We start from the raw sequence: 56,712 nt of genomic DNA on the forward strand, positions 1-56,712 counted from the left end.
GTACGGCGGGACCCTCCGGCTCGGTCGCCAGCAGCCCCAGTTCGGCCGCCTGGGCGGTCTCGGCCTCGGCGTTCTCCCGGCCGGCCGCGTGCAGCAGGGCCAGCGTGGGGCGCGCGCCGGCGCTGGCCACGAGGAGGGTGCGGCGGGCCTCGGCCGACAGCATCTCCAGGCGGCTGAGCACCAGGGCCCGCAGCGAGGTGGGCACGTGCAGCGGCTCGCCCGGCCGGGGCGGGGTGGGGTTCTCGGCGAGCGCGCGGCCCAGTTCGAGAGCGAAGAGCGGGTTGCCGCCGCTGGTGCGGTGGATGTCCCGGACCGTGGAGCGCGGCAGACCGGTGTAGCCGCGGTGGTCGAGGAGCGCGGAGACCTGGGCGCGGGAGAGCGGGTTCAGGCGGATGGCCTGGCTGTCCGGGGGCAACGCGCGTAGATGGCGGTCGTACTCCTGTCCCTCGGTCCGTACCGCGCACAGCAGCTGGACCGGGGTGTCGCCGAGGCGGCGGGCGGCGAAGCCGAGAAGCTCCGCGCTCGCCGGGTCCAGCCACTGCAGATCGTCCGCGACGACCAGTACGGGACCCTCGGCGGCGAGCGCACGGAAAACGGACAGCACGGCCAGGCGCAGCGCGAGTCCGTCGCTCTGCAGGGTGGACTCGCCGCGGCCGGTGAGCGCCGACTCAAGGGCGGTGCGCTGGGCGGCGGGCAGCCGGTCGGCCACCTCGTGCGCGACCAGGCCGAGGAGGTCGGCCAGCGCCAGGAACGGGAGATGGGATTCGGACTCCGTCGCCGAGCAGCGCAGCACGGTCCGGGCCGCGCCCCCATAATGCGCGGCCAATGCCCGCAGCACGGTGGACTTTCCTATTCCGGCGGGGCCGTGCAGCAGCACGCTGCCGCCGCCGACGAGCTGCTCACGGGCCGCCGTGAACAGCTCCTCCCTACCGATCACCAGGTCGGGGCGGCATCTGGCAGGCTCCTTGAAGTCCCGTCGCACGGTCACCGCTCCCCTCCCTGTGTCGTGTCCTGGCCAATATTAAGCAACGGCTCTTGAAATTCGGACGGAAGGAGTGGTGAGGGAAATAACAGCCGGGGGAGCATAAGGAAATTCACAGCGCCGACGCATGAATGACATGCCTCCGGAACTCACGGCAGCAGCCCCGCCCGACGTGCGGCGACCACCGCCTCCCCACGTGTCCGTGCCCCCAGCTTCCGCATGGCCGAGCGGAGATACCCCTTGACCGTCTCCGTGGTCACGCCCAGCCGTTCGGCGGCCACCGCGTTCGTGGCTCCGGCCGCCACACACGCCAGCACATCCACCTCACGGGGCGCCAGCCGCACCCCTTCCGACGGCGAGGTCCCCGCGGTCAGGAGTCCGCAGGCGTCCAGAAGCTCCGCCCGCACCGCCGGGTCGGCGATCCGCGGAGCCAGCGCCCGCAGCGCCGCGTGCGCCTCCCGGACCTGCTCCCACACGGCCCCCTCCGCAGGGGCCCGGGCCGGCTCCACCCGCGCCGCCGCCATCAGCCCCCGCGCCTCGTCCGCGACGACCAGCGCCTGCTCCACGTCCCGCGCGGCATCCACCGCCGCCGTCAGCGTGCGGTCGCCCAACGGCTGGGCGTCCCGCAGGGCGCCGTACAACACCCCGCGCACCCGGCGCCGTACGACGACGGGCACCGCCAGCACCGAGCGCAGTCCCTCGGCGGCCACGGCGGCGTCGTACTCATGGCTGATCTGCCGAGAGCAGGAGTAGTCCGTCACGGCGCACGGGCGAGCGAGGGCGACCGCCTTGCCGCCGAGGCCGTGGCCGGAGGTCACCGCGAGGGCGCTGAGCGCGGGCGTGGCCGTGCCGTTCAGTTCGCTGATACGCATCCGCTGCCGCCCGGAGTCCACCAGGCCGCCGAAGGCGACCGGAAGCCCGGTCGTGCGCCGCAGCCGTACCAGCGCACTCCGTATCTCCGCCGTCCCGGCACCGTCTCCCGTCACCCGCTCGTCCCTTCATGGCGGCGCACACCCCCGTTCGGGGGTAGTGAGACCTGCGTCACGGATTACACGATGACACAGAGCCGCCCGGCAAGGTCCGGGACCGAGGAGGACGAATGACGACGGCGACCGAGCTCTTCCGCAGCGCGCGGGATTTCCTGCTGGTACACCGCGAGGACTACGCCACGGCCTACGAGGGCTTCGCCTGGCCCCGGCCGCAGCACTTCAACTGGGCGCTCGACTGGTTCGACGTCGTCGCGGAAGGAAACGGCCGGACCGCGCTGCACATCGTCGAGGAGGACGGTGCCGAGACGCGGGTCTCCTTCGAGGAGATGTCCGCCCGCTCCGACCAGGTCGCCAACTGGCTGCGCGCGCGGGGTGTCCGCGCCGAGGACCGCGTCCTCGTCATGCTCGGCAACCAGACCGAGCTGTGGGAGACGGCACTCGCCGCGATGAAGCTGCGCGCCGTCGTCATCCCGGCCACCCCGCTGCTCGGCCCCGCCGACCTGCGCGACCGGGTCGAGCGCGGCCACGTCCGGCATGTGCTCGTGCGCGCGGAGGACACCGGCAAGTTCGACGACGTGCCCGGCGGCTACACGCGTATCGCCGTCGGCGGCGCGCCCGCGGGCTGGCTGCCGTACGAGGACGCGTACGCCGCCCCCGCCGGCTTCACCCCCGACGGGCGGACCCACGCGGACGACCCGCTGATGCTGTACTTCACCTCCGGTACGACGGCCCGCCCCAAACTGGTCGAACACACCCACGTCTCCTACCCGGTCGGGCACCTGGCGACCATGTACTGGATCGGCCTCAAGCCCGGTGACGTGCACCTGAACATCTCCTCGCCCGGCTGGGCCAAGCACGCCTGGTCCAACCTGTTCGCGCCGTGGAACGCCGAGGCGACCGTCTTCCTCCACAATTACACGCGCTTCGACGCGGCCCGTCTGATGGCCGAGATGGACCGTGCGGGGGTGACGACCTTCTGCGCCCCGCCGACCGTGTGGCGCATGCTCATCCAGGCCGAGCTGAGCCAGCTGCGCACCCCGCCGCGCGAGGCCGTAGCCGCCGGCGAGCCCCTCAACCCCGAGGTCATCGAACAGGTCCGCCGGGCCTGGGGCGTGACCATCCGGGACGGCTTCGGCCAGACCGAGACCGCCGTCCAGGTCTCCAACAGCCCCGGCCAGCCCCTGAAGACCGGCTCCATGGGCCGCCCCAGCCCCGGTTACCGGGTGGAGCTCCTCGACCCGGCGTCGGGTGCGCCGGGCGCGGACGAGGGCGAGATCGCACTGGACCTGTCCGCGCGGCCCGTCGGCCTGATGACCGGCTACCACGGCGACGCCGACCGTACGGCGGAGGCGATGGCGGGCGGTTACTACCGCACCGGGGACATCGGACACCGGGACGAAGACGGATACATCGTGTATGTCGGCCGAGCCGACGACGTCTTCAAGGCCTCCGACTACAAGATCAGCCCCTTCGAGCTGGAGAGCGCGCTGCTGGAGCACGAGGCCGTGGCCGAGGCGGCCGTCGTGCCCGCGCCGGACGAGCTGCGGCTCGCGGTGCCGAAGGCATACGTCGTCCTCGCGGACGGCTGGGAGCCGGGACCCGACACGGCGAAGGTGCTGTTCGAACACTCGCGGGAGACCCTCGCCCCCTACAAGCGCGTCCGCCGCCTGGAGTTCGCCCCGCTGCCCAAGACCGTCTCCGGCAAGATCCGCCGCATCGAACTGCGCGAGGCCACGGCGGCCGGCTCGGACGCCGAGTACCGCGAGGAGGACTTCCGGTGACCGGACTGTCGTACACACACGGGACGAGCGGGACGGTCCTGCTCGGCGACACCATTGGGGCCGACCTGGACCGGGCGGTGGCGGCCTGGCCGGACCGCGAGGTACTCGTCGACGTCCCCTCCGGGCGGCGCTGGACGTACGCCCAATTCGGCGCGGACGTCGAGAAGCTGGCGAACGCGCTGCTCGCCGCCGGGGTCGCCAAGGGCGACCGGGTGGGCATCTGGGCGGTCAACTGCCCCGAGTGGGTGCTCGTCCAGTACGCCACCGCCCGCGTCGGCGCGATCATGGTGAACATCAATCCGGCCTACCGCACCCACGAGGTCGAGTACGTCCTCAAGCAGGCCGGGATCTCCCTGCTCTTCGCCTCCCTCAGCCACAAGAGCAGCGACTACCGGGCGATGGTCGGCCAAGTGCGAGGCAGGTGCCCTCAGTTGCGCGAGGTCGTGTACTTCGGCGACCCGAGCTGGGAGGCGCTGATCGGGCGCGGCACCCCCGGCTTGTACGCGGACCTGTCCTGCGACGACCCGATCAACATCCAGTACACCTCGGGCACGACGGGCTTCCCCAAGGGGGCCACTCTGTCCCACCACAACATCCTCAACAACGGGTACTTCGTGGGCGAGTTGCTCGCCTACACCGAGCAGGACCGGATCTGCGTCCCCGTGCCCTTCTACCACTGCTTCGGCATGGTGATGGGGAATCTCGCCGCGACCTCGCACGGTGCCTGCATCGTCATCCCGGCCCCCTCCTTCGACCCGAAGGCCACCCTGGAGGCCGTCCAGCAGGAGCGGTGCACGTCCCTGTACGGCGTCCCGACCATGTTCATCGCGGAGTTGAACCTCCCCGACTTCGCGGCGTACGACCTGTCCTCCCTGCGCACCGGCATCATGGCGGGCTCGCCCTGCCCGGTGGAGGTGATGAAGCGGGTGGTCGCCGAGATGCACATGGCGGAGGTCTCCATCTGCTACGGCATGACGGAGACGTCCCCCGTGTCGCTCCAGACACGGATGGACGACGACCTGGAACACCGCACGGCCACGGTCGGCCGCGTCCTGCCGCACATCGAGGTCAAGGTCGTCGACCCCGCGACCGGAGTGACCCAGCCCCGGGGCGCGGCGGGCGAGTTGTGCACCCGGGGCTACAGCGTGATGCTCGGCTACTGGAACGAGCCCGAGAAGACCGCCGAGGCCGTCGACGCGGGGCGTTGGATGCACACCGGGGACCTGGCGGTGATGCGCGAGGACGGCTACGTCGAGATCGTCGGCCGCATCAAGGACGTGATCATCCGGGGCGGCGAGAACATCTACCCGCGCGAGATCGAGGAGTTCCTGTACGGCCACCCCAAGATCGCCGACGTCCAGGTCGTCGGGGTCCCGCACGAGCGCTACGGCGAGGAGGTCCTCGCCTGCGTCATCCCGCGCGACCCGGCGGACCCGCTGACGCCGGCGGAGCTGCGGGCGTTCTGCGAGGGGCGGTTGGCCCACTACAAGGTGCCGAGCCGGCTCCAGATCCTGGACGCCTTCCCGATGACCGTGTCGGGAAAGGTGCGCAAGGTCGAACTGCGGGAGAAGTGGGCGACGCGCCCTACCTCTGAGGTCTGATCCTGCGTGGACGACCCTCCATGCCGAGATGGACATCGAGCCCTGGGGGGAGTGGCTGATGACCGCCTGCTACCTGCCGATCGTGGCCTGGGGGCCGCTGCTCGGCATCGTCACCGTGCGCTACTACCGACGCCGCACCCGGGTTTGACGTCTCACGCCGTCCCCGACGCGTCGAGCCGGTCCGCGGGGTCGTTGATCGCGCGCGGCGTCCCCGTCAGGTCGAGGACGAACAGCGGGACGCTCAGGGTGTCGGCGCTGGAGCGGGCGGTGTCGGTGTAGCCGGCGAGGGAGAAGTAGACGCAGATCACGGACTCCGTCATGGCCGTCAGCCACAGGCACTCCACGTCACCCGGCGACGCCGGGCGCAGGGTCGGGTCCACCTGGGCCAGTACGCCGCGGGCGGCGAGGCCGATGCCGGACGGGGGCTGCTGGTCGGCCCGGCGGATGTCCCGGTAGCCGAGTCGGCGCAGATACAGCGCGACCGCCGTGACCGCGTCCCCGGTGGTACGGATCGCCATGGGCTGGAAGGCGCGCCGGGGTGCCGGGCAGGCGGCTTCGGGGTTCGCGTGGCCCGCGGCGGGCGCGCCGCTCACCGGGATGCGCAGTGTCGTGCCGCACGGGCAGCCCAGCTCCGGTCGCGGCCACTGGTTCCGGCGGCCGCAGGCGGCGCAGCGCACGGCGACCCACTCCTCGTCCCACACCCGGTGCGTCACGGTCGTGGCCGCCGCATGCCGGTCCAGCGGCGGGGCGACCGGGGCTCCGCACACGCAGGGATACGACGGCGCGGCGTAGAGATGCTCGTGGCCGCAGGCCGGGCAGCGCACCGACATGCTCTCGGACATGGGCCCATGGTGCTCCAGGAGGCGCCCCTGTGTGGGTCTCTTGACGCCCTTTGGCCACCCACCTACATTACTTCCAGATAGTAGAAACCTAATTCCACTATACGGAAGATGCGGAAGAAGCTCACCGCGGGGCGCGACGGGTGCGCAATCCGACAGCCGAAGCAGGAGTACTCCATGGCTCGAATGACCGCTGCCCGCGCGGCAGTTGAGATCCTCAAGCGCGAAGGCGTCACGGACGCGTTCGGTGTTCCGGGCGCGGCGATCAACCCCTTCTACGCGGCACTCAAGGCCTCCGGCGGCATCCACCACACCCTCGCCCGGCACGTCGAGGGCGCCTCGCACATGGCCGAGGGCTACACCCGCACCCATCCCGGCAACATCGGCGTCTGCGTCGGCACCTCCGGCCCGGCCGGCACCGACATGATCACCGGGCTGTACTCGGCCATCGGTGACTCCATCCCGATCCTGTGCATCACGGGCCAGGCCCCGACCGCCGTGATCCACAAGGAGGACTTCCAGGCCGTCGACATCGCCTCGATCGCGCGGCCGGTGACCAAGATGGCGGTCACCGTCCTGGAGGCCGCGCAGGTCCCCGGAGTCTTCCAGCAGGCCTTCCACCTCATGCGCTCCGGCCGCCCCGGCCCGGTCCTCATCGACCTGCCGATCGACGTCCAGCTCACCGAGATCGAGTTCGACCCGGAGACGTACGAACCGCTCCCGGCCTTCAAGCCGGCCGCGACCCGCGCCCAGATCGAGAAGGCGATCGGCATGCTCAACGCCGCCGAACGCCCGCTGATCGTGGCCGGCGGGGGTGTCATCAACGCCGACGCCGCCGAACTGCTGGTGGAATTCGCCGAGTTGACCGGCGTCCCGGTCGTCCCCACCCTCATGGGGTGGGGCGTCATCCCCGACGACCACGAGCTGAACGCCGGCATGGTCGGCCTGCAGACCTCGCACCGCTACGGCAACGCGACCTTCCTTGAGTCCGACTTCGTCCTCGGCATCGGCAACCGCTGGGCCAACCGCCACACCGGCAAGCTGGACGTCTACACGGCCGGACGGACGTTCGTCCACGTCGACATCGAGCCCACCCAGATCGGCAGGATCTTCGCCCCGGACTACGGCATCGCCTCCGACGCCAAGGCCGCGCTCGAGCTCTTCGTCGAGGTGGCAGGGGAGGCGAAGGCGGCAGGCCGGCTGCCCGACCGCTCCGACTGGGCCACCGCCGCACAGGAGAGGAAGGCCACGCTCCAGCGCCGTACGCACTTCGACGACATCCCCATCAAGCCGCAGCGCGTCTACGAGGAGATGAACAAGGCCTTCGGCCCCGAGACCCGGTACGTCTCCACCATCGGCCTCTCGCAGATCGCCGGCGCCCAGATGCTGCACGTCCACCGGCCGCGGCACTGGATCAACTGCGGCCAGGCGGGCCCCCTCGGCTGGACCGTCCCGGCCGCGCTGGGCGTCGCGAAGGCCGACCCGGAGGCCTCCGTCGTCGCACTCTCCGGCGACTACGACTTCCAGTTCATGATCGAGGAGCTGGCCGTCGGGGCGCAGCACAAGATCCCGTACGTCCATGTCCTGGTCAACAACGCCTACCTGGGCCTGATCCGGCAGGCGCAGCGGGCGTTCGACATCGACTTCCAGGTCAAGCTGGAGTTCGAGAACATCAACTCGCCCGAGCTGGGCGTCTACGGCGTCGACCACGTCAAGGTCGCCGAGGGCCTCGGCTGCAAGGCGATCCGGGTGACCGACCCGAACGAGCTGGGCGCCGCCTTCGAGCAGGCGAAGAAGCTGGCCGCCGAGCATCAGGTGCCGGTCGTCGTCGAGGCGATCCTGGAGCGGGTCACCAACATCTCCATGTCGACGACCAACGACATCAGCAATGTCGTGGAGTTCGAGGAGATCGCGACCGAGCCCGGGCATGCGCCGACCTCGATCAGGACGCTGAAGGTCTGACACCTACCTGCAACCCGCAGGTGAGGGGCGGTCCACCCGGGGGATGGGCCGCCCCTCACCATGCGTCCGCTCAGTCCGAGCCGCCGCCGCCCCCGCCGCCACCTCCGTAATCGCCTCCGCCGCCGTACCCGTACCCGTGACCTCCGCCGTCGCCGTCCGCGGCCGTGCCTTCGTCGCCGCTGACCCGCCTGCCGATGCCGCTGCCCCGGCCGAACGGGAAGAGCCCCTCGTCGGCGAGCGCGCCCCGGCCGATGAGACCGGAGTCGCGGGTGAAGAGCGGCAGGAGAGCCGTCAGGGCCCGGTCGCCGTACAGTGCGACGGCGAGCAGCACGGTCTCCTCCGCCGGCCCGTCCGGGCCGTCCGGGCCGTCGGGGCCGTCGGGGAGTGGATGCCGCTCCCGCAGGTCCGCCAGCTGACGGCGGGCGGCGCGGGTCGGGCCCGGCATCACCGACCGCAGCAGTCCGGCCGCCGCGAGGCCGGCCCGCATGCGCGCCAGCGCCCGGCGTACGACCGCCCGGCTGAGCAACTCCCTGATGCCCGCGGGCCGGTACAGGCCGACGCGCACCGCCTTCTCCAAGGGATGGCGGTGGGGCGGCGCGTCCCCCGCGGCCGAGTACGCCGCCCCGGTCTTGCGCAGTGTGCCTGGCCGGCCGGCTTCGACGGCGCCCCGCAGGTGCAGGGCGACGACGGCGACCGTGACGGCGGCGCGGGGACCGCCCCGCAGCAGCGCGACCTCGTACGGCTCCAGCTCGACCGTCGTACCGCCGTCCATGACACCCCCCGTGCGTGGAAGCCCGCCGCCCCCGTGCCGGCGGGCCCCACGTGACGAGAATGTGCCCACGGCCGGGGGCGGTTGAAGCCCCTCGACGCCGGTTCAGAGGTTGATTTGAGGGTTCCGTAGACGGCGTACGACCGGTGGCGTACGTGGCGTAGGGGGGCTCACCGCTCGTGGTGCTCCGAGAGCCCCGGCCAGTCGTCGGGGCCGCCGCCCTGCCATTCGATGAGGTCGCTCTGCTCGACGTCGGTCACGTACAGGTCGGCCAGCCGCAGGATCTCGCTGACGTCGTCGACGTGCGAGGCGACCCCCAGCGTCTCGTCGCCCGAGGTGACGCGCCGGGAACCGTCCAGGGCCGGGGCGTGGACGATGACGTGCGGATGCTCCGTCGGATGTGCTGGGTGTACTGGTTCTGCTGGATGTGCCATGCCTTCAGGCTCCTGCGGGCGTGGCCGTTCCGCACGCCGGAAACCCGGGAAACCGAAGGAGGGACCGCGGCGGATGCGACGGAACCGCGGGCCTGCTTCCCTCAGGTCGAAGAAGCGGGCCCGGGACCTTCACCACCGCACTGGCTCGCACGCCGCCGCGATCCGACTGGATTCCGGGCGATGCCGCCGCCTGGGCGCGACAGGACAGATGTCAGCGGAGGCACCGCCCGGAGGTCTCAGAGCTGGGGGCCCGACAGGCGCTCCACCGCCCGCAGCAGCGCGGAGTGGTCCAGGCCGCCGTCGCCCTGCGCGCGCAGGCTCGCGACCAGCTGGGCGACCACGGCACCGACGGGCAGGGCCGCGCCGACGTTGCGGGCGGCGTCCGTGACGATGCCCATGTCCTTGTGGTGCAGGTCGATACGGAAGCCCGGCTTGAAATCGCGGGCGAGGAAGTTGTCCTTCTTGCGGGTCAGCACGGTGGATCCGGCGAGCCCGCCGCCCAGGACGTCCAGCGCCGCCTTCAGGTCCACGCCCGACTTCTCCAGGAAGACCACGGCTTCGGCGCACGCCTGGATGTTGACGGCGACGATCAGCTGGTTGGCGGCCTTCACGGTCTGGCCCGAGCCGTGCGGACCGCACAGCACGATGGTCCTGCCGAGCGCCTCGAAGATCGGCTTCGCCCGGTCGAAGTCGGCCTGCTCGCCGCCGACCATGATGGACAGCACGGCCTCGACGGCACCGGCCTCACCGCCGGACACGGGCGCGTCGAGCACCTGGATGCCCCTGTCCTTCGCCGCGCCCGCGAGGTCGACCGAGGTCTGCGGGGTGATCGAGGACATGTCGATCAGCAGGGCGCCGGACCTGGCGTTCTCCAGGATGCCGTCCGGGCCGTATGCGATGGCCTCGACCTGCGGGGACGCGGGCACCATCGTGATGATCACGTCGGCGTCCCGGACGGCCGCGGCGATCGAACCGGCCGCGGTGCCGCCGGCGGCGGCCAGACGGTCCAGCTTCTCCTTCTCCAGAGTGAAGCCGGTGACGTCGTAACCCGCCTTGATCAGGTTCTCGGACATGGGGGAGCCCATGATGCCGAGGCCTATCCAGGAGATCTTGGGGAGAGCGGTGGTCATGGGGTGCCTCTCTAACTGCTCTGCGATGTCAGGGGGTTCGGCGCGCCGCGCGTGCCTCGGCCGGCAGCCACTCGAAGGCCTCCGCTCCGGTCCTGTCGCCCGGCTTGTACTCCAGGCCGACCCAGCCGTCGTAACCGGCCTTCCTGAGCCGGCCGAGCAGGTCCTCCAGAGGGAGCGAGCCCGTGCCCGGCGCGCCACGCCCGGGGTTGTCGGCGATCTGGACGTGGCCGGTCTTCGATGCGTACCGCTCGATCACCGACGGCAGGTCCTCGCCGTTCATCGACAGGTGGTAGAGGTCCATCAGGAACCTCGCGTTGCCCAGCCCGGTCGCGTCGTTGACCTTGTCGACGATCCCCACGGCGGCGGGCGCGCTCACCAGCGGGTACCGCGGCGACTCGGGCCGGTTCAGGGCCTCGATCAGCAGGATCGCGCCGATCCGGTCGGCGGCCCGGGCCGCGAGGACCAGGTTCTCCAGCGCGAGCGCGTCCTGCTCGGCCGGGTCCACGCCCTCGACGCGGTTGCCGTACAGCGCGTTGAGGGCCTCGCAGCCGAGCGCCTCGGCGAAGTCGGCGACCACGTCGATGTTGGCGCGGAACCGCTCCGACTCCTCGCCCGGGATCGACAGGGCGCCGCGGTCCGGGCCCGGCAGCCGGCCGGCGTAGAGGTTCAGGCCCGTGAGCCGGACGCCCGCGTCCTCGATCGCCCGCTTCAGGGCGTCGAGCTCGGACCGCTCGGGGGTGGGGGAGTCGACCCAGGGCCACCACAGCTCGACCGCGGTGAAGCCGGCCGCGGCGGCGGCCGCGGGGCGCTCCAGGAGCGGGAGTTCCGTGAAGAGGATCGACAGGTTGACGTTGAAGCGCTGCTCTGCGGCTGTGCCCCATCCAAAGCCTGGCATTGGGTCGGCGCTCCCTTCCCTCGTTATTCCGTAATGTGGAATCTAACTTCTGCCTAATGGAAGACTGTCTGTGGTCAGGAAGGACTGTCAAGAGCGCCCGCAAAAAAAGGGCGCCCCCGCGCGGGCGGCGCGGGGGCGCTTCGGAACAGGGAGGATCACAGGGCGTCGACGGCACTCACCTTCCAGCCCTCGGACGCGCGGGTCATCGTCATCCGCACCCGGTTCAGATCCACGCGGGACCCCGAGACCTGGGTGCTCTCGGTGATCTGGTTGACGAAGAGCAGCACCCTGACGCTGTCCGGAGAAGCCGATACGACGGAGGCCGTGGCGACCGTCGCCTTGACCACGCCGTGGTACTTCTTCGCGGTCGGTCCGACCACGGTGGCCGTGGTCTTCCGGTACTCGTCGCGGAACTTGCCGGTCAGATGGGTGCGGGCCCGGGCGAAGTCACGATCCAGATGCCGGTAGTCGTACGACAGCACGACGGGCGCCGCTTTCCGCGCTGCCGCGACGGCCTCCGCCCTCGCGGCGTCCGCCCGCCGGGCTTCCTGGTACCGCCACCCGAGCACGGCGACCGCGATCAGCCCCGCGACCAGCAGGACGCCCAGGACCGCGGTGAGCAGCCGTCGCCGACGGGGCGCACCCCGTTCCTTCGGCGCGTCCCCCTCCTCGAACGACTCCGGTGACGGCTCGGGTGGGTCGTCCCAGCCGTCCTTCGGGGCCTCGACGAGCACGGTGCGTCCTGCGAGGGGCTCCTCGTCGTCGGTCGCCGGGCCCGGTTCACGGTGGCCGCGCTCCGCGCGTTTGGCAGCCGCGCGGGCGGCCGCGGTCATGGTGCGCCGGGTGCCGGAGGCGGGGCCGCCGCCTCGCGTGGTCGTCTTCGCCATCGTCGTACTCCTCACTCGTGGGTGGCGGTCAGCCGACGAACTCGACGTCGGAGGTCAGCCAGCGGCCGTCCCGGTGCACGAGGTCGAGCCGGAGCCGGTAGGTGCGCGCCTCCCCGTCGGGCACGGCGGTGTTGGTCACCTTGCTGTCGGCCACCACCAGGACGCGGGCCGAGCCCTCGTCGGACCGGACGATGCCCGCCTCCAGGACCTGGCCCTCGGACACGGACCTGTTCTCGGCGACGAGCTGGGTCAGTTGCTCGGTCTGCGCGGCGAACTGCTTCTTGAAGTCGCCGGTGGCGCCCTTGAGCACGTTCGCGCTGTCCCGGCCGTAGTGCCGGTAGTCGAGCGAGGTGAAGTTCAGCGCCGACTGGCGGGCCGCGGCGAGGATGTCCTGGCGCCGCTGCTCCGCCTCGCGCTGTTCGTAAAGGCCGAGGCTCAGCCAGATCGTCAGCGCGGTGGTGAGGACGGTCGCCGCGACGAGTCCGGCCGTCATCCCCCTGGGTCGCATCAGCCTCATGCCATGGGGCCAACGAGCAGCCATTGCCACGACTCCTTTCCGAACACGGCCTGTTGGCCGCCCGTCGAGCCGATCTCGACGTACCTTCCGTCCGGGCCGGTGGTGGTGCCGGTCTCCGGGTCGTACGGCGTCACGTACGCCGTCCGGTTCGCGCCGCCGGAAGTGGTGGAAGCGCCGGGGGCGTTCTGCGCGCCCCGCACCGAGGTCTCGCTGCCGCGCGGGGCCGTGCAGCGCGCGTCGGTGTTCGCCTCGCGTGTGCTGGTGTCCGCGGGGTCGCGGCGGGTAGTGCCGTAGCCCTGGGTGCAGGCGGGCGGGTCGTCGGCGTTCACCACCAGGCCGAAGTGGGTGGTGCCGTCGCCGGGGACGACGGTGTAGCTGCCCGCGACCATCGCCGGGAAGGTGACCAGGGCCTGCTCCACCCCGGGCAGCCGCGCCACCATGACCTGTCCGCCGCTGATGAGGTTGGCCAGCAGGACCGACAGTTGTGGCGAGGTGGACTTCAGGAGGGAGTTGACTTCCTGAGCGGCCGGCCTCGCGTTGCCGATCAGCTTGCGCAGGTCACCGTCGCTCGCCTTCAACTGGGCGGTGAGCGCCGCGAGATCACGTGCGAACGACTTGATGGACGAGCCCTGGTCGGCCTGCGTCTTGAGGACCTTCCGTGAGTCCTCGATCAGCGAGATCGTCTCCGGGAGCGCGTCGGACGCCGACTCCACGAGTGAGTTGCCCGAGTCCACCAGGCGGCTCAGGTTCGGTCCGGTGCCGGAGAAGGCCTTTTCCAGCTCGTCGACGGTGACCCGCAGATCGTCCTTGCCGACCGAGTTCACCAGCCGGTCCAGGCTGAGGACGAGGTCCGTGGCCGGCAGCGGGACGCGCGTGCTGTGGCGTGGGATCGTGCTGCCGTCGAGGAGATACGGGCCGTGGGAGGTGCGCGGCTGCAGGTCGACGTACTGCTCGCCGACCGCCGAACGGTTCGCCACGACCGCGAGGGTGTCCGCCGGGATGCGCGGCGCCCCGTCGTCGATGTCGAGCGCGACGGACACCCCGTCGGACCCCGTCAGCCGCAGCGCGCCGACCCGGCCCACCGGCACCCCGCGGTAGGTGACCTCGGCGCCGGAGAAGATGCCCCCGGAGTCCGCGAAGTCCGCCCGCACGGTGTAGCCGCGGTCCAGGACGTCGTCCACCAGGCCGGTGTACTCGGCGCCGACGTACGACACCCCGACGGCGGTCAGGGTGGCGAAGGCGAGCAACTGGGCCTTGACCGTACGTGTGATCACGGCTGAACCCCCTTCAGCATCAGCTCGGCGAGCTCCAGGTCGATCCCCTCGGGCAGGCCGCCCGAGGACATGTAGCTGCTGGTGCACACCGGCGGACACAGCAGGCGGCCGCCGTCGGACGGGGCCGAGGGGGACGGCACGCTCGGTGTGCTCGGCAACGCGGTGGGCGTCGGGACGCCCGGCACATCCGGGAGATCCGGTACGTCCGGCAGGTCGGGGGTCTCGGGAAGCCGGGGGCCCTGGGGGTCTCCGTCGCCGCCGCGGCCGGGCTCGTCCGTGAGGTTGCCGTAGAGGCCCGCCAGATCGAGGTCCGCGGTGATGTGCAGGTTGACGTAGTCGCCCTTGATGGCGTCCACCACGTTGCGCGGGAACGGATAAGTGGTCAGCAGCTCGAGGGAGTTGGGCAGGTTGTCGCCCGCCTTGTTCAGCTGTCGCAGGATCGGCCGCAGCTGCCTGAGGTTGGCGACCGTGTCGTCGTGCGAGGCGTTGACCACCTTGGTGCCGGTCTTGCCGAGCCTGGACAGGGCGGTGAGCATCCTCGTCAGGTCTCGGCGCTGGTCGGCGAGGACCTTCAGGGCGGGCGGCATCGCGTCCACGGCCTCGGCGATCGTCGTTTTCTCCTTACCCAGTCGCTTGGCCAGCCGGTCCACGGCCTCCAACGCGCGGACGATGTCCTTGCGCTGGTCGTCGAGGCCGCCCAGGAAGGTGTCCAGCTCCTTGAGCAGGGACTTCACCCGGTTCTCCCGGCCCTCCAGCGCCTTGTTCAGCTCCACGGTGATCGTCTTGAGCTGGGCCACTCCGCCGCCGTTGAGCAGCGCGGACAGGGCGGACAGCACCTCCTCGATCTCCGGGTTGCGGCCGCTGCGGGACAGCGGGATGCGGTCGCCGTTGCCGAGCCGGCCCACGGGCGCGGTCTGGGTCGGCGCGGAGAGCGCCACGTACTTCTCGCCGAGCATGCTGGTCTGCCGCAGCTCGGCGACCGCGTTGGCGGGCAGCTTCACCGAGTCGGCGACGCGGAGGCGCACGCGCGCGTGCCAGCCGTCCAGCTCGACCTTCTCCACCGCGCCCACGGTGACGTTGTTGACCTTCACCGCCGACTGCGGCACCAGGTCCAGGACGTCCCGGAACTCGACGGTGACGCGGTACGCGTGCCCGTCGGCCGCCGCACCGCCGGGCAGCTGGACGTCGTACCAGCCGTTGAACCCGCAGCCGGACAGCAGCAGCGAGCCGACGGCCGCCCAGGCGACCTGGCCGCCCTTGCGCCGTGCGCTCATGCGCTCGCCCCCAGGATTCCGCCGAGCGTCCGGTCGACCGTGCCGGTGACCGCCGGGCCCTGCGGCACCTTGGGCAAGGAGTCAAACAGCTCCCTCAACTCCTCGCAGTCGGTTGCGTCCCCGGTGGTCTTCAGCACGGAACACAGCAGTGAGGCCGGATCCTGGGGCTGATTGGGGTTGTTGCGGGTGTCGAGGGTGCCCGCGGACGGGTTGTAGGCGTTGTTCAGGTTCGACATGCCCGTGGGCGCGACCTCCAACAGCTCCTCCAGGGCGGCCCGTTGGGTGACGAGCACCTTGGTCACCTTGCTGAGGCCCTTCACGTTCGAGGTCAGCGCGTTCTTGTTGTTCTTCACGAAGTCGGACACGTCGCCGAGGGCCGTCGCCAGGTTCTTCAGCGCGGCCGCGAGATCCTCGCGTTCGCCCGCGAGCTGCTCGGCGACCGTGGCGAGACTGGTGTTGAACGACCGCACGCTCTTGTCGTCGGCCGCCAGCGCCGCCGTGAACACCTGTAGGTTCCGCACCGTGCCGAACAGGTCGGTGCGCCCGTCGGACAGCGTGGTGACGGCCTCCGAGAGGTCCTCGACCGTCCGGTGGAGGTTCGCGCCCTGGCCGTCGAGGTTGTCGGCGCTCACCCCGAGCAGCCGCGACAGCGAGCCGTCCTTGCCGGCGCCCTCGGGGCCGAGGGCCTCGGCGGTGGTGTGCAGGCTGTCGAAGATCCGGTCCAGCTCGACCGGTACGGCCGTGCGCGACTCGGGGATGACGGCCCCGTCCCGCATCGCCGGGCCCTTCCGGTACACCGGCAGCAGCTGCACGTAACGGTCGCTGACCACCGAGGAGTTGATGATCGCGGCCTGCGCGTCCGCCGGGACCTTGCGGCCGGCGTCGTACTCCAACTCGACGCGCACCCGGCCGCCCTCCGGCGTGATCTTCTCGACCTCGCCGATCCGGACCCCGAGGACGCGGACGTCCGAGCCGGGGTAGATGCCGACGGTGCGTGGGAAGTACGCGGTGACCTGGACCTTCTCGGGTCGTGGCCACAGCACGAAGGCGAGGACGGCGACGACGGCCAGTGCGGTGAGCAGGGCCAGGGGCCGCTTGAAGCGCTTGATCACTGCCCGCCTCCCGTCCGCGGCACGACCGGAGCGGCGACCAGGTTCTGGACGTAGGAGTCGAACCAGCGGCCGTTGCCGAGGGTGTTGGTGAAGAGCCGGACGTAGGGCGCGAGCAACTGCACACTCCGGTCGAGGCTCGCCTGGTTCCGTTCGAGCATGTCCACCACGCGGTTCAGGCCCTTGAGCGCGGGCCCGATCTCCTTCTCGTTGTCCTCGACCAGGCCGGAGAGCTCGATGCCGAGCGCGGCGGACGTCTTCAGCAGCTTGTGGATCGCCGCGCGCCGCTTGCTGATCTCCTTGAACAGTGCGTCGCCGTCCTTGACCAGGGCGGTGAAGTCCTCGGTGCGGTCGGCCAGTACGCCGGTGACGCCGTTCGCGTGGTCGAGGAGTTCGTGCAGTGCCTTGTCGCGTGAGGCCACCGTCCGGGAGATCTGAGACAGGCCTTTGATGGAGGCCCGTACCTCGGCGGGCGAGTCCTTGAAGGTGGTGGAGAGGGTGTCAAGGGCCTGCGCGAGCCGGTCGGTGTCGACCTCCTCCGTCATGGTCGTCAGGTCGCTGAACGCCTGCACGACGTCGTACGCCGGAACGGTCCGCTTCAGCGGTATCTCGGCGGCCGCCTTCAACTGCCCCGGCCCCTTGGGGTGCAGCGCGAGGTACTTCGCGCCGAGGATCGTCTTGACCCGGATCGACGCGCCGGTCTCGGTACCGAATCTCGGCTCGCCCTTGAGTTTGAAGGTGACCTTGACATGGTCGCCGTCCAGATCGACCTCCTCGACCTTGCCGACCTTCACCCCGGCGATCCGCACCTCGTCGCCGGGCTTGAGGCCGCCCGCCTCCGAGAAGGCGGCGCTGTACGTCTCGCCGTCGCCGATCAGCGGCAGGCTGTCGGCGTTGAACGCGGCCACGGCCAGCAGCCCGAGGGTGGTGAGGCCGACGGCGCCGATGACGACGGGGTTGCGCTCACGGAACGGCCTCAGGCGTGGACGGCGGATGCGCGGAAGCCGTATGCGAGGCGGGTCGATGCGCACCGTCATCAGGGGTTCTGGGCGGGGCGCCCTCCGGGGGAACAGCCGTATCCTCGGCAGCCGCGGCGGGTCGATACGCACCTTCATCAGAGGTTCCGGGCGCTGTTCGCGGGTCACGAGCCGCACCTCGCCCTCGCCACGTGCAGCTCGGGGGTGAGCACCTGCTTCGTCTTCGGCAGCACGATCCGGCCGTCGAAGTCGCACAGGTAGAAGTTGAACCACGAGCCGTAGGACGCCGTCCCCGTCAGCTCGCCCAGCTTGTTCGGCAGCCGCTTCAGCACGCCCTCCACGGTCTTCTCGTTGTCGTTCAGCGTTCCGGTGAGATCGGTCAGCTCGGCGATGTCGTCCTTCAGCGGCGGACGCGCGTCCTTCAGCAGCCCCGAGGTGGCCTCCGTCAGATCGCCGATGTTCACCAGCGACTCACCGATGGGCTTGCGGTCGGCGGACAGTCCCGAGATGACGCGCCGCAGCTGCTTGAGCAGCCCGGAGAAGCGGGCACCCCGCTTGTCCAGCGTCTCCAGCACGGTGTTGAGGTTGTCGATCACCGAACCGATCAGCTGGTCACGGCCGGCCAGCGTCGTGGTGAGCGAGGCCGTGTGCACGAGCAGGCTGTTGACCGTGCCGCCCTCGCCCTGCAGGGTCCGGATGATCTCCGTGGCGAGCTGGTTGACGTCCTTCGGGCTGAGCGCGGCGAACAGCGGCTTGAAGCCGTTCAGCAGCGCGTTGAGGTCCAGCGCGGGCTGCGTGCGCCGCAGCGGGATCGTGGCGCCGGGCTTCAGCCGGGTGCCGTCGCCCGCACCCTCGGTGAGCGCGACGTACCGCTGCCCGACCAGGTTGCGGTACCGGATGACCGCGCCCGTGCTGGTGAGCAGCGGCCGGTCCCGGCTGACCGTGAAGGTGACCTCCGCCAGCGTCCGGTCCTTGATCCGGATGCCCTCGACCTCGCCGACCCGCACCCCGGCCACCCGGATGTCGTCGCCCTCCTCCAGGCCGGTGACGTCGCTGAACACCGCGTGGTACGTGCGCTCGGGGGTGAAGGAGACGTTGACGATGGTGGCGGCGAGCAGGGCCGTGGCGAGGGTCGTCACCAGCGCGAAGAGGCTGAACTTGATCAGTGGCGCGGCGGTCTGCCGGGCTCCGGTGGTCCTCATGCGACGCTCACCGCCGTCCCGCGTGCCATCGGCCCGAACAACAGCGTCGCGACCGGCGGCACCTCGTCGGCGGGCACCCCCAGGACGGGCGCCACGAGCGAGCCGACGGCGCGCTGCTCCGCCCGGGTGGCGGAGACGCCGAGCGGACCCGAGGACGGACTCCCCGGCTTCGAACCGTCGTCGAGGCGGGCACCGGGCCCCGGCACCGGGGGATGCGGCAGATCACGGCAGTTCGGCCCCGACCGCTCGCCGTAGCGCGGCTCCTCACCGGGCTCGTACGCCCCCTGCTGCCGTACGACCTCCAGCGTGATGTGCATCTTGCCGCCCCGGAACGCCTCCTCGGATGCCTTCTCCTGGCGGACCAGGCCGGCCAGCAGGCACGGGTACTCGGGGGAGTAGCGGGCGAAGAGTTCGAGCGTGGGGCGGGAGACCCGGCCGAGGGTGATCAGCCGGTCGCCGTTCGCGTCGAGGAAGTCCTCCGCCGTGCCCGCGACGGTCGCCGTCGTCTTCAGCGCCGCCGCGAGCCGGTCCTTCTGCTCGACGATCGTGCGGCTGGTGGTGACGGTGTTGCGCAGGATCTCCATCAGGTCGGGCGCCGCGTCGCCGTAGACCTCGGCGACGTCGGCGAAGCGTGCGATGTCCTCTCGCAAGGACGGCAGGTGCGGATTGAGACGGCGCAGGTAGGCCTCCACGCGCGTGAGGTTGTCGCCGATCCGGTCGCCGCGCCCTTCGAGGGCGGTGGCGAACGCGGAGAGCGTGGCGTTGAGCTTGCCGGGCTGGACCGTCCGCAGCAGCGGCAGCAGGTCGTTCATCAGCTGCTGGAGCTCGATGCCGACGCGGGTGCGGTCCTGCGTGATGACGTCACCGGCGCGGATGGGCCGGCCCGATGAGCCGGGCGGCGCGACCAGGTCGACGTACTTCTCGCCGAACAGCGTCTTGGGCAGCAGTCGCGCGTGCACGTCGGACGGGATGTGGGCGACGTGCTCCGGCTTGAGCGCGATGTCGAGCGTCGCCTTAGTCCCGTCGGCCCGCACCTCGCGCACCTCGCCGACCAGCAGTCCGCGCAGCTTGACGTCGGCGCGCGGATCGAGTTGGTTGCCGAGGCTGTCGGCCTCCAGGGTGATGCGCACGACCGGCGTGAACACCTGCCGGTAGACGGCGACGGACAGGGACAGCAGCAGTGCGAGTACGGCGATGAAGACGACGCCGTACAACCGCAGTCTCAGCACCCTCATACGGCGGCTCACCCCGCGATCCGTACGGTCGTGCTGGCGCCCCAGATCGCCAGCGACAGGAAGAAGTCGAGGACGTTGATCGCCACGATCGAGGTCCGCACGGCGCGGCCCACCGCGACGCCGACGCCCGCCGGGCCGCCGCTGGCGTAGTAGCCGTAGAAGCAGTGCACCAGGATGATCAGCACGGCGAAGACGAGCACCTTGCCGAAGGACCACAGCACGTCGACCGGCGGCAGGTACTGCTGGAAGTAGTGGTCGTAGGTGCCCGCGGACTGCCCGTAGTAGACGGTGGTGATGGTGCGGGCGGCGAGGTACGAGGACAGCAGCCCGATCACGTACAGCGGGATCACGGCGACGAACCCGGCGATCATCCGGGTCGTCACCAGGAACGGCAGTGAGGGCACGCCCATGACCTCCAGGGCGTCGGTCTCCTCGCTGATCCGCATCGCGCCGAGCTGGGCGGTGAATCCGGCGCCGACGGTCGCGGACAGGGCGAGCCCGGCCACCAGCGGGGCGATCTCCCGGGTGTTGAAGTACGCCGACAGGAACGCGACGAAGTTTGAGGTGCCGAGCTGGTTGAGGGCGGCGTAGCCCTGGAGGCCCACCTCGGTGCCGGTGAAGAACGACAGGAAAGCGATCACACCGACCGTGCCGCCCACGACGGCGAGGGCGCCGCGGCCGAAGCTCACCTCGGCGAGCAGCCGCAGGATCTCCTTCTTGTAGCGGCGCAGGGTGCGGCCGGTCCAGGCCAGCGAGCGGCCGTAGAAGGAGAGCTGTGCGCCCAGGTCCTCCAGACGATCGAGCAGCGCCATGCCTCAGCCCCTCTGCGGAACGACTTGGAAGTACACGGCGGTCATCACGAAGTTCGTCACGAACAGCAACATGAAGGTGATCACCACCGACTGGTTCACGGCGTCGCCCACGCCCTTCGGCCCGCCCTTCGCGGTCAGTCCCTTGTACGAGGCGACGATCCCGGAGATCGCGCCGAACACCAGCGCCTTGACCTCGGCCGCCCATAGGTCGGAGAGCTGGGCGAGCGTGGTGAAGGAGGCGAGATAGGCACCCGGGGTGCCGTTCTGCAGCACGACGTTGAAGAAGTAGCCGCCCGCGACACCGACCACCGACACCAGGCCGTTGAGCAGCACCGCCACCACCATCGACGCGAGCACGCGCGGCACGACCAGCCGGTGGATGGGGTCGATGCCCAGCACCTGCATCGCGTCGATCTCCTCGCGGATCTTCCGCGCCCCGAGGTCCGCGCAGATGGCGGTGCCGCCGGCGCCCGCGATCAGCAGCGCGGTGACGATCGGCGAGGCCTCGCGCAGTACCGCCAGCACGGAGGCGGCCCCGGCGAAGGACTGGGCGCCGAGCTGCCGGGTCAGGCTGCCGATCTGGAGCGCGATGACCGCTCCGAAGGGGATGGAGACCAGGGCCGTCGGCAGGATCGTCACGCTCGCGATGAACCACGCCTGCTGGATGAACTCCCGCGCCTGGAACGGCCGTCGGGGGATGGTCCGGACGACGTCCAGCGCCATCGCGAAGAGGTTCCCCGAGTGCCGCAGCGCTCCGGTCGGTGACAGACTCATGCGCCGGTCACCGCCTTCTGACGCAGCGCGGCCTCGCGCCGGGCGATCGCCTCCCAGCGGGGTGGTCGGGCGATTCCCGGCCCCGGCAGCAGGCGGGGAGTCAGCTCCGATACGCGCGCGCTGTCGTCGATCCGCGCGAGCTCCTGCTCGACCTGCGCGGCGTCCTTCTCCTCCGCCATGCCGATCGGGCCCTGCATCCGGCCGTTCAGGAACTGCCGTACGACGGGCTCGTCACTGGTCAGCAACTCCTCGCGCGGCCCGAACATGACCAGCTCGCGGCGGAACAGCAGCCCGATGTTGTCCGGGACCTGGCGGGCCGAGGCGATGTCGTGCGTGACGATCAGAAAGGTCGCGTCGATCTGGGCGTTGAGGTCGACGATGAGCTGGTTGAGATAGGCGACGCGGACCGGGTCGAGGCCCGAGTCGGGTTCGTCGAAGAGAATGATCTCCGGGTCGAGGACGAGGGCCCGGGCCAGCCCGGCGCGCTTGCGCATCCCGCCGGAGATCTCGCCGGGCAGCTTCCCCTCCGAGCCGATCAGCCCGACCATGTCCATCTTCTCCAGCACGATGCGCCGGATCTCGCTCTCGGACTTGCGGGTGTGCTCGCGCAGCGGGAAGGCGATGTTGTCGTACAGGTTCATCGAGCCGAACAGCGCGCCGTCCTGGAACAGCACGCCGAACAGCTTCCGCACCTCGTACAGGTCGTGCTCGCGGAGCTTGGTGATGTCCCGGCCCTGGATCGTGATCGAGCCGCGCTCCGGCTTCAGCAGTCCGACGAGCGTTTTGAGGAACACCGACTTGCCCGTGCCCGAGGGGCCGAGCATGACCGAGACCTCCCCGGCGGGCAGCGTCAGCGAGACGTCCTGCCAGATGACCTGGTGACCGAAGGACTTGGTCAGCCCTTCGACACAGATCTCGACACCCATCCGGTACACCCTTCAACCCGTGGAGCAGCTCCGACATCTGCTCTACGGGGAGGGGCGGGGCGTCCGTCGCTCGGGATGCGGAATTTTTTTCGAGAGTGTTTCCGGAGGGGCCGGGCTACGGCAGTGCGGTCACCGTGGGTGTGGGGAGCGCGGCGGACGGTACGGCGGGGGCGGTGGGCTCGATGGGCACGTCCGGCATGTCCGGCACGTCGCGCAGGCCGGGCGGGGCCGTGACCTCGGGCAGGTCCGTCACCTCGGGCAGTGCGGGGATGTCGGGCACCTCAGGCACCTGCGGGACCGCGGGCGCCGACACCGTCGGCAGCGACGGCAGGGACAGGGGCAGCAGCGATCCGTCGCCCGGCGACTCGGCCGGCTGCGAGGCGGTGGCGGTCACCGTCGGCGAGACGGCGTCAGGCTCCGGGGGACGGCTCCCGCCGGTCGCGCCGTCGGGCCGCGGGGTCTCCGTGCCGTGGGACACGGACGGCCGCGGTGCCGGGGCGTTTCCGCCCCCGTCGAGCGCGTACGGCAGGACGAACCCCGCCATCGCCAGGGTCGCCGCCGTCGAGGTGGCCGCCACGGCCTGCGCCCTGCCGCCGCCGCGCGGCCGACCGCGCCCGAGCAGGAACAGAGCGACCCCGAGCGTCGCGGCCAGTGAGTTCCGCAGCGTCCGCCGGGCCCGGGCCAGCAGCGACTCGACGGTCCGGTAGCTCAGCCCCATCCGGACGGCGACCTGGCCGACGTCCAGGTCCTGCGACTTCAGCCGCAGCGCCTCCGCCTGGCGGGCGGGCAGCTCCCCGCTGCGTACGGCGAGCCACTTGGCCTCGGCCCGGTCGCACACCGCCTCGTCGACGGGCACCGGTCCGGGGGCGATCAGCGTCGGGCTGGTGCGGACCTCGGCCTCGCGGTTGACCTGCCGGTAGCGGTCCACGCACAGCCGCATCGTCACCGTCGTCAGCCAGGCCGCGAGCCGTTCGTCGTCCAGGTCGGGGCGCTCGGCGGCGCGCAGCATCGCCTCGTGCACCGCGTCCTCGGCGTCCTCGAGGCTCATCGACCTGCGCCGGGCCACCTTGAGCAACTGCTCGCGGTGGCTCCACATGCGCTGCCAACGTTCGTCGGCCGCGTGCGTCCGCGCCGGCATGTCCGTCGTCATGAGGGGCCCTTCGTGCTCACCCGCCGGTCTCGGCCGTCCGGCGGTTGGCGACATTACCGTCCGGTAGTCGCGGTTGTGGAGGGGGTGACAAGAACGTCCTGTGTCACGTGTTTGACATCGTTGTTCGGGGAAGGCGAACGCGCATGGTGGTCACGGGAGTTGGGGGCGGACGATGATCGGATCCCGAGCAGTGCCCACGAACGGCCTCTCTCCCGTGTACGACGAGACCGGTGCCGCGTCCGCGCGTTTCCTCAGGTGGCTGGCCGAGGAGACCGACGGCGTCGCCGGGAACCGAGTGCCCAGCGCCGCCTACGCACCCCAAGAGCGGTGCAGCCTGGAACTGGTCGAGGACGTCGTGGAACGCCTGGCCGCCCTCGGCTGGACAACCGTGCACAACGACTCCGGTGCCGTGCCACCGCTGGTCAGCCCCACCCGCACCGGGCTCGCGGAGGTCCGGGCCTGGGACGAGGCATACGCCGATCGGGACACCCGGCGCCGGTACGCCAAGGCGGCCCTGTTCGCCTGGTGGGACCGGGCCGGGCGGCACCGCAGCGGCGATCCGAACCCCGAGGACTTCCTGTGGGCCCGGGAGGCGTTCTACTGCGGGCGCCGGCTCGCCCTCGAGGACCTGGAGTACGCCAAGGACCATCTGGACCTGCCCACCCCGGTACACGTCGGCGTCACGGAACAGGGCGCCGGAGTGTTCCTCTCCTTCGAGCAGCTGGCCCTGCTGGTGCAGGCGTCCCGCCCCGACCTGTCGGAGGCCGACAGCGAGGTGCGGCAGGTCCGCGAGCTCGCCGGGGCCCTGACCGAGGCCGCCCAGCGCGGTGCCGAGCCCGACGAGGGCACGTTGCAGCGCTTCCTGAAGCACAGCAGCGACCTGGTGCAGGCCGGTTCCAGGTCGGTGGGTTCGATGGGCAGGGACATGGCGTCCGGCATCGTGTCGGAGATCCTCAACTCGATGCTGAGGCTGGGATGAGCGACCCCGCGAGCCCCGCACCCGGGACGCGGGAGCAGATTCCGGAGGCGTACGCGCGCCAGCCCCTGCTGCGGCAGCTGGTACCGCGGCTGGTCGGCCTCGACCGCGACCGGCACCGCAGACGGCGGCACCACGAGTTCGCCGAGGACCTCCCCGTGGTGCTGCTCAGCGGGCGGCACGGCACCGGCAAGAGCGCCCTGCTGGACGATCTCAAGGAGGCCTACGCGCCCGACGCCGGGCCTTGGCCGGGACCGCGCGTGCCGTTCGCGCGGATCAACTGCGCGACGCTGCAGGAGCGGGCCAGGGTCGGCCCGGAGATCTCCAACAACTCCTACGCGGTGGAGGTCCTGTCCGCACTCGTCACCCAACTGTCGCGTCCCGTCGCGGGGTTCGGGCGGCTGTGCTTTCCCCGGACCACCGCCGGGCTGCTCGCCGTGGTGTCCGCGCGGCGCCCCGGCAACGACGACGAGCTGCGGGTGGCCGACCGGCACACGGCCGCCCTGATGGGGCCCCCGCCGGGTGAGGGCCCGCCGCCCACCTGGGACACGCTCTTCCGCACGGCGCTGCCCGCCTCCCCCGACCCCGAGGAGTTTCCCGAGGCGGCCGTGCGCACCTACCTGGGCAGGCAGTACCCATGGCGCTCGCGCAGACTCGCCTCCCGCCATCTCGTCGGCTGGTACGAGAGCTACCGCAGCGAGGCCGACAACCGGCTGCGCGGCATGCCGCCGGGCGCCGCCACACAGCCGCGCCCGGTGCCGACCGCGGAGCGCGCGCGGGCCGTGGCCCGGCTCTGCCAGGAGTTCCACCAGGGCCGCGGATTCAGGCGCGGCGTCGAACGCATGCTGATGGCCGCGTTCCTCGCCGATGTGCGCTACGGCCCCTTCCGGCGCGGGAACCGCGCCCCGCGACCGCTGGTCCTCCTCGACAACGCCCACACCGACGCCGGCCGTGACTTCCTCGAACTGCTCCTGGAAGAACGGGCGCGCATCGGCCGCGGCGCCCGCGACCAGCTGGTCGTCATCGCCACCGAACTGCGCGGCGACGACAGCCCGGCCACCCGGGACGACAACCCCGACGAGGAGAACGACCCCTACCCGGCCGCCGCCCACCGGTCGCTGCACGAGGTCGGCAGGAACTCCAGATGGACCCGGGGCGGCACCGCTCCCTCCGCGGGCGTGCTGGTCCTGCCGCTGCCGCCGCTCGACACGGAGCACCTGGAGAGGATGCTCAAGCGCGACGACCGGGCCTCCTTCGACCCGTACATCGCCACCGCCGTACACGACCTGACCCGAGGCCACCCCATGGGAGCCCGCCGGCTGTGCGACGCCGTGGTGCACAAGGCGCGCACCGGTCAGTGGGTGGCGGCCGAGGAACTCCTCGACCTGACCCACCCCGGCGGCACCGGCGAATCCGTCATCTGGCGGCTGCTCAACACCCTGGTCGGCAGCGAGAACCACGACGAGCTGTGCCTGTTCTCCCTGGCCTGGGACCGGGAGGCGGCCGAGCAGCTGGCCGAGCGGTGGGTGCCGCGCCGGATCGACGGCCTGCCCGCGGCCGACGGCGCCGCCGCCCAGCTGGAGAGGGAGCGCTGGTCGCGGGGAACGGGCAGCCGGCCGTTCATCACCGACCGTTTTCTGCGCGCCCTGCTGGTGCACCAGATGCGCAGCGGGCGCGGCGGCAGCGGGGTGGACTGGTTCAGCGCGCACACCCTGCTCGCCGAACACCACCGGCAGCGGGCCGAGAGCCGCTCGGGGCAGGCGGAGCGGGACGAGCGGTCCCGCTTCCTGTGGCACCGGCTCGCCGGGGGAGAGGCGTGGGAGGTCGTCGACTGGCTGCACGCGGAGTTCCTCAGGGACGACGGCGACGCGGTCGACTGGCTGCACATCCTGCGCACCGTGGCCCACGCCCCACGCCCGCCGGGGGACATCTGGTTCGAGCAGTGCCAAGAGGTCGCCAAGGGCCGCCGGGACCGGCTGCAGCTCCAGGCGGACCCGGACGGGGGCCTGGAGAAGCAGGCCGTCAACCGGCTGCTGCACGCCCTGTGGTACGCGGCGGACGAACTCGCCGAGGCGGACCGGACCCTCGCCGACCGGATCGGCCAGGACCTGTCCTTCCTCTCCGCCCAGCACCTGACCGGCCGCGCGGTCCTCGCCCAGGCCGCCATCCGCTGGCCGCGCGCGGTGCGCGACGGCGAGGACTGGCCCCTCGACCGACGCTGGCAGGGTGACCAGCCGCGAACGGGAGGGGCGCGATGAGCAGGACGGACCGCAGAAACTGGGCCTGGCTGCCGGGCCGGCTCCGCTTCCGGGTGTTCGGCCTGATCGATGTGGTGGCCCTGTGGACCCTGGTCGCCGTCCTGGCGGGCGCTGGCGCCTGGTGGGGCCTGGACACCTACCAGGAGCACCGCGACTACTGCACCGAGAACCAGGAACTGCGGCGCGTGGACGGGGGCGCGGGCGCCGGCGACGAGTGCATCGGCGTCATGGCCGCGGCGTACCCCTTCGCCCCGGACCTCGCCGACGTCCTGGGCCGCATCGAGGACGAGAACGAGGCGGCACGGACGTCCGGCAAGCCGCTGGTGAGCGTCGCCGTCGTCATGCCGTACACCTCCAGGAGCCCCGGCGCGGCCATGTCGAAGGAACTGATCCGGCACTCCCTCCAGGGCGCCTACCTCGCCCAGCGCGGCCACAACCACGGGCCCGCCACCCGCGACACCGCCATCCGGCTCCTCTTCGCCAACGTCGGCGAGGATCTGAGCCACTGGAAGACCGTGACCGACGAACTGGCCTCCCGCACCGGCGGCGAGAGCCCCCTCGTCGCGGCCATCGGCCTGCCCAACAGCGACGACGCCACGCTCGCCGCCGTACGGCAGGGACTCGGACACGCGAAGATCCCGTCCGTCAGCGCGGTGCTCAGCTCCCGCGAGATGGAGCACCCATACCTGCTCAAGGTCTCGCCCTCCACCGACCAGCTCGTCGACGCCCTCAAGCGCTACGTGAGCGCGAACCGGGTGAACCGCGAGGACACGTTCATGATCGCCGACGAGCGGGACGACAACTACGTCGCCAACCTCCGCCGCGTCTTCCGCCGCGAGTTCGGCGCCCGGTACGGCATCACCGACGACGAGGTGCAACGGCGGACCGAGACGTACCAGGGCATCAAGGGGCCCGAGGAAGGCGAGCCGCAGATCTTCCGGCGGGCCGTGTCCGCGATGTGCGCGGTCGGCGCCAGGACGGTGTTCCTGGCCGGCCGGGACGCGGACCTGCCGCCCTTCCTGGAGACCATCGACCGGACGCGTTCCTGCGACCGGGACCCGGACGAGGAACCGATGCGCATCCTGCGCGTCAGCACCGGCCGCGACCCGGTCACCGAGACCGCCGAGCTGCGCGCGATCGCCGAGCGGAACCACCTCGAGATCGTGACCGCCACCGCCGTGGACGCACCCCGCTGGCGTGCGGCCCGGAGCGGCGACGACCAGGTCCCCAAGGCCTTCGGGCTCTTCGCCGACTCCTACGACCGGTACTTCGGCGAGGAGAGGCCCGACGCCCTGGGCGACGGCTACGCCGTGATGTACCACGACGCCCTCACCGCCGTGGGCACCGCCGTGTCCGCCGCCCGGGACAGCGGCATCGACGCCGTGAGCCACAACGACGTCTACGACGAACTGCGCCGGGGCAGCCCACTGGAACACTGCGCCGCGGGCTGCGTACCGGGCGCGAGCGGCGTCTTCACCTTCGCGGACGAGGGGCTTGGGACGGACGAGGGCGCCCGGCACGAGGCGGCGACCGGCCTGTGGCCGGTGTGCAAACCGGTACCCGTGGTGACCTTCCCGAAGGAGCGGCGAGACAGGTCGCCGCTCTACCGGACCTATGAGGAACCGGGGAAGAACACCTGCCCCCGGCCGTGATCCGGCGTGATCGGGCGACGGGCGGAGCGGATCCGGGCGTGGCTCCCCGTGGCCGCCCCGCGCGCGTTAGGTTGTGCGCGTGCGATTGAGAGTGGAGTTCACGACCGAGCCCTTCGACCTCGACGAGGCGCCCGCGCACGCCCTGGTGGCCCGCGAGGTCATCGAGGCGGCCGAGCTGGACGCGGTGGACGTCGGGCCGTTCGGGAACACGGCGGAGGGCAGCGCCGACGCCGTGCTCACCGCCGTGGACACCCTGATGCGCAGGGCCCTGGAGGTCGGCGCCACCCGGATCTCGCTCCAGGTCAACGTGATCGGGGAGGGGCCGAAGTGACCGGTGCCGCGGACGAGCCCTTCATCACCGCCGTGAAGCCGCTGGTCGACGCCATGGGCGGGGAGATGCTCCCGCCGGACGAGGCCGGTCCCGACGACGTCGTGCTCTCCTGGGAGGGGACGGAGGTCGTCGCCGTACGGCTGCCGCAGCTCGCCGACTCCCTCGATCACATCCTGGCCGCCATGGAGCGCAAGAAGGGCAAGCCGCTGGCCGACCTGGACCGCAAGGCCAAGCAGGAGGTCGTACGGATACTCGAGGCGCGCGGCGCCTTCTCCGTGCGGCACGGCGTGGAGACCGTGGCGAGCGCGCTCGGCGTGAGTCGCTTCACGGTCTACAACTACCTCAACCGCGAGAAGGGGGCCTGATCGCCAGGCTTGCGCCGGTGTTCGTCACCTTCGTCACCCGGAATTTTCAACAAACTGTTGACGTGCTCCCTCCGGAGGGCGTTAGCTAGCGGCAGCCCGATCAGTACGAAGGCCGTTCGCGGCCACGGAGGCTCCCGTGACGTCGACTTCCACGCCCCCGGGCCTGGCCCGGTTCAACGCCCTGGAGGAGCACGCGGCCTTCGCCGTACTCCACGAGGCGTGCGCCTCCGCGGCATGGGCGAAGCGGCTGCTCGCCGCCCGCCCCTACGCCACCCCCGAGGACCTCTACACCACGAGCGACGCCGCCATGGCCGAGCTGACCGCCGAGGACCTCGCGGAGGCGATGGCCGGGCACCCGCCGATCGACCGTCCCAAGCCGGGCGACCCGACCTCGGCGCGGGAGCAGCGCGGCATGGCCGGCGCCTCCGAGGAGCTGAAGGCTCAGATGCTCGAACTGAACCTGGCCTACCAGGAGAGGTTCGGCCATGTCTTCCTGATCTGCGCCACCGGCCGCACCGGCGAGCAGATGCGTGACGCGGTCAAGGAGCGGATCGGCAACCCGCCGGAGCGGGAGCGGGAGATCGTCCGCACCGAACTGGGCAAGATCAACCGCATCCGACTGGCCCGACTCGTCGAAGAGGACTGAGAACAGCATGAGCACCAGCACCACCGCCTCGGTGTCCACGCACATCCTGGACACCAGCGTCGGCCGCCCCGCCGAGGGCGTCGCCGTCCAGCTCTCCGCCCGGTCCGGGCGCGGCGCGGACTGGCAGGCACTCGGCGGTTCCGCGACCGACGCGGACGGCCGGTGCAAGGACCTCCCGGCGCTGCCGGACGGGACCACCCACGTACGGCTCGACTTCCTGGTGGAGCCGTACTTCGAGAAGTTCGCGAACAAGCAAGCCGATGCGCAGCAGGACGCCCCCGCGAATCGGGACAGCGGCCCCGGCGTGTTCTTCCCGGAGGTGGCGATCACGTTCGCCGTCGTGCCGGGCGAGCACTACCACGTACCGCTGCTGCTCAACCCGTTCGGCTACTCCGTTTACCGAGGGAGCTAGCGATGCCCATCCTGGGACAGAACCAGTACGGCAAGGCCGAGAACCGAGTCGTCAAGATCACGCGGGACGGCGCCACCCACCACATCAAGGACCTGAACGTCTCCGTGTCGCTGAGCGGCGACATGGACGAGGTCCACTACTCCGGCTCGAACGCCAACGTCCTGCCGACCGACACCACCAAGAACACGGTGTACGCGTTCGCCAAGGAGCACGGCATCGAGTCCGCCGAGCAGTTCGGCATCCACCTCGCCCGTCACTTCGTGACGAGTCAGGACCCGATCCACCGGGCCCGTATCCGCATCGAGGAGTACGCCTGGGAGCGGATCGAGGCCTCCGGTGAGGGCGCGCACTCCTTCGTCCGCAAGGGCCAGGAGACCCGGCTCGCCCAGATCACGTACGACGGTTCGTCGTGGGAGGTCGTCTCCGGTCTCAAGGACCTGACCGTCATGAACTCGACCGACTCCGAGTTCTGGGGCTACGTCAAGGACAAGTACACGACGCTCCCCGAGGCCTACGACCGCGTCCTGGCCACCGAGGTCTCCGGCCGCTGGCGCTTCAACTGGACCGAGGACGCCCAGCGGATGCCGGCCTGGGACGAGTCGTACGCACAGGTCAAGGGGCACCTTCTCCGAGCCTTCGCGGAGACCTACTCCCTCTCGCTGCAGCAGACCCTCTACGCCATGGGCGCGCGGATCATCGACCATCGCGGCGAGATCGACGAGGTCCGCTTCTCGCTCCCGAACAAGCACCACTTCCTGGTGGACCTAGAGCCCTTCGGCCTCAAGAACGACAACGAGGTGTACTTCGCCGCCGACCGCCCCTACGGCCTGATCGAGGCGACCGTCCTGCGGGACGGCTGCGAGGCGCGGATCCCGGCGGACCTCACCAACCTCTGACGCGACCACGGACAGCAGGACACGGACAGCAAAGGACACACGATGGCACAGCGCATCGTCATCGAGAACGCGGCGATCGCGACCGTGGACGCGCACGACACCGAGTACGCCACCGGGTACGTCGTCCTCGTCGACAACCGCATCGAGTCGCTCGGCGCGGGCAAGGCACCCGAGGCCCTGGAGAACGTCGTCCGCAGGATCGACGCCACCGGTCACCTGGTGACTCCCGGCCTGGTCAACACCCACCACCACTTCTACCAGTGGATCACCCGGGGCCTGGCCACGGACCACAACCTCTTCGACTGGCTCGTCGCCCTGTACCCGACCTGGGCGCGCATCGACGAGCGGATGGTGCACGCGGCCGCGCAGGGCTCGCTGGCGATGATGGCCCGCGGTGGCGTCACCACCGCCATGGACCACCACTACGTCTTCCCGCGGGGCTCCGGCGATCTGTCCGGTGCGATCATCCGTGCGGCCCGCGAGATGGGCGTCCGCTTCACCCTCGCCCGCGGCTCCATGGACCGCAGCGAGAAGGACGGCGGGCTGCCGCCGGACTTCGCCGTGGAGACCCTGGAGGGCGCTCTCGCCGCGACCGAGGAAACCGTCGAGCAGCACCACGACGTCTCCTTCGACGCGATGACCCAGGTCGCCGTCGCCCCCTGCTCGCCCTTCTCCGTCTCCACCGAACTGATGAAGCAGGGAGCGGAGTTGGCCCGCCGCCTAGGTGTACGGCTGCACACCCACGGCTCGGAGACGTTCGAGGAGGAGATGTTCTGCCACGAGCTGTTCGGCATGGGTCCGACCGACTACTTCGAGTCCACCGGCTGGCTCGGCGAGGACGTGTGGATGGCGCACTGCGTCCACATGAACGACTCCGACATCGCCGCCTTCGCCCGTACGAAGACCGGTGTCGCCCACTGCCCCTCGTCCAACGCCCGACTGGCGGCCGGTATCGCTCGCGTACCCGACATGCTCGCCGCCGGCGTCCCGGTCGGCCTCGGCGTCGACGGCACCGCGTCCAACGAGTCCGGCGAACTGCACACCGAACTGCGCAACGCGCTCCTCATCAACCGCCTGGGAGCCCACAAGGAAGCCGCCCTGAACGCCCGTCAGGCCCTGCGCCTGGGCACATACGGCGGCGCCCAAGTCCTCGGTCGCGGCGGCGAGATCGGCTCCCTGGAGCCCGGCAAGCTGGCCGACCTGGTGCTCTGGAAGCTGGACACACTGGCCCACGCCTCGATCGCCGACCCGGTGACCGCGCTGGTCTTCGGCGCGGCGGCCCCGGTCACGGCCTCGTTCGTGAACGGCCGCCAGATCGTGGAGAACAACCGGCTGCTCACCGCCGACGAGGACGCGATCGCCCACTCCACGCGCGAGGAGGCGCGGCGGCTGGCCCGGATCGCCGCAGCGGGCTGACCGCCGTACAACTCCTCGATTCCGTACGTACGGCACTTGATCTCCGGTCGGGAGGGACGGCTCCCGGCCGGTGGCCGTGTCCGGGGCGTGTGCGGACGCACGCGCCCCGGAACGGTTCCAGTCCCCTGGGAAGTGGAGACAGACGACCGTCTCGGAGACACGGCGGCCGGCAGGGGCCGGCATCAAGTGCGCCGTCTGCTGACTGTCAGACGTGCGATGGGCACGGCTGGAGCCGCGCCTACCGAAGAGTGGGGGCCGTTCGTGATACCCGCAGTTCCGTGAGATACCGCTTGGTGACCCGGCCTCCGTACCGCCTGTCGATAAGCCCGGCGATGCACTCCAGCAGTCCCTCCCTGGCTTCCGACGGGAGCGCCCGGTGGCCGGAGTAGGTCCGCAGCACCTCCAGGTATTCCGCCGTGGCGTACGTCAGATCCCACTCGTAACGCCGGAAGACGACAGGGCCGAACCGGCCGCTGCGTGCGACCTCATCCGCGTGGTCCGATGTGTCGACGTCCTCTGCCGCAGGTGGCCGCAGCCCCGGAGGGGTGGCCGGATCGAAACGCTCGTAGCAGTCCTGGACCTCGACGAAGAACTCTTCGCTGCCGCCCGCCACATGCTGCGTGGCGACCACGACGAGGGCACCACCGGGCCGCAGCGCGTCGGCGGCTTTTGCCATCCGCACAGCCGGATCGATCCAGTGGAACGCCGTCGCCGAGACGACCGCGTCGAACGGCTCCTTGGGCAGTGGCCAGGTCTCGAAGTCCGCCGTCACGATCTCCACCGTTTCGAACCCGGCCAGGTTGCGCCGGGCGACGGCGGCCATGTCCGCGCCCAGCTCGACGGCGATGATCCGGCAACCGCGCTCGGCGAGCGGCAAGGTCGCCTTGCCGGTCCCCGCCCCTACCTCAAGGACACGACAGCCAGGGCCGGTGCCGACCACCTCGGTGAGGTCGTCGAACAGCTCTGGCGGATACCCGGGCCTGGCCCGGTCGTACAGCTCCGCGTCTTCCTCAAAGGTCCGGCTGAGGTGAACACGGCGCGTTTCGTCAGGCGTGTCATCGCGCATGGCAGCACACTAGGGCCTGTCCAGCGCGTCAGGAGCGGAGCCAGAGACGTACGACAGCAAGGGGCACGGTGCCGTGAAAGACGTACGCCCGCTTGTCGGAGCGCGTGGCCACGGCCCTGTCCATCTGCCACCGGGGGGAGCAGACGAGCGGGGCCGCATGGGGAGAGCTGTCCGAAGTGCTGTTCAGGGCGTGCGGGTTGTGGACCCAGCCTCACGGCACGCTGCCCAGTCACGGGCCGCGGCAGTGAGTGCAGCGCGGTGAGGCAGCGGGCGTGTGCGTTCCCAGTTCTCCCACGCGGCGTAGACAGTGTGCGCGAAGTGGGTCACGGTTGCAGGGTCAGCCGCACGGTACGAGGGGACCTGCCGCGCAATCGCCTCGGCCTGTTCAGGGGAGTGGCCGGCCGAGATGAGCCGGGGGACTGTCAGCGCAGTGTCGGCCCATGCGGGTGCGGGGCAGGCGAGGGCCCAGTCCAGCAGCAGTAGCTCGCCGATGGGGATCACCAGCATGTTGTGCGGTGACATGTCTGTGTGGGCAAGTCCTCGGCCTTGCAGTCCGGTCGGCACGTCCTCGGGCAGGAAGTCTGCCCACCGTGTGTGGAGCGGCTTCTTGCGCAGGGTCTCAGGCCAAGGCGTCTCGGATACGACGATGAGCGTGTGCACGAGGGGGGCGAGGTCGTCGGACCCTGGAGTCAGGTCCGGGTAGCGGCCCTCGATGTACTCGTACCCGTACAGCAGCCACCCGCCGGTTTCGACCTCCCACAGCACGCGTGGCGCGCAGGGCGCGTTCCGCGTGACCTGGGCCTCGTGGCGGTACACCCACGCCTGTGGGTCGTCCTGGCGGGTGCCCTTGACGAAGGCTCGGTTTGCTCGTGTGCGGACGGTGCAGGCGAGCCGGGACATGACGCCGTGCGGTGCGGTCTCGGCCTGCTCGACTGGGCCCGTGCGGCGCTCGACGGCGGTTCGGGTCGCCGCTGGTAGGTCGTGCCATTCGATGCGGTCCACCCGTGGTCTCCTGCGCTGGTCGAGCGAAACGGGGAGGCCCCCGGCCTGGCCACAGCGTGGCACAGACCGGAGGCCGACGGCGGTACCGTCAGGGATGGTTCGGGCTGTCGGAGCAGTTCGCGTGTGGCGGCCTGCGGTATCTCGCGCTCTTGCTGTGTACCCGCCGTGGGAGCGGCCGGTGGCTGCCGTGGCGACTGGGCCGGTTCCTCCACTGGTGCCATGGCGCGGGTCTGATCCGGGTAGCCGGCATCGCTTACCAGTTCTGGCATCGAGAACTCCAGGACTACCTCGCCACTACTGGTACATGAAATCGGTACCGTTAGCCGATTACGACATGCCGCGGTACGTGAAGTTTCAATACAGCCAGCCGCTGCCTGATTAACCATCAGGCTGCTTGCCCACGCGGCCGACTGAGCCGACGTCCTCGACAAGGCGTAGTCATCACAGAAGCGTGGTCACAACCAACTGAAGGGATCTGACCGCGTTTCCGTGACGGCTACTACCTCTGCCGGAGCAACTGGTCCTGTGTGAGGCGGTGCAGAGGCAGCGCGACGTCCTGGTCGAATGCCGGACTTTCCAGGGGCAACCGGTGTGTGGTGCTGCAGGCGGTGAAGCGTCGCCTGGTGGTTGCTGGACGTGGGTGGTGGTCATCAGGAAGGCTCCGCGAACGTAGACCCCAGTGCCTGGATCACGGCGTCGATCGCGGCGGCCAGGCGTGCGGGGTCGTGGCCGGCGCGTTCCCGTACCCGCAAGCCGAGCACCGTGGTGAACAGCAGTTCCACGGCGTCGTCGATGTTGAGGTCGGTGGGCAGTTCGCCATGGCGACGGCCCTCAAGCAGCAACGACCGCAGGGCCTGCTGGGTGACCTCGAAGGCGGCCTCGGTCCGCTGACGGACCTCGTCGTCGGTGGTGCCGAGTTCGGTGGCTGTGTTGACCACGAAACAGCCTCGACCGGGCTCGCCGTCGGCTGGGCAGGTGACCAGCCACAGCATCCAGTCCCGCAGTACTTGGCGGATCGGACGGCCATCGGCGCCCAGCCGCTGCTCGGCCTCAGCGGACTCGGTGGCCTGGTAGTGGTCGAGCGCACGCAGGAACAGCGTGTGCTTGTCTTTGAACGTCCGATACAGGCTGCTGGGCATGAGTTTGAGTTCATCACCCAGATCACGCACTGAGGTGGCGTTGTAACCGCGCTGCCAGAACAGATCGGTCGCTCTGATGACCGCGTCCTGCTCGTCGAATTGTCGGGGGCGTGCCATGCCGACCACTCTACCGAACTTGTGGAGCGATCGCTCCCATACTAGGGTCCACCGAAATATGGGAGCGGTCGCTCCCAAAAAATGGAGGAGGCGTCGGTGACGACCACAGAACAGGGCACCGCCCAGGCGACTGACCAACAGGCCCCGCAGAGGAGCCACTGGCTGGCGGTCACCGCAGTGGCCTTAGGGACATTCCTGCTGGTGACCGCCGAGCAACTGCCGATCGGGCTGCTGACCGGTGTGGGATCCGCACTGTCGGTCTCCGAAGGGACAGCGGGGCTGATGGTCACGGTGCCCAGCCTGGTCGCCGCGATCGCAGCACCCCTGGTTCCGATACTCGTCGGCGAAATGGATCGGCGACTCTTGCTGCTCGGACTGATGGGACTGATGACCCTGGCCAACCTGGCCTCGGCACTGGCACCGAATTTCGCCGTCCTGGTGTCCTCCCGGGTGCTGGTCGGGGTGGCAATCGGAGGCTTCTGGGCCGTCGCCAGCGGCCTGGCCGTACGGCTCGTGGCCACCGCAAACGTGCCACGAGCCACCGCGATCATCTTCGGCGGCGTCGGAGCCGCGAACGTGTTCGGCGTCCCGATCGGCACACTGCTCGGCGAACTCACAGGCTGGCGCATCGCCTTCGCGACGCTGAGCGCCCTGGCACTCGTCACACTGCTCGCCCTGCTGACCGTGCTGCCGCCGCTGACCGCCACCCGGCCCGTCCGGCCGCGTCTCCTGGCCGAACAGTTCCGCAACCAAGGCGTCCGCGTCGGCATCCTCGCGACATTCCTCATCGTGACCGGCCACTTCTCGGCCTACACGTTCGTGAGCCCGGCACTTCAGGAACTGTCGGGAATCGATGAACGACTCGTCGGCCCGCTGCTGTTCGGCTTCGGCCTGGCGGGCATGGTCGGCAACTTCGTCGCCGGCGCGGCGCTGGCACGCCGTCCGCACCGGACCGTGCTGGTCATCACGTTGACCCTGGCGGCCACGATGCCGCTCTACCTGCTGTTGGGCCGAGGACCAGTCGGCGGGGCCGCACTGTTGATCGCCTGGGGTCTGGCCTTCGGCGGCGTGTCAGTCAGCCTGCAAACATTGATGATCAAGACGGCGCCGCAAGCGGTGGAAGCGGCCTCGGCCCTGTGGGTGTCGGTGTTCAACCTGTCGATCGGCCTGGGCGCGCTGACCGGCGGCGTCATCGTCGACTCGCTCGCCCTCCAGGGCGTTCTGTGGCTCGGCGGTGCCTGCGCCCTGGCAGCCGCACTGGCGGTTTGGAGCGCCCGCACCGACGAAAACCTGCGATGACCATGATCCGTGCGCCACGCGCCCGAGGCGCGACTTCATCACGGAGCCCCGCTCCCCGGTCAGCTGCCCGGCGGCAGCGTGCTGCGTGGCGGCGGTCCTGCTGAACCTGGTCTTCAACGACGCGGCAGGGGCCGGAACGAGCAGGGCGTGACGCGTCCGATGGAGGCGGTCACCCCCGGCTGAACGCCCGGCTGACCGCCTGGCAGGGCTGGGCGTCCGGCAGCCGTCCCGTGAAGTACGAGCGGGGCGGCACGCCCATCAGGGTGCGGAAGTCCGACGTCATGTGCGACTGGTCGTAGTAGCCGGTGGTGGCGGCGAGTTCCGCCCAGTCGGTCCGGGCGGCACGGATCAGCACATGGCGTACGCGGTCGATGCGGGCGTAGTGCTTGGGGGAGAGGCCCACGCCCTCCGCGAAGAGATTGCGCAACTGCCGCTCGCTGACGGCCAGTTCGCGGGCCACGTCCTTGACCTGTGCGGGGACGCGGCCCGGGCGGGTCGACAGGGCGTCGACGGCGGCCCGCAGCAGCCGGGTGCGGGAGCGGTCGGCGGCCGGGGCCAGGTGGTCGGGCAGCACCCTCGCCAGGTGCGACAGCATCTCGTCCGGGGCCAAGTCGACAAGTTCCTGGGCCAGTCGCCGTGCCGTCCCGGTCGGCAGCGCGCCCAGGGGCACGACTTGTCCGACGAGGTCGACCGCGGGCGTGCCGAGCAGCGGGCGTACCGTACCGGGGCCGAGGCGCAGCTGGACGCAGGACAGCACGCGCCTGGCCGTTTCCACGTGGTAGGAGGCGCGGGTACGCGGACCGACGACCATGGCGTCGCGACGGCCCCCGTCCTCGATCCGTACGACCAACTTGGTCGCGGTGTCCGGCACATGGGTGAACGACTCCGGCAACTCACCCGCGACAGCCACCGACTCGACGTCGGCGATCCACGCGCGCAACGCGTCGGGGACGGGCAGAGTGCGCTCGGCAAAGGCGTTCGTCACCCACCCACGGTAAGCGCGGCACCTGCCCGCGTGGGCGCCGCAACCGTGCCGGAATTTCCTAGAGACCGCGGGCGGCGGCCCGCCACCGTGGTGGTCATGATCCTTGTGACCGGTGCTACGGGCACCATCGGCAGCGAAGTCGTACGGCTCCTCGCGGCACGCGGCGAGAAGGTGCGCGCCCTGACCCGCCATCCGGCGAAGGCCCGGATACAGCCCGGGGTGGAGGTCGTACGCGGGGACTACCTCGACCCGGGATCCTTGGAAGCGGCGATGTCGGGGGCGACCGCCGCGTTCCTGGTGGGTGTCCCCGGCCCGGACACGCGGCACGACGAGGACCTGGTCGCGGCGGCCGGGGCGGCGGGCGTGGGCCGGCTGGTGAAGCTCTCCGCGATCGCGACGGGCGACCCCGGTGTGGGGCCGTCCGGTACGTGGCATGTCGCCGGTGAGCGGGCCGTGCGGGAGAGCGGTGCCGAGTGGGTCGTCCTGCGGCCCTCCTCCTTCGCCTCGAACACGCTGAGCTGGGCGGAGGCGATCAGGGCGGGCACGCCGGTGCCGAACATGACCGGGGACGGGCCGCAGGGCGTGATCGATCCGCGTGACGTGTCCGAGGTCGCGGTGCGGGTTCTCCTGGACGGACAGCTCGCCGGGCGCACGTACACGCTGACCGGCCCGGAGACGATCAGCGTCCCCGGTCAGACCGCCGTGCTCGCCGGGGTCCTCGGCCGTCCGGTCACCACGCGGGACCTCTCGCCGGAGGAGACGCGTGAGCACCTGCTCGCATGGGGCCTCGGCGCGGCGCAGGCGGAGGGCATCCTGGCCGGCAGCGCGTTCGTGCGCAGGGGCGGCAACGCCGTTGTCACGGACGACGTACGACAGGTACTGGGGCGCACAGCGCGGACGTACCGCGAGTGGGCACAGGACAACAGGGCGGCCTTCGCGGCGGTCTGACGGGCGGGGCGGCGGTGGGCAGCGCTCCCCAATGCGGTGACGAACGCTCCCGCCGCCTCGCCGTCGGCGGGCCTTTGGACACCCCGGCGGCGGCGCGGCTCAGAGCCCGAACAGCGCGGGATCCGTCGCCAACTCCTTGAAGTACTCCCGCGGATCCGCCACCAGCCTGCGTTCCTTGAGGTCCAGCAGCCCGCCGACCGCCGTGATCTCGGCCGCCACCGTGCCGTCGCTCTTGCGGATCGCCTGCTGTATGCGGAACGTCTTGCCCTCACCCCACTCGAAGTCGCACGTCACCTCAACCTCGTCGCCCGCGAGCAGCTCCCGCTTGTAGCGGATGGTCGTCTCCAGGGCCACCGGCCCCACACCCTTGGAGATGAGACCGGCCTGGCTGATCCCGGCCGCCTGGAGCAGGGACCAGCGGGCGTGTTCCGCATAGTTGAGGTACACGCTCTGATTGAGGTGACCCTGTACGTCCGTCTCGTACCCACGGACGGTCACCGGAACGGAAAACGGCTCGGTCACGACTTCCCCTTCTCCTGCCACGGTTGGTGGTTCAACCGATCCTCACATGTGGCCCTTACATCCGTCTCGGAGAAGCCAGGAGATAGCGTGCCCTCGTCCGTGGCTCGGTGTACTCACCGACCTGCCAGCCCGCCTTCTCCAGCGTGGCCGCGCAGGCGCGGAGCGCGTCGGCGTCGGGCTCGCGCACGGCGACCGCCTCCGGTTGCGGCGTCGCCCGCACCCGGTATCCCGAGGCCTCCGGCTCCGGCTCGGCCGGACGGTGCCCGGCCGCCTCCAGGGCCAGCGCGGCGGCCTGCACCAGATGGGTACGCTCCCAGCCGCACGGCCGGTCCGGGGCGCCGTCCGCATTGGTCATCCGGCGCAGCTCCAGCAGCCCCTGCCAGGCGCTGTGCACCTCGCGGACACGCGCCGGGCCCGCCTCCGGGGCGTTCTCCTCACCTCCGATGCGGGCGGCGAATATGCCGGTAGCGGCAGGAGCCTCCGCAGCGGTCCGAGGGGTCTCCGGCTCCGCCTCCCGTATCCGGTGCCCCGCCGGCGTCAGAAAGTGATCGTGCGGCGGCCGCGGATGGCGGAAGGCCAGCCCCCGCTTCACCAGCCCCGCGAGCTGCGCCTGTGTTCCCTTCAGACGCCCGGTCACGGGATCGGCGGTGTCGATGACACGCCGCTGTGCGGCGGTCGGCGCTCGGGTCACGGCGTGCTCCTGTCTGCTCACCGCTCAGCCTCTCACCCGCTCCCGGATCCATACGCCGGCGGGCTTGAGCACGCGGGTGCCGGCGAACCGGCCGCCGTCGCAGACGCCCTTCCTGAAGATCTCGCCGTCGCCGTCACCGTCGGCGATGCTCCAGTTCGTCCAGCTGATTTTCTTCCTGGCCATCAGATCGACGTATCTCTGCGCCATGGCGAAGTCATTGCCCCGGTCGTCCCACGACTGTGTTCCCCATTCAGTGACGAAAACAGGCAGCTTGGAAGAGACACGGTCAAGCATCTTCAAGAACTTGTCCCGGTGTGCCAGCGCATAAAAATGGTATGTGTACATGACATTGGAGGCGTGTACCGGGTTGGCGACTACCTCCCTCTCATCGCCGTACTCGGACAGACCGAACGTGGACCAGCCGCGGGTGCCGACGAGGATCACGGTGTCGCGATTCTGGGCGCGGATCACCGGAATGACATTCTCGGCAAACCTCTTGATCATCCACCAGCTTGCCTGATATGCCTCGCTCAGGATCTCGTAGATCACATTGGATTTGTGCCGATGACGTCTGGCGATCTCCCGGAAGAAGTTCTTCGCATGGTGGAGGCCGATGTTGGGATCCCCGGCATCCACCCAGTGCCAGTCGACAATCACGTACATGCCGCGGGCGCTGACCATGTCGATCAGTCGACTCGCCAGATCGACGAACTTCTTCGGATCGCTCTGGTAGCCGTTCTTGTCCGCGTACACCGCGATACGCACGACACTCGACTTCCAGTCCTTGGCGAGCACATCCAACGCACCGCCGACCAAGCACCTCCCGTACCAGTGCGTGCCGTGGGAGCTCATGCCCCGCAATTGGACGGGCGTCCCGGCTTCGCTGCACAGATGGGTGCCGCAGACGCGGAGCGTGCCGTATCTCTCGACCGGAGTCCCCGGCTCCGCCTTTTCTCTCTTCTCCTGTTGCTTCTTCTCCTGCCTGGCCGCGACGGGAGGCTTTGCTTCGGCTGTCACGTGGGCCGCCTGGTCCCCCGTCGTGTATCCAGCGAGAAGAGCGAGCTCGACCGCCATGGCGACGGCCGTTCCGACAGCCCTGGGCAGAGGAAAACGAAACACATTGCGTTATGCACGAAAACCACCCCGGCGTAAACGCGCCGGGCAGAGAAAACGGGAGTCTTCACGGAGACGGCCTATGCCCGGCCAGGGCACGCGGCTACTGCCGGTACCCGCTGAGGAACCTTCCGATCCTCCCGATCGCCGCCTCCAGGTCGTCCGCGTACGGAAGCGTGAGGATGCGGAAGTGGTCGGGGGTGGGCCAGTTGAAGCCCGTGCCCTGCACCACCTGGATCTTCTCCCGCAGGAGCAGATCCAGGACGAACTTCTCGTCGTCGTGGATCTTGTGCACCTTGGGGTCGAGGCGCGGGAACGCGTACAGCGCGCCCTTCGGCTTCACGCAGGACACCCCCGGGATCTCGTTGAGCTTCTCCCACGCGACATTGCGCTGTTCGTGCAGGCGCCCGCCCGGCGTGGTCAGCTCCCGGATGGACTGGCGGCCGCCGAGCGCGGCCTGGATGGCGTACTGCGCGGGCGCGTTGGCGCACAGCCGCATGGAGGCCAGCATCGTCAGGCCCTCCAGGTAGTTCTTCGCGTGCTGCCTCGGGCCGGTGATCACCAGCCAGCCCGAGCGGAAGCCGGCCACCCGGTACGTCTTCGACAGGCCGCAGAAGGTCAGCACCACCAGGTCGGGGGCGAGCGCGGCGACCGAGTGGTGCACGGCGTCGTCGTAGAGGATCTGGTCGTAGATCTCGTCGGCGAACACCATCAGGCCGTGGCGGCGGGCGAGGTCGAGGATGCCCTCGAGGATCTCCTTGGGGTAGACCGCGCCGGTGGGGTTGTTGGGGTTGATGATGACCACGGCCTTCGTGCGGTCCGTGATCTTCGACGCCATGTCGTCCAGGTCCGGGTACCAGTCGGCCTGCTCGTCGCACAGGTAGTGGACCGCCTTGCCGCCCGCGAGGGTGGTGACGGCCGTCCAGAGGGGGAAGTCCGGGGCGGGGACGAGGATTTCGTCGCCGTCCTCGACCAGGGTCTGTACGGCCATCGAGACCAGCTCGGAGACGCCGTTGCCGAGGAAGACGTCGTCGACACCGACCTCCAGGCCGAGGGTCTGGTAGCGCTGGGCGACGGCCCGGCGGGCGGAGAGGATGCCGCGCGAGTCGGTGTAGCCGTGCGCCTGCGGGAGCATCCGGATCATGTCCTGGAGGATCTCCTCCGGCGCCTCGAAGCCGAACAGCGCGGGGTTGCCGGTGTTCAGCCGCAGCACGCTGTGGCCCGCCTCCTCCAGCGCGTCGGCGTGCTCGATCACCGGGCCGCGGATCTCGTAACAGACCTCGCTCAGCTTGCTCGACTGCCGGAACTCCATGCGCTTACGCCCCTCCGGTTGTGGTGTTGCTTGGTTTTACCAAGTAGCAGCTTGGAAAGTCCAACGACATGTCTAGACTGCGTCGCATGTCACCTCGTCGAAGCTACGACCAGTACTGTTCCGCCGCCCGCGCGCTCGACGTCGTCGGCGACCGCTGGACCTTGCTGATCGTCCGGGAACTCCTGGCCGGCCCGCGCCGCTACACGGATCTGCACGCCGACCTGCCGGGCGTGAGCACCGACGTCCTCGCCTCCCGGCTGAAGGACATGGAGCGCGACGGGCTGACGACGCGGCGCCGACTGCCGCCGCCCGGCGCGGCGTACGTGTACGAACTCACCGGACGCGGGAGGCAGTTGCTGCCCGTGCTGCAGGCGCTGGGGGACTGGGGGCAGGCCGAGCTGGGTGAGCGACGGCCCACCGACGCCGTACGGGCGCACTGGTTCGCGTTGCCGCTCCTGAGGTCGCTGGAAGGCGAGGGTCTCGTCGAAGTGCGGCTCGAGGAGGGCGACTTCCATCTGTACGTCGGCGCCGAGGAGGGGCCCGTGTACGGCGACGGTCCCGCTCCGGGGGGACCCGACGCCCGGCTGGTCCTGGACACCGATACGTGGGCGGCCGTCGGCCGGGGAGAGCTGAGTGTGCCGGAAGCGGTGCGGCGCGGGCGGATACAGGTGACCGGCGACGGCACGGTGGCGAAGGCGCTGCGGGAGGCCTGAAAAGCCAGAAGGCCCGCTCGAGGCGGGCCTTCTGACGAGCTTCAGGCGCCTCGCGGCGGCCGCCCCGCACCGCGTGTCAGCGCATACCCGCCTACCCCCGCGAGCGCGGCCAGCACACCGCCCACCGCCGTCCACACCCACCGGTCGGACCACCAGCCGGAGGACCAGCCGTCGTCCGGCTCGATGCCGGACAGCACGGCGGAAGTCGACTCGTCGTCGTCCTCGGACGTGACCGCGATACCCGGCACCAGCGGCTCCGCCAGCGAGCCGTCGACCGCCGCCGCCCCGCCGATGTCCTTCGAGCCGACCCGGACCTCCGCGTCGACCGGAAGACCCAGGTCGGACGTGGCCAGATCCACGACCGTCAGCCGGATGTAGTACGTCCCCGGCAGCGGGTCGTTCGCCCACGGCTCCGACCAGCCGCGGACCGTGCGCAGCACGCAGGCCAGCTCCACGGAGGCCGCGTCCGCCGCCGCGGTGCGCGTCTGCGCCCCGTACTGGCAGGCCTGGCGGCGGCGCAGACCGTCGTATACGTCGATCTGCCAGGTCTCGGCGGCGTGCGCCTGAGGCAGCTTCACCGTCGCCTCGACGGTGGGCCGCTGTCCGGCGTCCGCGGGGAACGACCAGTACAGGTAGTCGCCCGCGGAGCCGTTCGCCGTGGCCGTCTGCCCCTGCTCGATCTCGGTCGCCGTACGGAAGGACGTGCCCGCGCGGGTGGGCGCCCCGCCGTCAGCGGAGGGGGACGGCGAGGAGTCGGCCGCCGCCGGGGAGACCGCCGACCCGAGCGTCAGCAGCGCCGCGCTCAACACACGTGTGATTCGCATCAGTTGGTCCTCCAGACCGCGACCCGCCAGCGCGACAGCCAGCCCCACAGCACACCGGCCAGGAAGCCGGTGAGGATCAGCGCGCCGAGCAGCCACCAGCCGCGCCCGAGGCCGAAGGAGGCCACGTCACTCGCCGGCGACGGCCCGTCCACCACGTCGACGGTCAGCTCCAGCGGCAGACCCGGCGTCGTCTTCACACCGGACGCCGCCGAGTAGGAGTGGGTCACCTGGAGGCACACCGTCTCGGCGGGCGCCTCCTCGTCGTCGCTCTGCGCCTTCGGGTACCGCAGCCCCGTCGACACCACGTCCGTACGGCCGTTGCCCGCCGCCTCGCCGCGCACGATCTCCCGGCCGCGGACCGTCACGGCCCGCAGCAGCACGCCGTACGACGGGTTCACGGCCCGGTCCGCCGACACGCTCACCGACGCGCGCAGCTCCTGCCCGGGATCCACATCCACGCGGTACCACCGCTGCTGCCCGAACTCCTCGCGGTCGGTGTACAGACCGGACTTCAGACCCGGTGCCTTCGCGCACTCACCCGCACCCTCCGTGGCCACCGGCGTCACCACCGGATCGGCCGCCCGGTCCACCAACTGGTTGACGCGGTCGGTGAGTTCGTCGGTGTGTTCCACCGAGGTGTACGTCCCGCCGGTCGCCTCCGCGATACAGCTGAGCTGCTGCCGCATCTTGGTGTTGGGGACCAGGCCGAGCGTGTCGATGGTCAGTCCGACGCCCTTGGCCGCGATCTCGCGGGCCACCTCGCACGGGTCGAGCGGGGCGCAGGTGTCCTCGCCGTCGCTGATCAGCACGATGCGCTTGGATCCGGTGCCGCCGTCGAGGTCGTCGGCGGCCTTGAGCAGGGCGGGGCCGATCGGCGTCCAGCCGGTGGGCGTGAGGGTCGCCACCGCCGTCTTGGCCTCCGTGCGGTCCAGCGGGCCGACCGGGTAGAGCTGCGCGGTGTCCTTGCAGCCCGTCTTCTGGTCGTCGCCGGGGTAGTTGGCGCCGAGGGTCCGGATGCCGAGCCGGACCTCCTCGGGTGTCGCGTCCAGCACTTCGTTGAAGGCCTGTTTCGCCGCGGCCATCCGGGACTGGCCGTCGATGTCCCGGGCCCGCATGGAACCGCTCACGTCGAGGACGAGGTTCACCTTCGGCGCGTCCTCGCCCGTGGGTTCGCCGGCCGCCGCCGCGACCGGGAAGGCGAGCCCGGCCGTCAAGGCGGCGAGCAGGGCGCACACTCCTGCCGCCAGCCGTTGTCTTGTGATCATCGGCGGATCCTATGGAGCAAGTGTGTCGCGCTCCAAAACGGCTGCTCAGTGCAGCGGATTGGGCAGCGCGGTCCACTGGTCCCCGGGCGTGCCCGGGGAGAGCCGCATCAGCGTCAACGCCTTGGCGGGCAGCGGCTCTTCGAGCAGTGCGAGAAGGTCCGGCGTGCGCGGAAGGTCCGGTACGGCCGTCTCCAGCGCCGCCCGCAGCGCCGCCGCCGAACCCGCCGTACCCGCGAGGGCCCCCGCAACCAGCGACCCGAACAGCTTGCGCCGCAGAGTCGTTTCGTCGTCCGTGACGATCCGGCCGGTCAGCTCCGGGACCGGGATGCCGTGCCGGGCCAGCCGGACGGGACTGACCCGGATGTCGGCGAGGTCGCGGTAGACCAGACGCAAGGGGGCGCCCGACGAGGACAGGACGACCAGGAGGTTCTGGCCGTGCGCCTCCAGGGCCACCCCCAGGTCCAGCAGCCGCAGCCCGACCGTGAGGGCGAGCCGGGCGAAGTCGGCGAGCCAGGCGGGCGAGCCGGGCAGCTCGGTGGTGGTGAGGGCCGCCACCGGCACGACCCGCTCACCTCGCTCCGTGGCCGCGTACACCTGCGGCGACTCCCGCAACACCGCCGCCAGATCGGGGGAGTCGGCCGTGACCGCGCCCAGCGTGCGGGTGACGTGCAGCAGGCCGTCCATGCGGTCCGCCAGCGTCTGCGCGAACGCCGAGAGGATCGCGGACAGGCGGATCGAGTAGACGGAGATGTCCCGCACCGACGAGGTCAGCCGCGCGCTCAGTGCCGTCTTGACGTGCGGTCCGTCCGGCAGGGCCAGGGTGCGCAGGGACATCAGCGGATGCGCGTCCAGCCCCGCATCGCCAGAACGTTTCAGCACATGCTCCGCCTGCCACGGATGCACCGGCACCAGCAGCCGTTCCCCCTCCCGCATCGCCTCCGGCCACTCACCCGTCACCAGGCACTCGCCCGCCGGGACCGGCACCAGCCCCAGCCGCACCAGCGGCCCGTGCTCGGGGCCGTAGGCGAGCTGCTCCGCCACCGAGAAGCCGGGCCGGGAACGGCAGTTGGGGTGGTACGGATGCCCGTCGACCACCCGCTGCTCCCACTCCCAGTCCTTCGCCGGCCACTCCTTCGGGCGCGGTCGCCGTCCGGCCCGGGACAGCGCCAACGAGGCGACACTGTGGCCGAGCTCCGCGGCGAGGCCGCTGCCGTGCGGTACGGCGAGATCGGTCATCAGCCGCGCCGGATCGTCGTACGACAGGTCGTCGAGCAGTACGGCGGTGACGTACGTGGCGGTGGCGTACGGGTCCGGATGCGGACCGAGCAGACGGCGGCCGTCCGAAAGGCGCAGGGCGAGTCCCTCCCGCCCTGCCGTGCGGGACGCGACCCACGGCAGCGGTTCATGGGCGAGCGCACGCCACAGGCGGGTCAGCACGGCCGCGCGGGCACCGGGCAGTGCGGCCGTGTACCGCGGCAGAAGGCCGGGGCGTACGGCGGCCAGCTCCTCGGCGACCTCTGCCTCGACGGTGGAGGGACGGTGCACGGTCGGGCTCCTCGGGTACGAGTGGTGTGTCACGACAGGTGGTGACGACAGACATACTGATCGTCTCCGCCCGAACGGACCGTAGAGAACGAGTGGAACGCGTGGATCCCTTCCCCCCACCCTCCGCCGACGACGCCGCACCGCGCGACGACGTGGCGGACCGCGCCGACGCCTACGCGGCGGCGCCCCTCCTGAACTGCCTGCTGAGGGAGGTGGCCGAGCCCCTCCGGGGCGCCGGCCGACGCCGCACGTACCGGCTGCCCGGTGGCCGGATGCTGCGGGTCCGGGGCGAGCGGCGGCCCGCCGAACCCGAGGTGTACACCGCGGACGGCTGGCGGCGCGTCGGCCACCCGGAACTCGTCAAACTCGTCGCCGAGGAACTGGTCCGGCACACCGGCCTGCCCAACCACGAACTGCCCGCCGAGATGATCGACAGCCGGGACGCGGTGGCCGCCCTGCTCACCGCCCGCGCCCGCGCGACGCCCCCCGACGACCCCTACCTGCTCTCCGAGCAGTCCCTCCTCACCGGCCACCCCCACCACCCCGCGCCCAAGGCGCGGGGTGGTGGCCCCGTCGCCGGCTGGCTGCCGTACGCGCCCGAGGCGCACGCCCGCTTCCCGCTGGCGCTGCTCGGGCTGCGCGCGGACACGGTCGTCGAGGAGGGCGACACCTTGGCCCTCGACACCCTCGGCGAGGCCCCGCCCGGCTACCGGCTGCTGCCCGCCCACCCCTGGCAGCTCGACCTGGCCGCCCGCGACCTCGCCCCGGCCTTCGCCGACGGCCGCCTGATCCGGCTGGGCACGACCGCGTTCGAGACCTGGCCGACGGCCGCGATCCGCACGGTGTACGCACCCGAGCGGGACCTGTTCCTGAAATTCAGCCTCGATGTGCGCATCACCAACGACATCCGCCGGCTGTGGCGGCACGACCTGCTGAAACTGCGCCGGACGGACACGGCGGTCGTCTCGGCCTTCACCGCGCTCGACGGCCCTGCGGCCTGGTTGAGCGACACCGGCTACCGCACCGCCGACTTCGCCTTCGAGGAACTCGCCGTCCTGGTCCGCGACGGACTGCGCGGTCACCTGGTGTCCGGCACGACCCCGCTGCTCGCGGCCGGTCTGGTGGAGGGCTTCACCGGCAACCCGCTCGACAGTGCGGCCGATCCGGCGGCCTGGTGGGGGGCGTACCTGGCCCAGGTCGTGCCCCCGGCCCTGGCGGCCTTCGCCGACCACGGCGTCGTCCTCGAAGCACACCTGCAGAATACGCTGGTCGCCGTCGACGCCGACGGCACACCGGTGCAGGCGCTGTTCCGGGACGCCGAGGGCGTGAAGCTGCTGCCGGAGGTGTCCCGGGCGGCCGGCTGGGAGCGGCTGGTGTACTGCCTGGTCGTCAACCACCTCACCGAGGTCGCCGCGGCCCTGGCCGAACGCCGGCCCGGCCTCGACCCCTGGCCCGCCGTACGCCGCGAACTCTCCCGCCACGACCTCCCCGAGATCCCCGCCCTGCTCACCTCGCCCACCCTGCCCGGCAAGACCAACCTGCTGCTGCGGTGGACGGGCGCGGACGGGGCGGACGCCCGGTATCTGCCGCTGCCGAACCCGCTGGCCCGTACATGATCTGAATCACCCAGGGCCTGATCGGCTCGGCCTCGGCGGCGCCACGCCGTCTGGGTGACCCTGCCGTGGCTGCCGCTCGCGGGGAAGTCCGCCGTGATCCTCAGTGCCCGCGGCGGCGCCTACGGCCCCGGTACTCCCCGGGAGCCCTTCGACTTCCAGGAGCCCTTCCTGCGCGCCTACTTCTCGGTGCTGGGGCTCGAGGACGTGGAGTTCGTGCACACCGAGCCCACCCACGCCCCGGTCATGCCGTTCCTGGAGCAGTTCAAGGACGCCCACGAGGCGTCCCGCACCGCCGCTCTGGACGCGGTCGAGGCGCTGGCCACCCGCGTACCGGCGCAGACCCCCACGGCCTGAGCCGTACCGGCGGCCGGGCGGACCCCCGGGCCGACCCGGCGTCACGCAACGCACTCACGTACGAAGAGAGGACATCCCGCACGATGGATACCGCACTCAAGGACCGTGTGGTCCTGGTCACCGGTGCTTCCACCGGTATCGGCGCCGCGACCGCCCGGGCCTACGGCCAGGAGGGCGCCCGCGTCGCCATCACCTACCGCAACAATCCGGAGAAGGCCGAGAAGGTCGCCTCCGAGATCGAGGCCGCCGGCGGGCAGGCCTTAGTGGTCCGGCTCGACCTGGAGGACCTGCGCACCGTCGAGGAGGCCGCGAACACCGTCGTCGAGCAGTGGGGCGGGATCGACGTGCTCGTCGCCAACGCCGTGCGCTGGGGCGGCGACGGCCCGCCGGACCCGAGCATCCGCTTCGAGCACGTGTCGCTCGAGGAGTGGCAGGCCATGATCAGCGCCAACCTGATCGGCGCCGCCGCCCAGGTCCGCGCCGTCCTGCCGAGCATGCGCTCGCGCGGCTGGGGGCGAATCGTGCTGATCTCCTCCAGCGTCGCCGAGGAGGGCGTGCCCGGCCCCGGTCCGTACGGAACGGCCAAGTCCGGTCTCTACGGCCTCGCCCGCAGTCTCGCCTGGGAGGCCGGCCGGGACGGCATCCTGGTCAATGTCGTGGCTCCCGGCTTCACCCTGACCGACAGCCGCCCGCCCATCCCCAAGGCCATCACCGACAAGCTGGCCTCCGGCACGCCCACCCGTCGTCTCTCCGACGCGGACGATGTCGCCAAGCTGGTCCTGTTCCTCGGCTCGGGGGCCAACGGCAACCTCACGGGCGAGGTCGTCCGCGACGGTTCGTCCGCCGCCCGTGCCCCTCACGTCGGTCCCTGACGCGCCGGCTCCTCCATACCACCCCTGCCCTCCTGCCTGGGCATGTCGCCGGCCCGCACCGGCCTCGCGGCGGGCGCCGAGCCCAAGCGCCGCGCGGCGAAGAAGTCCGGCCCCGCCGCCTCCGGCGACGCCCTCGCCTCCCCGATGCAGGGCACCATCGTCAAGGTCGCGGTCGAGGAGGGCCAGGAAGTCCAGGAGGGCGACCTGATCGTCGTACTCGAAGCGATGAAGAGGGAACAGCCGCTGAACGCGTACAAGCCCGGCACCATCAAGGGCCTCTCCGCCGATGTCGGCGTGTCGATCACGTCCGGCGCCGCGATCTGCGAGATCAAGGACTGACCCGTACGACACACAACGGCCCGCCGCCCCCTCTTTCGCGTCCCCTCACCGTAGGAGCAGCCATGCCCGCCCGGCCTCGCCCACACCTCGCGCACACGAACCCATGACCGCGTCGGCAGCACAAAGAAACGTCTCCGGTTCGGTCCGCAGGATCACCGTCGAAGCCGGGGGACTGCTCCTGTCCGGACTCCTCGGTGAACCGGAGCACGAGCCGACGCGCGCCGTGGTGGTGGCCCTGCACGGCGGTGGACTGAATTCCGGGTACTTCGACGCCCGAACCCGACCAGGCCTGTCGCTCCTGACCCTCGGGTCGAGCCTCGGGTACACCGTCCTCGCCCTCGACCGCCCAGGCTACGGCCTGTCCGCCGCCCGTCTGCCACGAGGCCAACGTCTGGTGGACCAGGCCGCGTCCGTACACGCCGCACTCCAGGACTTCGCCTCCCGTCACGCGACCGGAGCGGGAATCCTGCTCCTGGCGCACTCCTTCGGCGCCAAGGTGGCCCTCGGCGTCGCCGCGGACCTGGCTGACGAGAGCCTGCTCGGACTGGATCTGTCGGGCATCGGTCATGTGTACCAGGCGGAGCGGTACGACCTGCCCGACGCCACCAGGAACGGGGGCTGGAAGCGGAACTGGGGCCCGTTGTACCTCTACCCGCCGGGCACTTTCCGCCAGGGCCATACCCCTGTCGAACCGATGCCTCCCCAGGAGGCCGTGGACGCCGCCCGTTGGCCCGAGCGCTTCCACGCCCTGGCGCCGTGCGTCCGCGTACCCGTGCGGCTGACCTTCGCGGAGCACGAGTCCTGGTGGCGACACGACCCCGACGCACTCACAGACCTCACCGCCGCCTTCACCGCCGCCCCACGCGTCACCATCGACCGCCAGCCGGCCGCCGGCCACAACATCAGCCTCGGCTGGGCAGCACGCTCATACCACCTGCGTGCTCTGGCGTTCTTGGAAGAATGTCTTGTGTCCCGTGCGACCGACGCGAACTCCGGCCCAGAAAAGTGAAACGGCCTGTTTCTCCGTGTGCCTTCCGGCTGTCCTCCTCCGCGAGTGTGCGGGCGTGGGCGGTGAAAGACCTGCCAGTGGGGGCGGACCTGCGGCGATGCCGTGGTATCGCGACGATTGACCCAGGCGTCCGGCGGGAGCGCCTCGCCGTACGCATACCGCCGACGGACGTCGCGTGGGAGACCTGGGCCGTCCCGAGCCTCTGACGGCCCTCCGGGTCCGTGCGTTCGCGGCTGGGTAACGGACGCGTGGCGGCGACGCGAAACCCTCGTTGCAATGCGGCGCGACCAACTTCCCCCTGTTGACCGGTACTTCGGCCGTGGATAGCGTCGTCGGCCATGCGGTCCACTCTGCGGTTCACCCAGCGACGCGCCGTCGATCTGATGCGCGTCGCCGCCGCGCTGTGTAGCTGACCCGTCATCGCGCCGCCGCGGCGGCCCACACCTCGAACGGCCCCTCGTGTCGGTCCCGTTCGCCCGCGTGCGCGCCTGGGTGCCCGGCAGCCCAGCTCACCCACGCAAGCCCAGCTGACCAACCCAATCCCAGCTGACCAACCCAATCCCAGCTGACCGACGCAAGCCCAGCTCACCAACGCAAGCCCGCGATCCCGCACGTCCCCGATCTTTCATGTCCGCGATCCCGCACGTCCGCGAAGGAGTCCCGTGAACCCGTTCAGAACCCGCCGTTCCGCCCTGGTGACGCTGGGCTCGGCCGTCCTGCTGGCCGGCGCCGGCACCGCCCCGTCCGCCGCGGCGGAGGAACGGCCCGCCCGCCCGTCCGCCGCGCTCGACTGGTACGACACGACGGCCGCGACCATCGCTGCCGGTGGGGCCACGACCCAGATCACCAACAGCCGGACCTGGGGCATCAGTTGGCTCGCGGCGGCCCGAGCCACCCGCGAGGTGCCGCCCGGCGTCGACCGAAGGGACTTCCAGGACGCGGCCCTGGCATCCGCCGTACACGATGCCCTGGTGGCACTGATCCCGTCCCGCACCCAGGAACTGGACACCGCGCTGCGCACGACACTGGACCGCTTTCCGGACGGACCGGCCAAGGCGAAGGGCCTGGCGGCCGGTGCCCGCCAGGCACGACTGGTCCTCGCCTCGCGGAAGGGCGACGGTCTCGACCCGGCTTCGGTGAACGCGCCGTTCACCGTGCCGCCGGCGGCCCCCGGCGTGTGGCAGCCGACGCCGCCCGCCTACGCCCCGGCCGCACAGTACGGCAACCGGATCGCCCGGCCCTTCCTGCTGGACAGCCCCGACCAGTACCGGCTGCCCGCGCCGCCCGCCCTGGACTCCGCGCGCTACCGGGCCGATCTGGCCGAGGTGCGGGCGTTCGGGGCCGTGGACAGCACCGTACGCACGGCGCTGCAGACCGAGACCGCCACCTTCTGGCTCGGCTCTTCACTGACGCTGTACACCGAGCCGCTGCGGATCGCCCTGGCCCGGTCGCCACGGTCCGTCCCCGCACAGGCCTCGCTGGTGGCGCTGTTCCACATCGCCCTGGTGGACACGCAGATCGCCACGTCCGACACCAAGTACGCCCACCTGCGCTGGCGCCCGGTCACGGCCATCCGCACCGGCACGATCGACCCCGACCCCAACTGGACGCCACTGCACGTCACGCCGGCTCATCCCGACCACCCCAGCGGCCACAACACGTACTCGGGAGCGGCGGAAACGATCCTCACGGCGCTCACCGGGCCGCGCACTGCACCGTTCGAGCTGGCCAGCCCCACCGCCCCCGGAGTGACGCGCACGTACACGGCCTGGAGTCAGCTGTCCCAGGAGAACGAGGACGCCCGCGTGTACTCCGGCATCCACACCCGCTCGGCCGACGTGGCCGGCCTCGCTCTCGGCAAGCGGGTCGCGGTGCACGCGCTGCGCAACGCGGGGCGCCTGTTCAACGTGTGGTGAGCGACGCCTGCCGGCCACCCGGCGGCGCCGTCCCGAACATTCCCTACTCGAATGTGGCCGCCGCCTCTCGCGGTGCCTGGGCCACCGCCTGGGGAGAGTCCGGGCCCGGTGCGCCCGGGTGGTAGGTGACCGAGCGGAGGGCGCCGGTGTAGCGGAAGACACCGTGGCGCTCGTATGCCCCCAGCCCGTCGCCGATGAGGTCCGCGACCTGGCCCGTGACTTTGGCACGGTGGCTCGGTCACTCCTCGCCGGCTGTCACGCTCGGTTACTATCTCGGCATGCCAGTCGAAACTCCCCAGATTCTCCCCAGGGCTGATCACGGAGAGATCCCTGGATTGCACCCGTTTGGGGTTGACCGTGGATTTTAAGGCAATAGAGCCGTGGAGCCTGGGATGGTGTTGAGGGAGGTCGCTGCAACCCGCTACATCGCGCCCCTGAGGTCCGGCGGCTCCGTGCCCGGAGTCGTCGAGGCCGACGACCTGGGCACATACGTCGTGAAGTTCACCGGCTCCGCGCAGGGCCGCAAGGCGCTGGTCGCCGAAGTGATCGTGGGCGAGCTGGCGCGCGCCCTCGGGCTGCGGTTCCCCGAGCTGGTCCTGGTGCACTTCGACCCGGCGATCGCCGAGCACGAGCCCCACCAGGAGGTGCGGGATCTCCACGGCGCCAGCGCGGGAGTCAATCTCGGCATGGACTACCTGCCGAGCGCGAAGGACTTCACCCCGGAGGTCGCGAAGGTCTTCCGTGTGGATCCGCTGGAGGCCGGCAGGATCGTCTGGCTCGACGCCCTGACGATCAACGTGGACCGTACGGTGCACAGCTCCAACCTCATGGTCTGGCCGACGTTCGGGACCGTGCCCCCGCGCCTGTGGCTGATCGACCACGGCGCCGCGCTCGTCTTCCACCACCGCTGGGACGGCACGGACCCCGAGAAGTCCTACGACTTCCGCCACCACGCCCTCGGCCACTACGCGCCGGACGTACGCGCCGCCGACGCCGAGCTGGCGCCGAAGGTCACCGAGAATCTGTTGCGGGAGATCACGGCCGAAGTCCCGGACGCCTGGCTGGCCGACGAGCCGGGCTTCGCCACGCCCGACGAGGCCCGGGAGGCGTACGTGAACCACCTCTACGCGCGCGTGCGGGCCTCCGCGGCCTGGCTCCCCACCGACTTCCCCACCCGGGAGGAACTCGCCGCCGAGGAGGCCCTCCGGGCGGCGCGCACACAGCAAGGCCGGCCGAACTGGCTCAAGTGGGTCCCCGACCTGCACGGCAAGCCGGCCGCGGAACAGGATGGGGCGGTACACCTCGGATGACAGCTCAGCCGGATGTCCAGCGCGTCGAGATCGAGTACTGCACACAGTGCCGCTGGCTGCCGCGTGCCGCCTGGCTGGCCCAGGAACTCCTGACGACCTTCGAGACCGAGCTCACGGAACTGTCCCTGAAGCCCGGCAAGGGTGGCGTCTTCGTCGTCCGTGTGAACGACGAAGTGGTGTGGGACCGGCGCGAGCAGGGCTTCCCGGAGCCCACGGCCGTGAAGCAGGCCGTACGCGACCGAGTGGCCCCGGAGAAGTCCCTGGGCCACTCGGACAAGTGAGGGCTCAGCCCTCCAACTGCTCGTAGGCCGGGAGGGTGAGGAAGTCCGCGTAGTCCTCGTCGAGCGCGACCTCCAGGAGCAGGTCGTGGGCCCGCTGCCAGTGACCGGCGGCGAAGGCCTCCTCGCCCAGCTCGGCGCGGATGTTCCTCAGCTCCTCCGCGGCGACCTTGCGGGCCAGCTCCGGCGTCGCCTTCTCGCCGTTCTCGAACTCCACGCCCGCGTTGATCCACTGCCAGATCTGCGAGCGGGAGATCTCGGCGGTCGCCGCGTCCTCCATGAGGTTGAAGATGGCGACCGCGCCGAGGCCGCGCAGCCACGCCTCGATGTAACGGATGCCGACCTGGACGGCGTTGACGAGACCGTTGTACGTCGGCTTGGCGTCCAGCGAGTCGATGGCGATCAGGTCGGCCGCCTTGACGTCGACGTCCTCGCGCAGCCGGTCCTTCTGGTTCGGCTTGTCGCCGAGGACCCGGTCGAAGGACTCCATGGCGATCGGGACCAGGTCCGGGTGCGCGACCCAGGAGCCGTCGAAGCCGTCGTTCGCCTCGCGGTCCTTGTCGGCGCGGACCTTCTCGAAGGCGACCTTGTTGACCTCCGGGTCCCGGCGGGAGGGGATGAACGCCGCCATGCCGCCGATCGCGTGCGCCCCGCGCTTGTGGCAGGTGCGGACGAGGAGTTCGGTGTACGCCCGCATGAACGGGGCCGTCATCGTGACCGCGTTGCGGTCCGGGAGGACGAACTTGGCTCCGCCGTCACGGAAGTTCTTGACGATGGAGAACAGGTAGTCCCAGCGGCCGGCGTTCAACCCGGAGGCGTGGTCGCGGAGTTCGTAGAGGATCTCCTCCATCTCGTACGCGGCCGTGATCGTCTCGATCAGCACGGTCGCGCGGATGGTGCCCTGCGGGATGCCGACGTAGTCCTGCGCGAAGACGAACACGTCGTTCCAGAGGCGGGCCTCCAGGTGCGACTCCGTCTTCGGGAGGTAGAAGTACGGGCCCTTGCCGAGATCGAGCAGGCGCTGGGCGTTGTGGAAGAAGTACAGGCCGAAGTCGACCAGGCCGCCCGGAACCTGCTCACCGTCCACCTGAAGGTGACGCTCGTTCAGATGCCAGCCGCGCGGGCGCATGACGACGGTCGCGAGGGACTCATCGGCCTTCAGGGCGTACGACTTGCCGGACTTCGGGTCGGTGAAGTCGATGTTCCGGGTGTAGGCGTCGATCAGGTTGAGCTGACCGAGGACCACGTTCTCCCAGGTCGGTGCCGAGGCGTCCTCGAAGTCCGCGAGCCAGACCTTGGCGCCCGAGTTCAGCGCGTTGATGGTCATCTTGCGGTCGGTGGGGCCGGTGATCTCGACCCGGCGGTCGTTCAGGGCGTCGGGAGACGGGGCGACCTTCCAGGAGTCGTCCGCGCGGATGGCGGCGGTCTCCGGGAGGAAGTCGAGGGTGGAGGTGCGGGCGATCTCGGCGCGGCGCTCGGCGCGGCGGGCGAGGAGCTCGTCACGCCGGGGCGTGAAACGGCGGTGCAGCTCGGCCACGAAGGCGAGGGCCGCTTCGGTGAGGACCTCCTCCTGCCGGGGCAGGGGCTCGGCGTCGACGATGGCCAGCGGGGACGGCGCTGGTGCGGACATGAGCTGTCACTTCCTTCAGCGAGCGTGGCACCGGGTGCCAGTCGACCACGGTACGGCGGAGAACGCCCGGGGAGGGGACGGGCGGCTCTGGGCAGTGGATACTAGTTTCCTCATGGTGGAAGTTCAATGGTTTGTTGATGTCGAGATTCTCTGCGTCGAGGCAAGGTGGCGCTCGGTGCCACGGCACTTACTCACGGTCCTCACTCAAGGTGTGCGAGATCCTCCGGCGTGTCGATGTCGTACGGCCGCGCCACGTCCCCGCACTCGACGAGCGTGATCGCCTCCTCGTGCGCCTTCAGATAGGCGCGTGCCCCCCGGTCGCCGGTCGCAGTCGCGGCGATGCCGGCCCAGTGGGCGGAGCCGAAGAGGACCGGGT

At 70.8% G+C, this 56,712-nt stretch carries 55 protein-coding genes and 1 pseudogene (1 of these 56 only partly in view); 24 read left to right on the top strand and 32 right to left on the bottom strand.

Annotation, left to right across the window (positions count from 1 at the left end; translation table 11 throughout):
• Together CLM62_RS05635 and CLM62_RS05640 are read right to left on the bottom strand one after the other, a co-directional pair.
• Window positions 1–988: AAA family ATPase (locus CLM62_RS05635; protein ID WP_179381954.1), on the bottom strand; the 988-nt coding region annotated here is incomplete at its 3' end.
• A gap of 143 nt (window positions 989–1,131) precedes the next feature.
• Entirely contained in the window at window positions 1,132–1,968 is an 837-nt protein-coding gene (locus CLM62_RS05640; protein ID WP_095748751.1) for a response regulator transcription factor, read from the bottom strand.
• A 113-nt stretch (window positions 1,969–2,081) separates the two neighbouring features.
• On the opposite strand from CLM62_RS05640, the gene CLM62_RS05645 reads away from it, so the two are divergent.
• Both CLM62_RS05645 and CLM62_RS05650 read left to right on the top strand, forming a co-directional pair.
• The gene (locus tag CLM62_RS05645; RefSeq protein ID WP_095748752.1) at window positions 2,082–3,752 is read left to right on the top strand and encodes an AMP-binding protein; all 1,671 of its coding nucleotides are present in this window, start codon (window positions 2,082–2,084) and stop codon (window positions 3,750–3,752) included.
• Window positions 3,749–5,353, top strand: a complete 1,605-nt coding sequence (locus CLM62_RS05650) for an AMP-binding protein (protein ID WP_095748753.1) — start codon at window positions 3,749–3,751, stop codon at window positions 5,351–5,353. Before CLM62_RS05645 ends, CLM62_RS05650 begins: the two co-directional genes overlap by 4 nt.
• A gap of 152 nt (window positions 5,354–5,505) precedes the next feature.
• Here CLM62_RS05650 and CLM62_RS05655 read toward each other — a convergent pair whose 3' ends face one another.
• Entirely contained in the window at window positions 5,506–6,195 is a 690-nt protein-coding gene (locus tag CLM62_RS05655; protein ID WP_095748754.1) for a hypothetical protein, read from the bottom strand.
• 174 nt (window positions 6,196–6,369) lie between these two features.
• Here CLM62_RS05655 and gcl point away from each other — a divergent pair, with 174 nt between their 5' ends.
• The gene (gene gcl / locus CLM62_RS05660; RefSeq protein WP_095748755.1) at window positions 6,370–8,154 is read left to right on the top strand and encodes a glyoxylate carboligase; all 1,785 of its coding nucleotides are present in this window, start codon (window positions 6,370–6,372) and stop codon (window positions 8,152–8,154) included.
• A gap of 70 nt (window positions 8,155–8,224) precedes the next feature.
• Here the strand turns inward: gcl and CLM62_RS05665 are convergent, their stop codons facing one another.
• The 16 genes from CLM62_RS05665 to CLM62_RS05740 all read right to left on the bottom strand — a co-directional run bounded on the left by CLM62_RS05665 (window position 8,225) and on the right by CLM62_RS05740 (window position 23,519).
• On the bottom strand, window positions 8,225–8,926 hold the full coding sequence (locus CLM62_RS05665; protein WP_095748756.1) for a TIGR04222 domain-containing membrane protein: 702 nt from the start codon (window positions 8,924–8,926) through the stop codon (window positions 8,225–8,227).
• Between the two features lie 167 nt (window positions 8,927–9,093).
• Window positions 9,094–9,357, bottom strand: a complete 264-nt coding sequence (locus CLM62_RS05670; protein WP_095748757.1) for a hypothetical protein — start codon at window positions 9,355–9,357, stop codon at window positions 9,094–9,096.
• Window positions 9,358–9,593: 236 nt separating this feature from the next.
• Entirely contained in the window at window positions 9,594–10,487 is an 894-nt protein-coding gene (locus tag CLM62_RS05675; protein WP_095748758.1) for a 2-hydroxy-3-oxopropionate reductase, read from the bottom strand.
• Window positions 10,488–10,515: 28 nt separating this feature from the next.
• A complete protein-coding gene (locus CLM62_RS05680) occupies window positions 10,516–11,382 on the bottom strand; it encodes a TIM barrel protein (protein WP_095748759.1) in 867 nt (288 codons plus the stop codon).
• 155 nt (window positions 11,383–11,537) lie between these two features.
• Entirely contained in the window at window positions 11,538–12,269 is a 732-nt protein-coding gene (locus CLM62_RS05685) for a hypothetical protein (protein ID WP_095748760.1), read from the bottom strand.
• A 28-nt stretch (window positions 12,270–12,297) separates the two neighbouring features.
• Window positions 12,298–12,777, bottom strand: a complete 480-nt coding sequence (locus tag CLM62_RS05690; protein ID WP_257003682.1) for a hypothetical protein — start codon at window positions 12,775–12,777, stop codon at window positions 12,298–12,300.
• 5 nt (window positions 12,778–12,782) lie between these two features.
• Window positions 12,783–14,060, bottom strand: a complete 1,278-nt coding sequence (locus tag CLM62_RS05695) for an MCE family protein (RefSeq protein WP_095748762.1) — start codon at window positions 14,058–14,060, stop codon at window positions 12,783–12,785.
• Window positions 14,057–15,334: an MCE family protein gene (locus CLM62_RS05700; protein ID WP_095748763.1), complete on the bottom strand. Its 1,278-nt coding sequence runs from the start codon at window positions 15,332–15,334 to the stop codon at window positions 14,057–14,059. The genes CLM62_RS05695 and CLM62_RS05700 overlap by 4 nt, the downstream gene beginning before the upstream one ends.
• Complete coding sequence (locus CLM62_RS05705; protein WP_373559112.1) at window positions 15,331–16,443, bottom strand: MCE family protein; 1,113 nt, start codon at window positions 16,441–16,443, stop codon at window positions 15,331–15,333. Before CLM62_RS05705 ends, CLM62_RS05700 begins: the two co-directional genes overlap by 4 nt.
• Entirely contained in the window at window positions 16,443–17,480 is a 1,038-nt protein-coding gene (locus CLM62_RS05710) for an MCE family protein (protein WP_373559113.1), read from the bottom strand. Before CLM62_RS05710 ends, CLM62_RS05705 begins: the two co-directional genes overlap by 1 nt.
• A gap of 104 nt (window positions 17,481–17,584) precedes the next feature.
• Window positions 17,585–18,622: an MCE family protein gene (locus CLM62_RS05715; protein WP_095748764.1), complete on the bottom strand. Its 1,038-nt coding sequence runs from the start codon at window positions 18,620–18,622 to the stop codon at window positions 17,585–17,587.
• Window positions 18,619–19,857: an MCE family protein gene (locus CLM62_RS05720; RefSeq protein WP_095748765.1), complete on the bottom strand. Its 1,239-nt coding sequence runs from the start codon at window positions 19,855–19,857 to the stop codon at window positions 18,619–18,621. Before CLM62_RS05720 ends, CLM62_RS05715 begins: the two co-directional genes overlap by 4 nt.
• A gap of 8 nt (window positions 19,858–19,865) precedes the next feature.
• Entirely contained in the window at window positions 19,866–20,669 is an 804-nt protein-coding gene (locus CLM62_RS05725) for an ABC transporter permease (protein WP_095748766.1), read from the bottom strand.
• Between the two features lie 3 nt (window positions 20,670–20,672).
• Window positions 20,673–21,443 (bottom strand): ABC transporter permease, encoded by a 771-nt coding sequence (locus tag CLM62_RS05730; protein ID WP_095748767.1) that lies wholly within the window; start codon window positions 21,441–21,443, stop codon window positions 20,673–20,675.
• Window positions 21,440–22,369: an ABC transporter ATP-binding protein gene (locus CLM62_RS05735; protein ID WP_095748768.1), complete on the bottom strand. Its 930-nt coding sequence runs from the start codon at window positions 22,367–22,369 to the stop codon at window positions 21,440–21,442. The genes CLM62_RS05730 and CLM62_RS05735 overlap by 4 nt, the downstream gene beginning before the upstream one ends.
• Before the next feature lie 115 nt (window positions 22,370–22,484).
• Window positions 22,485–23,519 carry a sigma-70 family RNA polymerase sigma factor gene (locus CLM62_RS05740; protein WP_095748769.1) on the bottom strand — a complete coding sequence of 345 codons (1,035 nt, stop codon included), beginning with the start codon at window positions 23,517–23,519 and terminating at the stop codon, window positions 22,485–22,487.
• Between the two features lie 190 nt (window positions 23,520–23,709).
• On the opposite strand from CLM62_RS05740, the gene CLM62_RS05745 reads away from it, so the two are divergent.
• The 9 genes from CLM62_RS05745 to CLM62_RS05785 all read left to right on the top strand — a co-directional run bounded on the left by CLM62_RS05745 (window position 23,710) and on the right by CLM62_RS05785 (window position 32,471).
• A complete protein-coding gene (locus CLM62_RS05745; protein ID WP_095748770.1) occupies window positions 23,710–24,498 on the top strand; it encodes a hypothetical protein in 789 nt (262 codons plus the stop codon).
• Complete coding sequence (locus CLM62_RS05750) at window positions 24,495–26,753, top strand: hypothetical protein (protein ID WP_095748771.1); 2,259 nt, start codon at window positions 24,495–24,497, stop codon at window positions 26,751–26,753. Before CLM62_RS05745 ends, CLM62_RS05750 begins: the two co-directional genes overlap by 4 nt.
• Window positions 26,750–28,405 carry a hypothetical protein gene (locus tag CLM62_RS05755; protein ID WP_095748772.1) on the top strand — a complete coding sequence of 552 codons (1,656 nt, stop codon included), beginning with the start codon at window positions 26,750–26,752 and terminating at the stop codon, window positions 28,403–28,405. The genes CLM62_RS05750 and CLM62_RS05755 overlap by 4 nt, the downstream gene beginning before the upstream one ends.
• A 79-nt stretch (window positions 28,406–28,484) precedes the next feature.
• Window positions 28,485–28,736 (top strand): hypothetical protein, encoded by a 252-nt coding sequence (locus CLM62_RS05760; RefSeq protein WP_095748773.1) that lies wholly within the window; start codon window positions 28,485–28,487, stop codon window positions 28,734–28,736.
• Window positions 28,733–29,101, top strand: a complete 369-nt coding sequence (locus CLM62_RS05765) for a helix-turn-helix domain-containing protein (protein ID WP_095748774.1) — start codon at window positions 28,733–28,735, stop codon at window positions 29,099–29,101. Before CLM62_RS05760 ends, CLM62_RS05765 begins: the two co-directional genes overlap by 4 nt.
• 136 nt (window positions 29,102–29,237) lie before the next feature.
• Entirely contained in the window at window positions 29,238–29,747 is a 510-nt protein-coding gene (gene uraD, locus CLM62_RS05770; RefSeq protein WP_095748775.1) for a 2-oxo-4-hydroxy-4-carboxy-5-ureidoimidazoline decarboxylase, read from the top strand.
• A 7-nt stretch (window positions 29,748–29,754) separates the two neighbouring features.
• Window positions 29,755–30,159 (top strand): hydroxyisourate hydrolase, encoded by a 405-nt coding sequence (gene uraH, locus CLM62_RS05775; protein ID WP_095748776.1) that lies wholly within the window; start codon window positions 29,755–29,757, stop codon window positions 30,157–30,159.
• Window positions 30,160–30,161: 2 nt separating this feature from the next.
• The gene (pucL, locus tag CLM62_RS05780) at window positions 30,162–31,055 is read left to right on the top strand and encodes a factor-independent urate hydroxylase (RefSeq protein WP_095748777.1); all 894 of its coding nucleotides are present in this window, start codon (window positions 30,162–30,164) and stop codon (window positions 31,053–31,055) included.
• 42 nt (window positions 31,056–31,097) lie between these two features.
• Window positions 31,098–32,471 carry an 8-oxoguanine deaminase gene (locus CLM62_RS05785; RefSeq protein WP_095748778.1) on the top strand — a complete coding sequence of 458 codons (1,374 nt, stop codon included), beginning with the start codon at window positions 31,098–31,100 and terminating at the stop codon, window positions 32,469–32,471.
• Window positions 32,472–32,709: 238 nt separating this feature from the next.
• On the opposite strand, the gene CLM62_RS05790 is transcribed toward CLM62_RS05785, so the two are convergent.
• The 3 genes from CLM62_RS05790 to CLM62_RS05805 form a co-directional block, all read right to left on the bottom strand.
• A complete protein-coding gene (locus tag CLM62_RS05790) occupies window positions 32,710–33,537 on the bottom strand; it encodes a trans-aconitate 2-methyltransferase (protein WP_095748779.1) in 828 nt (275 codons plus the stop codon).
• Between the two features lie 183 nt (window positions 33,538–33,720).
• Window positions 33,721–34,539 carry a phosphotransferase gene (locus CLM62_RS05795; RefSeq protein WP_095748780.1) on the bottom strand — a complete coding sequence of 273 codons (819 nt, stop codon included), beginning with the start codon at window positions 34,537–34,539 and terminating at the stop codon, window positions 33,721–33,723.
• A 650-nt stretch (window positions 34,540–35,189) separates the two neighbouring features.
• Entirely contained in the window at window positions 35,190–35,795 is a 606-nt protein-coding gene (locus CLM62_RS05805; protein ID WP_095748813.1) for a TetR/AcrR family transcriptional regulator, read from the bottom strand.
• A 96-nt stretch (window positions 35,796–35,891) separates the two neighbouring features.
• Between CLM62_RS05805 and CLM62_RS05810 the strand changes: the two genes are divergently transcribed.
• Window positions 35,892–37,094, top strand: a complete 1,203-nt coding sequence (locus CLM62_RS05810) for an MFS transporter (protein WP_095748814.1) — start codon at window positions 35,892–35,894, stop codon at window positions 37,092–37,094.
• 169 nt (window positions 37,095–37,263) lie between these two features.
• On the opposite strand, the gene CLM62_RS05815 is transcribed toward CLM62_RS05810, so the two are convergent.
• Window positions 37,264–38,079, bottom strand: coding sequence for an AraC family transcriptional regulator (locus tag CLM62_RS05815; protein ID WP_095748781.1), 816 nt, complete (start codon window positions 38,077–38,079; stop codon window positions 37,264–37,266).
• A gap of 96 nt (window positions 38,080–38,175) precedes the next feature.
• Here CLM62_RS05815 and CLM62_RS05820 point away from each other — a divergent pair, with 96 nt between their 5' ends.
• Window positions 38,176–39,027: an NAD(P)H-binding protein gene (locus tag CLM62_RS05820; protein ID WP_373559111.1), complete on the top strand. Its 852-nt coding sequence runs from the start codon at window positions 38,176–38,178 to the stop codon at window positions 39,025–39,027.
• A 99-nt stretch (window positions 39,028–39,126) separates the two neighbouring features.
• Here CLM62_RS05820 and CLM62_RS05825 read toward each other — a convergent pair whose 3' ends face one another.
• From CLM62_RS05825 to CLM62_RS05840, 4 genes are all read right to left on the bottom strand, one after another.
• Complete coding sequence (locus CLM62_RS05825; protein ID WP_095748783.1) at window positions 39,127–39,549, bottom strand: thioesterase family protein; 423 nt, start codon at window positions 39,547–39,549, stop codon at window positions 39,127–39,129.
• 55 nt (window positions 39,550–39,604) lie between these two features.
• Window positions 39,605–40,240 carry a hypothetical protein gene (locus CLM62_RS05830; RefSeq protein ID WP_095748784.1) on the bottom strand — a complete coding sequence of 212 codons (636 nt, stop codon included), beginning with the start codon at window positions 40,238–40,240 and terminating at the stop codon, window positions 39,605–39,607.
• A gap of 24 nt (window positions 40,241–40,264) precedes the next feature.
• The gene (locus tag CLM62_RS05835; RefSeq protein ID WP_095748785.1) at window positions 40,265–41,314 is read right to left on the bottom strand and encodes a glycoside hydrolase family 5 protein; all 1,050 of its coding nucleotides are present in this window, start codon (window positions 41,312–41,314) and stop codon (window positions 40,265–40,267) included.
• 142 nt (window positions 41,315–41,456) lie between these two features.
• Entirely contained in the window at window positions 41,457–42,665 is a 1,209-nt protein-coding gene (locus CLM62_RS05840; RefSeq protein ID WP_095748786.1) for a pyridoxal phosphate-dependent aminotransferase, read from the bottom strand.
• Between the two features lie 86 nt (window positions 42,666–42,751).
• Between CLM62_RS05840 and CLM62_RS05845 the strand changes: the two genes are divergently transcribed.
• Window positions 42,752–43,378, top strand: a complete 627-nt coding sequence (locus CLM62_RS05845) for a winged helix-turn-helix transcriptional regulator (RefSeq protein ID WP_095748787.1) — start codon at window positions 42,752–42,754, stop codon at window positions 43,376–43,378.
• 41 nt (window positions 43,379–43,419) lie between these two features.
• Here CLM62_RS05845 and CLM62_RS05850 read toward each other — a convergent pair whose 3' ends face one another.
• From CLM62_RS05850 to CLM62_RS05860, 3 genes are read right to left on the bottom strand one after another with little or no spacing between them, the layout of a single operon-like run.
• Window positions 43,420–44,202, bottom strand: a complete 783-nt coding sequence (locus tag CLM62_RS05850; RefSeq protein ID WP_095748815.1) for a hypothetical protein — start codon at window positions 44,200–44,202, stop codon at window positions 43,420–43,422.
• The gene (locus CLM62_RS05855) at window positions 44,202–45,467 is read right to left on the bottom strand and encodes a VWA domain-containing protein (protein ID WP_095748788.1); all 1,266 of its coding nucleotides are present in this window, start codon (window positions 45,465–45,467) and stop codon (window positions 44,202–44,204) included. The genes CLM62_RS05850 and CLM62_RS05855 overlap by 1 nt, the downstream gene beginning before the upstream one ends.
• A 45-nt stretch (window positions 45,468–45,512) precedes the next feature.
• Window positions 45,513–47,012 carry an IucA/IucC family protein gene (locus CLM62_RS05860; protein ID WP_095748789.1) on the bottom strand — a complete coding sequence of 500 codons (1,500 nt, stop codon included), beginning with the start codon at window positions 47,010–47,012 and terminating at the stop codon, window positions 45,513–45,515.
• Between the two features lie 92 nt (window positions 47,013–47,104).
• Between CLM62_RS05860 and CLM62_RS05865 the strand changes: the two genes are divergently transcribed.
• From CLM62_RS05865 to CLM62_RS05900, 9 genes and pseudogenes are all read left to right on the top strand, one after another.
• Entirely contained in the window at window positions 47,105–48,628 is a 1,524-nt protein-coding gene (locus CLM62_RS05865) for an IucA/IucC family siderophore biosynthesis protein (protein ID WP_095748790.1), read from the top strand.
• Between the two features lie 54 nt (window positions 48,629–48,682).
• On the top strand, window positions 48,683–48,982 hold the full coding sequence (locus CLM62_RS05870) for an NAD(P)H-dependent oxidoreductase (RefSeq protein WP_218835560.1): 300 nt from the start codon (window positions 48,683–48,685) through the stop codon (window positions 48,980–48,982).
• An 83-nt stretch (window positions 48,983–49,065) separates the two neighbouring features.
• A complete protein-coding gene (locus CLM62_RS05875; RefSeq protein WP_095748791.1) occupies window positions 49,066–49,854 on the top strand; it encodes an SDR family NAD(P)-dependent oxidoreductase in 789 nt (262 codons plus the stop codon).
• Window positions 49,855–49,878: 24 nt separating this feature from the next.
• Window positions 49,879–50,193: pseudogene (locus CLM62_RS05880) on the top strand (acetyl-CoA carboxylase biotin carboxyl carrier protein subunit); the annotation flags it as partial.
• A 103-nt stretch (window positions 50,194–50,296) separates the two neighbouring features.
• Window positions 50,297–51,202: an alpha/beta fold hydrolase gene (locus CLM62_RS05885; protein ID WP_095748792.1), complete on the top strand. Its 906-nt coding sequence runs from the start codon at window positions 50,297–50,299 to the stop codon at window positions 51,200–51,202.
• 338 nt (window positions 51,203–51,540) lie between these two features.
• Window positions 51,541–51,615, top strand: coding sequence for a putative leader peptide (locus CLM62_RS52920; protein WP_373559114.1), 75 nt, complete (start codon window positions 51,541–51,543; stop codon window positions 51,613–51,615).
• 249 nt (window positions 51,616–51,864) lie between these two features.
• Window positions 51,865–53,118 carry a vanadium-dependent haloperoxidase gene (locus CLM62_RS05890; RefSeq protein WP_095748793.1) on the top strand — a complete coding sequence of 418 codons (1,254 nt, stop codon included), beginning with the start codon at window positions 51,865–51,867 and terminating at the stop codon, window positions 53,116–53,118.
• A gap of 395 nt (window positions 53,119–53,513) precedes the next feature.
• Window positions 53,514–54,428, top strand: coding sequence for a HipA family kinase (locus tag CLM62_RS05895; RefSeq protein ID WP_095748816.1), 915 nt, complete (start codon window positions 53,514–53,516; stop codon window positions 54,426–54,428).
• A complete protein-coding gene (locus CLM62_RS05900) occupies window positions 54,425–54,709 on the top strand; it encodes a SelT/SelW/SelH family protein (protein ID WP_095748794.1) in 285 nt (94 codons plus the stop codon). Before CLM62_RS05895 ends, CLM62_RS05900 begins: the two co-directional genes overlap by 4 nt.
• A 4-nt stretch (window positions 54,710–54,713) precedes the next feature.
• Here the strand turns inward: CLM62_RS05900 and aceB are convergent, their stop codons facing one another.
• Together aceB and CLM62_RS05910 are read right to left on the bottom strand one after the other, a co-directional pair.
• A complete protein-coding gene (gene aceB, locus CLM62_RS05905) occupies window positions 54,714–56,336 on the bottom strand; it encodes a malate synthase A (protein WP_095748795.1) in 1,623 nt (540 codons plus the stop codon).
• Between the two features lie 200 nt (window positions 56,337–56,536).
• Window positions 56,537–56,712 carry the 3' end of an NTP transferase domain-containing protein gene (locus tag CLM62_RS05910; RefSeq protein WP_095748796.1) on the bottom strand. 424 nt of this gene lie beyond the right edge of the window, so only the last 176 of its 600 coding nucleotides appear in the window; the start codon falls outside the window, past its right edge — the gene reads right to left on this strand; its stop codon occupies window positions 56,537–56,539.

This window comes from Streptomyces sp. SA15 (genome assembly GCF_002291145.1).
Taxonomy (GTDB): domain Bacteria; phylum Actinomycetota; class Actinomycetes; order Streptomycetales; family Streptomycetaceae; genus Streptomyces.

Excerpts from the sequence above, each read along its gene's own strand:
- CLM62_RS05855 (WP_095748788.1), bottom strand. The coding sequence starts at position 45,467 with ATGATCACAAGACAACGGCTGGCGGCAGGAGTGTGCGCCCTGCTCGCC.
- CLM62_RS05835 (WP_095748785.1), bottom strand. The coding sequence starts at position 41,314 with ATGGCGGTCGAGCTCGCTCTTCTCGCTGGATACACGACGGGGGACCAG.
- CLM62_RS05685 (WP_095748760.1), bottom strand. The coding sequence starts at position 12,269 with ATGGCGAAGACGACCACGCGAGGCGGCGGCCCCGCCTCCGGCACCCGG.
- CLM62_RS05850 (WP_095748815.1), bottom strand. The coding sequence starts at position 44,202 with ATGCGAATCACACGTGTGTTGAGCGCGGCGCTGCTGACGCTCGGGTCG.
- CLM62_RS05785 (WP_095748778.1), top strand. The coding sequence starts at position 31,098 with ATGGCACAGCGCATCGTCATCGAGAACGCGGCGATCGCGACCGTGGAC.
- CLM62_RS05805 (WP_095748813.1), bottom strand. The coding sequence starts at position 35,795 with ATGGCACGCCCCCGACAATTCGACGAGCAGGACGCGGTCATCAGAGCG.
- CLM62_RS05680 (WP_095748759.1), bottom strand. The coding sequence starts at position 11,382 with ATGCCAGGCTTTGGATGGGGCACAGCCGCAGAGCAGCGCTTCAACGTC.
- CLM62_RS05885 (WP_095748792.1), top strand. The coding sequence starts at position 50,297 with ATGACCGCGTCGGCAGCACAAAGAAACGTCTCCGGTTCGGTCCGCAGG.
- CLM62_RS05840 (WP_095748786.1), bottom strand. The coding sequence starts at position 42,665 with ATGGAGTTCCGGCAGTCGAGCAAGCTGAGCGAGGTCTGTTACGAGATC.
- CLM62_RS05845 (WP_095748787.1), top strand. The coding sequence starts at position 42,752 with ATGTCACCTCGTCGAAGCTACGACCAGTACTGTTCCGCCGCCCGCGCG.
- CLM62_RS05740 (WP_095748769.1), bottom strand. The coding sequence starts at position 23,519 with ATGACGACGGACATGCCGGCGCGGACGCACGCGGCCGACGAACGTTGG.
- pucL (WP_095748777.1), top strand. The coding sequence starts at position 30,162 with ATGCCCATCCTGGGACAGAACCAGTACGGCAAGGCCGAGAACCGAGTC.
- CLM62_RS05875 (WP_095748791.1), top strand. The coding sequence starts at position 49,066 with ATGGATACCGCACTCAAGGACCGTGTGGTCCTGGTCACCGGTGCTTCC.
- CLM62_RS05790 (WP_095748779.1), bottom strand. The coding sequence starts at position 33,537 with ATGCGCGATGACACGCCTGACGAAACGCGCCGTGTTCACCTCAGCCGG.
- gcl (WP_095748755.1), top strand. The coding sequence starts at position 6,370 with ATGGCTCGAATGACCGCTGCCCGCGCGGCAGTTGAGATCCTCAAGCGC.
- CLM62_RS05900 (WP_095748794.1), top strand. The coding sequence starts at position 54,425 with ATGACAGCTCAGCCGGATGTCCAGCGCGTCGAGATCGAGTACTGCACA.
- CLM62_RS05720 (WP_095748765.1), bottom strand. The coding sequence starts at position 19,857 with ATGAGGGTGCTGAGACTGCGGTTGTACGGCGTCGTCTTCATCGCCGTA.
- CLM62_RS05725 (WP_095748766.1), bottom strand. The coding sequence starts at position 20,669 with ATGGCGCTGCTCGATCGTCTGGAGGACCTGGGCGCACAGCTCTCCTTC.
- CLM62_RS05715 (WP_095748764.1), bottom strand. The coding sequence starts at position 18,622 with ATGAGGACCACCGGAGCCCGGCAGACCGCCGCGCCACTGATCAAGTTC.
- CLM62_RS05750 (WP_095748771.1), top strand. The coding sequence starts at position 24,495 with ATGAGCGACCCCGCGAGCCCCGCACCCGGGACGCGGGAGCAGATTCCG.
- CLM62_RS05735 (WP_095748768.1), bottom strand. The coding sequence starts at position 22,369 with ATGGGTGTCGAGATCTGTGTCGAAGGGCTGACCAAGTCCTTCGGTCAC.
- CLM62_RS05730 (WP_095748767.1), bottom strand. The coding sequence starts at position 21,443 with ATGAGTCTGTCACCGACCGGAGCGCTGCGGCACTCGGGGAACCTCTTC.
- CLM62_RS05655 (WP_095748754.1), bottom strand. The coding sequence starts at position 6,195 with ATGTCCGAGAGCATGTCGGTGCGCTGCCCGGCCTGCGGCCACGAGCAT.
- CLM62_RS05820 (WP_373559111.1), top strand. The coding sequence starts at position 38,176 with ATGATCCTTGTGACCGGTGCTACGGGCACCATCGGCAGCGAAGTCGTA.
- CLM62_RS05645 (WP_095748752.1), top strand. The coding sequence starts at position 2,082 with ATGACGACGGCGACCGAGCTCTTCCGCAGCGCGCGGGATTTCCTGCTG.
- CLM62_RS05665 (WP_095748756.1), bottom strand. The coding sequence starts at position 8,926 with ATGGACGGCGGTACGACGGTCGAGCTGGAGCCGTACGAGGTCGCGCTG.
- CLM62_RS05710 (WP_373559113.1), bottom strand. The coding sequence starts at position 17,480 with ATGACGGTGCGCATCGACCCGCCTCGCATACGGCTTCCGCGCATCCGC.
- CLM62_RS05670 (WP_095748757.1), bottom strand. The coding sequence starts at position 9,357 with ATGGCACATCCAGCAGAACCAGTACACCCAGCACATCCGACGGAGCAT.
- CLM62_RS05755 (WP_095748772.1), top strand. The coding sequence starts at position 26,750 with ATGAGCAGGACGGACCGCAGAAACTGGGCCTGGCTGCCGGGCCGGCTC.
- CLM62_RS05700 (WP_095748763.1), bottom strand. The coding sequence starts at position 15,334 with ATGAGCGCACGGCGCAAGGGCGGCCAGGTCGCCTGGGCGGCCGTCGGC.
- CLM62_RS05675 (WP_095748758.1), bottom strand. The coding sequence starts at position 10,487 with ATGACCACCGCTCTCCCCAAGATCTCCTGGATAGGCCTCGGCATCATG.
- uraH (WP_095748776.1), top strand. The coding sequence starts at position 29,755 with ATGAGCACCAGCACCACCGCCTCGGTGTCCACGCACATCCTGGACACC.
- aceB (WP_095748795.1), bottom strand. The coding sequence starts at position 56,336 with ATGTCCGCACCAGCGCCGTCCCCGCTGGCCATCGTCGACGCCGAGCCC.
- CLM62_RS05690 (WP_257003682.1), bottom strand. The coding sequence starts at position 12,777 with ATGCGACCCAGGGGGATGACGGCCGGACTCGTCGCGGCGACCGTCCTC.